Origin of the sequence: Kitasatospora sp. NPDC059747 (assembly GCF_042732955.1) — a bacterium.
In the GTDB taxonomy this organism is placed as follows: Bacteria; Actinomycetota; Actinomycetes; order Streptomycetales; family Streptomycetaceae; genus Kitasatospora.
Genome location: NZ_JBHWGV010000041.1, coordinates 1 through 57,049, shown reverse-complemented (window position 1 = coordinate 57,049; position 57,049 = coordinate 1). Strand labels below are relative to the sequence as shown.

Annotated in this window: 50 protein-coding genes and 1 tRNA gene (1 of these 51 cut by a window edge); 28 read left to right on the top strand and 23 right to left on the bottom strand. The window is 73.3% G+C overall.

What is annotated here, in order from left to right; all coding sequences use genetic code 11:
* A protein-coding gene (locus ACFV4G_RS19670; RefSeq protein ID WP_380441978.1) for a beta-N-acetylglucosaminidase domain-containing protein crosses the window boundary here: on the top strand, positions 1–2,867 show its 3' portion. The gene continues 1,141 nt to the left of window position 1, outside the view; the window shows 2,867 of its 4,008 coding nt (coding positions 1,142–4,008); its start codon lies off the left edge, out of view; the stop codon is at positions 2,865–2,867.
* Between the two features lie 149 nt (positions 2,868–3,016).
* On the opposite strand, the gene ACFV4G_RS19665 is transcribed toward ACFV4G_RS19670, so the two are convergent.
* Entirely contained in the window at positions 3,017–3,661 is a 645-nt protein-coding gene (locus tag ACFV4G_RS19665; protein ID WP_380441976.1) for an HNH endonuclease, read from the bottom strand.
* A gap of 457 nt (positions 3,662–4,118) precedes the next feature.
* Here ACFV4G_RS19665 and ACFV4G_RS19660 point away from each other — a divergent pair, with 457 nt between their 5' ends.
* The 14 genes from ACFV4G_RS19660 (at position 4,119) to ACFV4G_RS19595 (ending at position 20,642) form a co-directional block, all read left to right on the top strand.
* Positions 4,119–5,297, top strand: coding sequence for a mechanosensitive ion channel family protein (locus ACFV4G_RS19660; protein ID WP_380441974.1), 1,179 nt, complete (start codon positions 4,119–4,121; stop codon positions 5,295–5,297).
* A 407-nt stretch (positions 5,298–5,704) separates the two neighbouring features.
* Positions 5,705–6,895: an ROK family protein gene (locus ACFV4G_RS19655; protein WP_380441972.1), complete on the top strand. Its 1,191-nt coding sequence runs from the start codon at positions 5,705–5,707 to the stop codon at positions 6,893–6,895.
* 128 nt (positions 6,896–7,023) lie between these two features.
* On the top strand, positions 7,024–8,379 hold the full coding sequence (locus tag ACFV4G_RS19650) for an ABC transporter substrate-binding protein (protein ID WP_380441970.1): 1,356 nt from the start codon (positions 7,024–7,026) through the stop codon (positions 8,377–8,379).
* A 46-nt stretch (positions 8,380–8,425) separates the two neighbouring features.
* Positions 8,426–9,424, top strand: a complete 999-nt coding sequence (locus ACFV4G_RS19645; protein ID WP_380441968.1) for a carbohydrate ABC transporter permease — start codon at positions 8,426–8,428, stop codon at positions 9,422–9,424.
* 37 nt (positions 9,425–9,461) lie between these two features.
* A complete protein-coding gene (locus ACFV4G_RS19640; RefSeq protein ID WP_380441966.1) occupies positions 9,462–10,361 on the top strand; it encodes a carbohydrate ABC transporter permease in 900 nt (299 codons plus the stop codon).
* Positions 10,361–11,662, top strand: a complete 1,302-nt coding sequence (locus tag ACFV4G_RS19635) for a 6-phospho-beta-glucosidase (protein WP_380441964.1) — start codon at positions 10,361–10,363, stop codon at positions 11,660–11,662. The genes ACFV4G_RS19640 and ACFV4G_RS19635 overlap by 1 nt, the downstream gene beginning before the upstream one ends.
* A 295-nt stretch (positions 11,663–11,957) precedes the next feature.
* A complete protein-coding gene (locus ACFV4G_RS19630; protein WP_380441962.1) occupies positions 11,958–12,977 on the top strand; it encodes an N-acetylglucosamine kinase in 1,020 nt (339 codons plus the stop codon).
* A 194-nt stretch (positions 12,978–13,171) separates the two neighbouring features.
* Positions 13,172–13,807, top strand: coding sequence for a hypothetical protein (locus ACFV4G_RS19625; RefSeq protein WP_380441961.1), 636 nt, complete (start codon positions 13,172–13,174; stop codon positions 13,805–13,807).
* Between the two features lie 64 nt (positions 13,808–13,871).
* Positions 13,872–14,444, top strand: coding sequence for a hypothetical protein (locus ACFV4G_RS19620; RefSeq protein WP_380441959.1), 573 nt, complete (start codon positions 13,872–13,874; stop codon positions 14,442–14,444).
* Between the two features lie 103 nt (positions 14,445–14,547).
* Entirely contained in the window at positions 14,548–15,087 is a 540-nt protein-coding gene (locus ACFV4G_RS19615) for a hypothetical protein (RefSeq protein ID WP_380441957.1), read from the top strand.
* A gap of 2 nt (positions 15,088–15,089) precedes the next feature.
* The gene (locus ACFV4G_RS19610) at positions 15,090–16,262 is read left to right on the top strand and encodes an MAB_1171c family putative transporter (protein ID WP_380441955.1); all 1,173 of its coding nucleotides are present in this window, start codon (positions 15,090–15,092) and stop codon (positions 16,260–16,262) included.
* Between the two features lie 1,291 nt (positions 16,263–17,553).
* Complete coding sequence (locus ACFV4G_RS19605; protein WP_380441953.1) at positions 17,554–18,735, top strand: MFS transporter; 1,182 nt, start codon at positions 17,554–17,556, stop codon at positions 18,733–18,735.
* 61 nt (positions 18,736–18,796) lie between these two features.
* A complete protein-coding gene (locus tag ACFV4G_RS19600) occupies positions 18,797–19,246 on the top strand; it encodes an SgcJ/EcaC family oxidoreductase (protein ID WP_380441951.1) in 450 nt (149 codons plus the stop codon).
* 304 nt (positions 19,247–19,550) lie between these two features.
* Complete coding sequence (locus ACFV4G_RS19595) at positions 19,551–20,642, top strand: hypothetical protein (protein WP_380441949.1); 1,092 nt, start codon at positions 19,551–19,553, stop codon at positions 20,640–20,642.
* Between the two features lie 176 nt (positions 20,643–20,818).
* Here ACFV4G_RS19595 and ACFV4G_RS19590 read toward each other — a convergent pair whose 3' ends face one another.
* Together ACFV4G_RS19590 and ACFV4G_RS19585 are read right to left on the bottom strand one after the other, a co-directional pair.
* Positions 20,819–21,475, bottom strand: a complete 657-nt coding sequence (locus tag ACFV4G_RS19590) for a response regulator (protein ID WP_380441947.1) — start codon at positions 21,473–21,475, stop codon at positions 20,819–20,821.
* Positions 21,472–22,707, bottom strand: a complete 1,236-nt coding sequence (locus tag ACFV4G_RS19585) for a sensor histidine kinase (protein ID WP_380441945.1) — start codon at positions 22,705–22,707, stop codon at positions 21,472–21,474. Before ACFV4G_RS19585 ends, ACFV4G_RS19590 begins: the two co-directional genes overlap by 4 nt.
* Positions 22,708–22,860: 153 nt before the next feature.
* Here ACFV4G_RS19585 and ACFV4G_RS19580 point away from each other — a divergent pair, with 153 nt between their 5' ends.
* A complete protein-coding gene (locus ACFV4G_RS19580) occupies positions 22,861–23,772 on the top strand; it encodes an ABC transporter ATP-binding protein (protein ID WP_380441943.1) in 912 nt (303 codons plus the stop codon).
* Entirely contained in the window at positions 23,769–24,647 is an 879-nt protein-coding gene (locus tag ACFV4G_RS19575) for an ABC transporter permease (protein WP_380441941.1), read from the top strand. Before ACFV4G_RS19580 ends, ACFV4G_RS19575 begins: the two co-directional genes overlap by 4 nt.
* A gap of 31 nt (positions 24,648–24,678) precedes the next feature.
* On the opposite strand, the gene ACFV4G_RS19570 is transcribed toward ACFV4G_RS19575, so the two are convergent.
* Positions 24,679–25,242, bottom strand: coding sequence for a DUF4291 domain-containing protein (locus ACFV4G_RS19570; RefSeq protein WP_380441939.1), 564 nt, complete (start codon positions 25,240–25,242; stop codon positions 24,679–24,681).
* A 59-nt stretch (positions 25,243–25,301) separates the two neighbouring features.
* Positions 25,302–26,123: a tyrosine-protein phosphatase gene (locus ACFV4G_RS19565; RefSeq protein WP_380441937.1), complete on the bottom strand. Its 822-nt coding sequence runs from the start codon at positions 26,121–26,123 to the stop codon at positions 25,302–25,304.
* 213 nt (positions 26,124–26,336) lie between these two features.
* Between ACFV4G_RS19565 and ACFV4G_RS19560 the strand changes: the two genes are divergently transcribed.
* Together ACFV4G_RS19560 and ACFV4G_RS19555 are read left to right on the top strand one after the other, a co-directional pair.
* On the top strand, positions 26,337–27,242 hold the full coding sequence (locus tag ACFV4G_RS19560) for a GntR family transcriptional regulator (RefSeq protein WP_380441935.1): 906 nt from the start codon (positions 26,337–26,339) through the stop codon (positions 27,240–27,242).
* Between the two features lie 58 nt (positions 27,243–27,300).
* The gene (locus ACFV4G_RS19555; protein WP_380441933.1) at positions 27,301–28,437 is read left to right on the top strand and encodes a PucR family transcriptional regulator; all 1,137 of its coding nucleotides are present in this window, start codon (positions 27,301–27,303) and stop codon (positions 28,435–28,437) included.
* 462 nt (positions 28,438–28,899) lie between these two features.
* Here the strand turns inward: ACFV4G_RS19555 and ACFV4G_RS19550 are convergent, their stop codons facing one another.
* Both ACFV4G_RS19550 and ACFV4G_RS19545 read right to left on the bottom strand, forming a co-directional pair.
* Positions 28,900–29,394 (bottom strand): hypothetical protein, encoded by a 495-nt coding sequence (locus ACFV4G_RS19550; RefSeq protein ID WP_380441931.1) that lies wholly within the window; start codon positions 29,392–29,394, stop codon positions 28,900–28,902.
* An 84-nt stretch (positions 29,395–29,478) separates the two neighbouring features.
* Positions 29,479–29,937: a hypothetical protein gene (locus ACFV4G_RS19545; protein WP_380441929.1), complete on the bottom strand. Its 459-nt coding sequence runs from the start codon at positions 29,935–29,937 to the stop codon at positions 29,479–29,481.
* A 224-nt stretch (positions 29,938–30,161) separates the two neighbouring features.
* Here ACFV4G_RS19545 and ACFV4G_RS19540 point away from each other — a divergent pair, with 224 nt between their 5' ends.
* The 3 genes from ACFV4G_RS19540 to ACFV4G_RS19530 all read left to right on the top strand — a co-directional run bounded on the left by ACFV4G_RS19540 (position 30,162) and on the right by ACFV4G_RS19530 (position 32,503).
* Positions 30,162–30,440: a hypothetical protein gene (locus ACFV4G_RS19540; protein WP_380441927.1), complete on the top strand. Its 279-nt coding sequence runs from the start codon at positions 30,162–30,164 to the stop codon at positions 30,438–30,440.
* A gap of 105 nt (positions 30,441–30,545) precedes the next feature.
* Positions 30,546–31,442 (top strand): methyltransferase domain-containing protein, encoded by an 897-nt coding sequence (locus ACFV4G_RS19535; RefSeq protein WP_380441925.1) that lies wholly within the window; start codon positions 30,546–30,548, stop codon positions 31,440–31,442.
* A gap of 5 nt (positions 31,443–31,447) precedes the next feature.
* Positions 31,448–32,503 carry a Rieske 2Fe-2S domain-containing protein gene (locus tag ACFV4G_RS19530; protein WP_380441923.1) on the top strand — a complete coding sequence of 352 codons (1,056 nt, stop codon included), beginning with the start codon at positions 31,448–31,450 and terminating at the stop codon, positions 32,501–32,503.
* 28 nt (positions 32,504–32,531) lie between these two features.
* Here ACFV4G_RS19530 and ACFV4G_RS19525 read toward each other — a convergent pair whose 3' ends face one another.
* The 6 genes from ACFV4G_RS19525 to ACFV4G_RS19500 all read right to left on the bottom strand — a co-directional run bounded on the left by ACFV4G_RS19525 (position 32,532) and on the right by ACFV4G_RS19500 (position 43,160).
* The gene (locus tag ACFV4G_RS19525) at positions 32,532–34,892 is read right to left on the bottom strand and encodes a PQQ-binding-like beta-propeller repeat protein (RefSeq protein ID WP_380441921.1); all 2,361 of its coding nucleotides are present in this window, start codon (positions 34,890–34,892) and stop codon (positions 32,532–32,534) included.
* Between the two features lie 94 nt (positions 34,893–34,986).
* Positions 34,987–37,266 carry a PQQ-binding-like beta-propeller repeat protein gene (locus ACFV4G_RS19520; protein WP_380441919.1) on the bottom strand — a complete coding sequence of 760 codons (2,280 nt, stop codon included), beginning with the start codon at positions 37,264–37,266 and terminating at the stop codon, positions 34,987–34,989.
* A 1,693-nt stretch (positions 37,267–38,959) separates the two neighbouring features.
* On the bottom strand, positions 38,960–40,549 hold the full coding sequence (locus tag ACFV4G_RS19515) for an FAD-dependent oxidoreductase (RefSeq protein ID WP_380441917.1): 1,590 nt from the start codon (positions 40,547–40,549) through the stop codon (positions 38,960–38,962).
* A gap of 43 nt (positions 40,550–40,592) precedes the next feature.
* A complete protein-coding gene (locus ACFV4G_RS19510) occupies positions 40,593–41,516 on the bottom strand; it encodes a diiron oxygenase (protein WP_380441915.1) in 924 nt (307 codons plus the stop codon).
* A 215-nt stretch (positions 41,517–41,731) separates the two neighbouring features.
* On the bottom strand, positions 41,732–42,778 hold the full coding sequence (locus ACFV4G_RS19505) for an alpha/beta hydrolase (protein WP_380441914.1): 1,047 nt from the start codon (positions 42,776–42,778) through the stop codon (positions 41,732–41,734).
* Positions 42,779–42,905: 127 nt separating this feature from the next.
* The gene (locus tag ACFV4G_RS19500) at positions 42,906–43,160 is read right to left on the bottom strand and encodes a hypothetical protein (RefSeq protein ID WP_380441912.1); all 255 of its coding nucleotides are present in this window, start codon (positions 43,158–43,160) and stop codon (positions 42,906–42,908) included.
* A 46-nt stretch (positions 43,161–43,206) separates the two neighbouring features.
* Here ACFV4G_RS19500 and ACFV4G_RS19495 point away from each other — a divergent pair, with 46 nt between their 5' ends.
* A complete protein-coding gene (locus ACFV4G_RS19495; RefSeq protein WP_380441910.1) occupies positions 43,207–43,377 on the top strand; it encodes a hypothetical protein in 171 nt (56 codons plus the stop codon).
* Here the strand turns inward: ACFV4G_RS19495 and ACFV4G_RS19490 are convergent.
* Entirely contained in the window at positions 43,372–43,668 is a 297-nt protein-coding gene (locus ACFV4G_RS19490) for a hypothetical protein (RefSeq protein ID WP_380441908.1), read from the bottom strand. The two genes, ACFV4G_RS19495 and ACFV4G_RS19490, sit on opposite strands and share 6 nt — an antisense overlap.
* Here ACFV4G_RS19490 and ACFV4G_RS19485 point away from each other — a divergent pair.
* Positions 43,667–44,128, top strand: a complete 462-nt coding sequence (locus ACFV4G_RS19485; RefSeq protein ID WP_380441906.1) for a hypothetical protein — start codon at positions 43,667–43,669, stop codon at positions 44,126–44,128. The two genes, ACFV4G_RS19490 and ACFV4G_RS19485, sit on opposite strands and share 2 nt — an antisense overlap.
* A 62-nt stretch (positions 44,129–44,190) precedes the next feature.
* Here the strand turns inward: ACFV4G_RS19485 and ACFV4G_RS19480 are convergent, their stop codons facing one another.
* The 5 genes from ACFV4G_RS19480 to ACFV4G_RS19460 all read right to left on the bottom strand — a co-directional run bounded on the left by ACFV4G_RS19480 (position 44,191) and on the right by ACFV4G_RS19460 (position 51,094).
* Entirely contained in the window at positions 44,191–48,204 is a 4,014-nt protein-coding gene (locus ACFV4G_RS19480) for a hypothetical protein (protein ID WP_380441904.1), read from the bottom strand.
* 236 nt (positions 48,205–48,440) lie between these two features.
* A tRNA-Leu gene (locus tag ACFV4G_RS19475) sits at positions 48,441–48,524 on the bottom strand.
* Positions 48,525–48,594: 70 nt separating this feature from the next.
* Positions 48,595–49,920 (bottom strand): lipase family alpha/beta hydrolase, encoded by a 1,326-nt coding sequence (locus tag ACFV4G_RS19470; RefSeq protein ID WP_380441902.1) that lies wholly within the window; start codon positions 49,918–49,920, stop codon positions 48,595–48,597.
* Positions 49,921–50,052: 132 nt separating this feature from the next.
* Complete coding sequence (locus tag ACFV4G_RS19465) at positions 50,053–50,187, bottom strand: DUF397 domain-containing protein (protein ID WP_380441900.1); 135 nt, start codon at positions 50,185–50,187, stop codon at positions 50,053–50,055.
* Entirely contained in the window at positions 50,147–51,094 is a 948-nt protein-coding gene (locus ACFV4G_RS19460) for a helix-turn-helix domain-containing protein (RefSeq protein ID WP_380441898.1), read from the bottom strand. Before ACFV4G_RS19460 ends, ACFV4G_RS19465 begins: the two co-directional genes overlap by 41 nt.
* A 161-nt stretch (positions 51,095–51,255) precedes the next feature.
* Here ACFV4G_RS19460 and ACFV4G_RS19455 point away from each other — a divergent pair, with 161 nt between their 5' ends.
* From ACFV4G_RS19455 to ACFV4G_RS19445, 3 genes are read left to right on the top strand one after another with little or no spacing between them, the layout of a single operon-like run.
* Positions 51,256–51,693: an ATP-binding protein gene (locus tag ACFV4G_RS19455; RefSeq protein ID WP_380441896.1), complete on the top strand. Its 438-nt coding sequence runs from the start codon at positions 51,256–51,258 to the stop codon at positions 51,691–51,693.
* Positions 51,694–51,703: 10 nt separating this feature from the next.
* Entirely contained in the window at positions 51,704–52,261 is a 558-nt protein-coding gene (locus tag ACFV4G_RS19450) for a hypothetical protein (RefSeq protein ID WP_380441894.1), read from the top strand.
* Between the two features lie 36 nt (positions 52,262–52,297).
* Entirely contained in the window at positions 52,298–52,789 is a 492-nt protein-coding gene (locus tag ACFV4G_RS19445; RefSeq protein ID WP_380441892.1) for a hypothetical protein, read from the top strand.
* Between the two features lie 100 nt (positions 52,790–52,889).
* Here ACFV4G_RS19445 and ACFV4G_RS19440 read toward each other — a convergent pair whose 3' ends face one another.
* Together ACFV4G_RS19440 and ACFV4G_RS19435 are read right to left on the bottom strand one after the other, a co-directional pair.
* Entirely contained in the window at positions 52,890–53,672 is a 783-nt protein-coding gene (locus ACFV4G_RS19440; protein ID WP_380441890.1) for an alpha/beta fold hydrolase, read from the bottom strand.
* A gap of 117 nt (positions 53,673–53,789) precedes the next feature.
* Positions 53,790–54,350 (bottom strand): hypothetical protein, encoded by a 561-nt coding sequence (locus ACFV4G_RS19435; RefSeq protein ID WP_380441888.1) that lies wholly within the window; start codon positions 54,348–54,350, stop codon positions 53,790–53,792.
* Positions 54,351–54,452: 102 nt separating this feature from the next.
* Here ACFV4G_RS19435 and ACFV4G_RS19430 point away from each other — a divergent pair, with 102 nt between their 5' ends.
* A complete protein-coding gene (locus ACFV4G_RS19430; protein WP_380441885.1) occupies positions 54,453–55,364 on the top strand; it encodes a sigma-70 family RNA polymerase sigma factor in 912 nt (303 codons plus the stop codon).
* Positions 55,365–55,406: 42 nt separating this feature from the next.
* Here ACFV4G_RS19430 and ACFV4G_RS19425 read toward each other — a convergent pair whose 3' ends face one another.
* Complete coding sequence (locus tag ACFV4G_RS19425; RefSeq protein ID WP_380441882.1) at positions 55,407–55,925, bottom strand: DinB family protein; 519 nt, start codon at positions 55,923–55,925, stop codon at positions 55,407–55,409.
* Positions 55,926–56,008: 83 nt separating this feature from the next.
* Positions 56,009–56,584, bottom strand: a complete 576-nt coding sequence (locus ACFV4G_RS19420; RefSeq protein WP_380441879.1) for a nucleosidase — start codon at positions 56,582–56,584, stop codon at positions 56,009–56,011.
* Positions 56,585–57,049: the final 465 nt, after the last annotated feature.

The following is a 57,049-nucleotide window of genomic DNA, read 5'->3' as shown; positions in this document are numbered from 1 at the left end:
CCGCCAACCACGTGACGCTCGGGTACGCCGTCGACCCGGGGCAGTCGTTCTGCTTCAGCTCGGGCAAGGACGTGGACGCGCTGGTGGCGAAGCTGGACGGGCTGCGCGCCCTCGGCTTCTCCGCGTTCCAGCTGCAGTTCCTGGACGTCAGCTACGACGAGTGGCACTGCTCCGACGACCGTTCGACGTACGGCACCGGGCCGGCCGCCGCGGCCAAGGCGCAGGCCGCGCTCGCCGCGAAGGTGCAGGACCGGCTGATCTCGAAGAACCCGGGCCTGGCACCGCTGTCGATCGTGCCGACCGAGTACCACCAGTCGGGTTCGACGCCCTACCGCAAGGCGCTCGCGGACGCGCTGCCGGCCGGGGTGCAGGTGGCGTGGAGCGGGGTCGGGGTGATCCCGGAGAAGATCACCGGCGCTCAGGCCTCGGACACCGCGGGCCTGTACGGGCACCCGCTGGTCACCATGGACAACTACCCGGTCAACGACGCCAACCCGGACCGGCTCTACCTCGGCGCCTACACCGGGCGCGACCCGGAGGTGGCGAGCCGTTCGGCGGTGATGCTGACCGGGGCGATGCAGCAGCCGGTGGCCTCCCGGATAGCCCTGTCGACGGCCGGCGACTTCGCCTGGAACCCGGCCGCGTACAAGCCGGACGAGTCCTGGCAGGCCGCGCTGCGCACGATGGCCGGGCCGACCGGCGCCTCCGCGACCCCGGCCGGGTCGGCACTGGCGGCCGTCACCGCGCTGGCCGGCAACAGCTCGTCCTCGCCGCTGTCCAAGCAGGAGTCGGGCTACCTGACCCCGCTGATCGACAGGTTCTGGGCGACCGCCGAGCCCACCTCGGGCGCGGCCCCCGACCTCGCCAAGCTGATAGAGGCCGCGGGCCCGCTGCGGGAGGCGTTCGGCGCGATGGCCTCGGCCCAGGAGACGCTGGCCGGCACCGCGGCGACGTCCGCGCTGGCCGCCGAGGCCGGGCCGTGGCTGGTGCCACTGCACGGGTACGGGCTGGCCGGGCAGGCCGCCCTCGACATGCTGCTGGCGCAGCACGGCGGTGACGGCGCCGCCGCCTGGAAGGCCCGGGTGGAGCTGAACCGGCTGCGCGAGCAGCTGGCGCAGAGCCCGGCGACGATCGGCGCGGGCGTGCTCGGCCCGTTCCTGGAGCACGCGCTGCGGGCCGCCGACAACTGGGCGGGCGTGGTCAGCGGCGGCATCAGCCCGACGACGACGATGGGCTCCGCGCACGACCACCTGCCGGCGCTGATGACCGACGGCCAGGCCGACACCTTCTACTGGAGCTCCGCTCCCCCGCAGCCGGGCGACTCGGTCGGCGTGGACCTCGGCTCCGGGCGCCCGGTCAGCGGCGTCACCGTCCTGATGGGCGGCTGGGGCGACGGGCCGGACGCCCAGAGCGCGGTGGACGACTACATCCGCGACGGCGTGCTGGAGTACTCGACCGGCGAGGGCGGCTGGAAGCAGCTGGCCGTGGTGAAGAACCAGAAGACGGTCAGCGCCCAGGTGCCCGCCGGCACGGTGGTGCGGGCGGTGCGGCTGCGCGCCACCGCCGCCCAGAAGACCGCGGTGGCGGTGCGCGAGTTCACCGTGACGGCGCCGGACGAGGCCCCGGCGAGCGTCTCCGGCGGACCGGCCGCGCTGCCCGGCTCCTCGGCGGCCGCGGTGCTGGACGGTAACCCGGACACCGCCTACCGGGCGGCCAGCGCGCCGACCGCGCAGGACGAGCCGCTGACCGTCGAGCTGGGCGCGGCCCGGCCGGTGGACCGGCTCACCGTGCTGACCGACCCGAGTGTGAAGGCCACCGCGACCGTGTCGCTGCGGCGCCCGGACGGCACCTGGTTCGACATAGGGACGATCAACCCGGGCTACAACGAGCTGCCGGCCGGCGGCCAGCCCGCCGACGCGTTCCGGCTGACCTGGAAGCCGGGCGGCGACCCGCCGGTCGTCAACCAGGTGATCCCCTGGTACGCGGACGCCCCCGCGGCCCGGCTCACCCTGGCCGACCCGTCCCTGGACGTCGTGACCGGCGCGGCCGCGCCCGCCCAGACCCAGGCGACGGTCACGGCCGGCCGCCCCGAGGGCACCACCGGCAGCCTGCAGGCCGACGTGCCGGCGGCGGCGAAGGGCCTGACGGTGGCGCCGGCGGCCGGGGTGACGGTGCCGCGCGGCGGGAAGGTCGGGGTGCCGCTGCTGGTCAGCGCCGCGGCCGGGACGCCGTCCGGGACGTACCAGGTACCGGTGCAGTACGTGGCCGGCTCGACCGTCGTCAAGCAGGTGCTCCAGGTGCACGTGGTGCCGCCGACCGGCGGGGCGGACCTCGCGCTCGGCGCGAAGGCCACCTCCTCGGGCGACGAGACGGCGAACTTCCCGGCCTCGAACATCGCCGACGGCGACCCGAAGACCCGCTGGTCCTCGCCCGCGCAGGACAACGCCTGGGTGCAGCTGGAGCTGCCGCAGGCCGTCCGGCTCGGTGCGGCGGTGCTGCACTGGCAGGCCGCGTACGCCGCGTCGTACAAGATCCAGACCTCGTCGGACGGGGTCACCTGGACGACCGCGGCGAGCGTGGACAACGGCAAGGGCGGCGACGAGACGGTGCGCTTCGACGCCGCGAACGCCAAGTTCCTGCGGATGCAGGGTGTGACCCGGGCCACCAAGTACGGCTACTCGCTGTGGGGGATCGAGCTGTACGCCGTGACGCCGCCCGCGCAGCCGCAGCCGCCGGTGGCTCCTCCGGCGCAGCCGGGGACCCCGGGCACCCCCGGCACCACGCCCGCGCAGCAGCCGCAGCCGCAACCGGGACAGCCGGCCGCGGGACAGCAGCCGCCAGCCGCCGGGACGCCGCCCAAGCAGTAGTCCGTGCAGTGGCCCGCACAGCGGTCCGTGCAGTGGTCGCCCGCGGGGCGGCCGTACACACGGCGGGCCGCCGTGCTCCCCGGTGGGGTGCGCGGCGGCCCATGAGGCGTACCGAGATGTGACGGGGCAGGCCCTTGTGGAGCTCTGGTTCAGGCGGAGAGCGGTTCGGGCTGCTCGCCGCGGCGGACTGGGGCGGCGTGGGCGCCGTGCGCCCGGCCGATCGGGACCGAGTGGTTGGGCTCGGTATGGTCGTGGTGCTCGTACTCGCCCCACTGCGGGGCGCGTAGTTGGTCGCCGCCGCCGTACGGCTCCAGGTAGGGCCGCCAGCGGGGGTCCTTGATGCCGGTGCCGATGATCCGCCAGGCCAGGCCGGAGGGCGGCGCGGGCGGGCGCTTCATGCGCCAGCCGAGTTCGGTCAGGTGGCGGTCGGCCTTGGTGTGGTTGCAGCGGCGGCAGGCCGCCACGACGTTGTCCCACCGGTGCTGGCCGCCCCGGCTGCGCGGGATGACGTGGTCGACGCTGGTTGCGGCGGCCCCGCAGTAGACGCAGCGGCCGTGGTCGCGGGCGAACAGCGCCCGGCGGGTGAGCGGGACGGGCCCGCAGAACGGGACCCGGACGAAGCGGGTCAGGCGGACGACGGACGGCGCCGGAAGGGCGCTGGTGGCGCTGTGCAGAGTGACTCCGGTGTCCTCCAGGCTGACCGCCTTGTGGTTGAGGACCAGGATGAGTGCGCGGCGCATCGATACGACGCCGAGTGGCTCGTAGGACGCGTTGAGGACCAGGACATGCGGCACGGATGCCTCCTTGGACGCCTGCGGCGCGTGGCTCGCGCCGGGACGAGCGGTTGGATCACCCAACGGGTGAGTGATCTCCCCCAGTGTCGCCTTACGCCTTCGTACGGCGCCACCACTCCTGTGTAACGGACCTGACGTGATCTCCGGGTGTGGTTTCCGTCATACCCGATATGCCCGGCGGAAGGTCGGGTTGCACCAGGGCCCCCGGTAGGAGCCCTTCCGCTTCCCCCCGGGGGGACTGCTCGGCCGGTCGGAGCAGTGGTGGGGCCGCCTCCCGGGGGTGCCGGAGCGGTGCCGAGGCGGTGCCCGGACGGGTGCGCGCGGGAGCGCACCGGGGCGTTGACGGGGCGTCCGGGGCGGCCCGCGCGCCGTTCGGCGGGTCCGGTCGGGTGTTCGGTGCCCGCTAGGCTGGGGCGACGGTCCGCGGGTCGGGCTCGCTGCGGCACGGGACCGGGCAATGCCCCCTGCAAGGAAGGTCCCGCACGTGTTCCGCTCCGGCGTCCTCGGCCTCGCCGACGCGTCCTCCCAGTCGACGACGCCGTCCCCCGGCCCGACCGCGCCGCAGGTGCCGCAGCTCGACCTGCGGATCCCGACGAGCGCGCAGGAGGTCTCGGACACCACCAAGCAGGCGGCCAGCTGGTTCGACACCCACTGGCAGTCCTGGCTCGCCGCCGGGGTGCGGATCGTCTTCATCATCGTGCTGGCACTGGTGCTGCGCGCGGTGGTGCGCAAGCTCATCACGCAGCTGATAACCAGGATGGCGCGCGCCCACGAGAGCGCCGAGGAGCACGGCCGCATCGGCGGACTGCTCGCCAACACCGGGGTCGTCAACCCGGAGCGGCGCCAGCAGCGCTCGGAGGCGATCGGCTCGGTGCTGCGCAGCGTCGCGTCCTTCGGCATCCTCGGCACGGCGGCGCTCATGGTGCTCTCCGCGCTGGGGGTGAACCTGGCGCCGCTGCTGGCGAGCGCCGGTGTGGCCGGTGTGGCGATCGGTTTCGGCGCCCGCAACCTGGTCACGGACTTCCTCTCCGGCGTCTTCATGATCATGGAAGACCAGTACGGCGTCGGCGACGAGATCGACACCGGGGTGGCCGCCGGCACGGTGCTGGAGGTCGGCCTGCGGGTGACCAAGCTGCGCGGCGCGAACGGCGAGATCTGGTACATCCGCAACGGCGAGGTGAAGCGGATCGCCAACATGAGCCAGGGCTGGTCCACGGCCACCGTGGACGTCCAGGTCGGGTACAAGGAGGACCTCCTCCGGGCCGAGGACCTGATCCAGGAGACCGCCGAGGCGATGTCCAAGGAGGCTCCGTACGACGAGCTGATCTGGGAGCCGGTGTCGGTGCTGGGCGTGGAGTCGGTCGCGGCGGACTCGGTGGTGGTGCGGATCGAGGCCAGGACGGCGCCGGGCAAGGCGGCGATGGTGGCGCGGGCGATGCGCCAGCGGCTGAAGGCGGCCTTCGACCACGCCGGCATCAAGGTCAAGGAGGAGGCGGCGGCCACGGGCGTCGCGATCGCCGCGGCCCCGGACCCGTCGCCGCCGTCCTCGCTGGCCGACCCGACCTCGGCGCGCTACAAGGCGACCGAGCCGATACCGGCACCGAAGCCGCCGATGGACGACCTCGCCAAGCCGTAAGCCGCCGACGGACGACCTCGCGGAGCCGTAAGCCGCCGATGGGCGATCTCGCCGGGCCGTAAGCCGCCGACGGACGACCTCGCCAAGCCGTAAGCCGCCGACGGACGACCTCGCCGAGTCGTAACACCCCTTCGCAGCGGCCGGGAAGGCCAGGACACGCGGACGAAAGCCCCGCTCCCACCGACGTGGGGGCGGGGCTTCGTGCTGCCCGGTAACGCTTCGGCATCCACCGCCCGGCGGGCCATTGACACTCCGCCGACGCTGACCGTACGGTCCTTCCCAAGCGACTGGAAAGTTTCCTAACAGTTCGCACCGTGGACCCGGGACACCCCCCGGGCGCTCCCCGGACACCCCCGGGAGTTCCCCCGGGTACGCCCCCGACCTGCCGGAAGAGGAGGATTCTGCGCGTGACCAAGACCACCGCCAAGGCCCCCCTCGCCGGCACCCCCAGCCTGCTGCGCGCCATCAACGACCGAGCCGCCCTCGAACTGCTGCTGGAGAACGGACCGCTCTCCCGCACCCAGATCGGCACGCTCACCGGGCTCTCCAAGCCCACCGCCTCCCAGCTGCTGGCGCGCCTGGAGGCGGCGGGCCTGGTCCTGCCAGTCGGCACCACGGCGGGCGGGCCCGGGCCCAACGCGCAGCTGTACCAGGTGAATCCGGCCGCCGGGTACGTCGCCGGGGTGGACGTCACGGCCACCGGGATCCGGGTCGCCGTCGCCGACATCACCGGCAGCACGCTCGCCGAGCACGTCGTGCCGGTGAAGGGCGCCCCGGCCGCCGGGACCGTCCCCCGGGTCGCCGCGGCGGTCGCCGACACGGTCCGGGCGGCCGGGATCGGCGAGGGCACGCTGCACACCGTCGTGATCGGCGTCAGCGGCGCACCCGACCCCGTCACCGGCAAGCTGCGCTACGCCTCCCACCTGGCCGGCTGGCACTCGCCGACGCTCGTCGAGGAGCTGACCGGGGAGATCGGCGCCCCCGTGTCGATCGAGAACGACGTCAACCTCGCCGCCGTCGCCGAGCAGGCCTCGGGCGCGGCGCGGGGTTCCGAGGACTTCGTCCTGCTGTGGGCCGGTGCGGGGATCGGCGCCGCGATCGTGATCGCCGGGCGGCTGCACCGCGGCTTCACCGGCGGCGCCGGTGAGGTCGGCTACATGCCGGTGCCCGGCTCGCCGGTCGTGCGGGACGTGCGCCGCCGCAACTTCGGCGGGTTCCAGGACCTGGTCGGCGCGGCCGCCGTCCGGGCGCTGGCCCGCGAGCACGGGCTCGGCGCGCCCACCGCCGAGGAGACCATCGCCAAGGCCCTGGCGACCCCGGGCGCCGGCGAGGAGTTCCTCCGCGAACTGGCCGGCCGGATCGCCGTCGGGCTGGCCGTGATCGTCGCCGTCGTCGACCCCGAGCTGGTGGTCCTCTCCGGCGGCGTGCCGAGCGCGGGCGGCGAACATCTGCGCGCGCTCGTCCAGGAGGAACTCGCCCGGCTCTCGATCGCCCGCCCGGAAGTGCGCAGCAGCACCCTCGCCGGTTCACCCGTCCTGCTCGGCGCGCTCCAGCGCGCCCTGGCGGCCGCCCGCGAGGCGGTCTTCTCCACCCACTGAGACCCCCTTCCCCCTGCCCACCCCCCGACTCCCCCTGCGATCCACCCCTGCACCCACCTCTCCCCAACCCCCGACCGCGGGCGACGAGGCAATGACGCCTGCCCGCGCACCCCCAGGAGGACCTCGAAGTGCACCCCACCACCTCCCGCAGAGGCCGCCGCACGATCGCCGCCGTCACCGGCAGCGCCGTCCTCGCCCTGCTCGCCACCGCCTGCACCGGCAGCAACGACGCCGGCGGCAGCGACGACTCGGCGAGCGGCAAGGACGTCACCATCACCTTCTGGCACGGCTGGAGCCAGGACAACGAGGTGAAGGCGATCAACGACAACATCGCCGCCTTCGAGAAGGCCCACCCGAACATCCACGTCAAGGCCGTGGCCAACATCGCGGACGACAAGGTCAACCAGGCCCTGCGGGCCGGCGGCGACGACGCGCCGGACGTGGTCTCCTCCTTCACCACCAACAACGTCGGCATGTTCTGTTCGACCAAGGCCTTCATCGACCTCAACCCGCTGCTGAAGAAGAGCGGCATCGACGCCGCCAAGACCTTCCCGTCGGCGATGCTCAACTACACGCAGTTCCAGGGCAACCAGTGCACCCTGCCGCTGCTCGGCGACGCCTACGGCCTCTACTACAACAAGAAGGCCTTCGCCGCCGCCGGCATCACCGCCCCGCCGAAGACCTTCAGCGAGTTCGCCGACGCCGCGGCCAAGCTCACCGTCCCCGACGGCGACGGCTTCAAGCAGCTCGGCTTCATGCCGGACTACCACGGCTACGAGTCCACCACCGAGCACTTCCTCGGCCAGTACGGGCCGGCGTACTTCGGTGCGGACGGCAAGTCGGCCGTCGCCTCCGACCCGAAGGTCGCCGCGATGCTCACCTGGCAGAAGGGCCTCGTCGACAAGCTCGGCGGCTTCGACAAGCTGGAGAAGTACCGCTCCACCTTCGGCGAGGAGTTCAGCGAGAAGAACCCCTTCCACACCGGCCAGGTCGCCATGGCCATCGACGGCGAGTGGCGCACCAACTCGCTCGCCGAGAGCAAGCCCGACTTCGACTGGGCCACCGCCCCGTTCCCGGTGCCGGACGACCAGGCCGCCACCTACGGCCGCGGCTACCAGACCGGCACCGTCATCGGCATCGCCCGCAGCAGCAAGAAGCAGGCCGCCGCCTGGGAGCTCGTCAAGTACCTGACCACCGACACGGACGCGGTCGTCGGCTTCGCCAACGCGATCCACAACGTGCCGAGCACCTTCGCCGCGCTCGACTCGCCCAAGCTCAGCGGCGACCCGAACTTCAAGACCTTCCTGGACATCGCGAAGAACCCGAACTCCGGCACCACCCCGGCCAGCGCCAACGGCGGCGCCTACATCGTGTCGTTGCAGAACCTCGGCTACGCGTACGAGTCCGGCAAGCAGCCCGACCTCGCGGCCGGCCTCGCCGCCACCGCCAAGGAGATCGACGCCGCCATCGCCCAGGCGAAGTAACCGGCCCGGCACGGCAGTCCGAAGAACACGGCACTCGGAGCACCCCATGGCACTCGCGTTCGGCACCCGCAAGGGCACCGGACCCGCCGACCCGGCGGCGCACTCCACGCAGCACCTGCTGCGCCGGAAGCGCCGCCGGGAGGCGGCCCGCACCCTCGCGTTCCTCTCCCCCTGGCTGATCGGCTTCGGCGTCTTCTTCCTGTACCCGCTGATCTCCACCGTCTACTTCTCCTTCATGAAGTACGACGGGTTCTCGGCCCCCGCCTTCAACGGGCTGAAGAACTGGGACTACGTCTTCAACCACTACCCCTTCTTCTGGCAGGGCCTGCGCAACACCCTCTGGCTCGTCGTCGTCATGGTGTCCCTCCGGGTGCTGTTCGGGCTCGGCATCGGGCTGCTCATCACGAAGATCAAGAGCGGCGTCGGCTTCTTCCGCACCGCCTTCTACCTGCCCTACCTGGCCCCGCCGGTGGCCGCGACCGTCTCCTTCGCGTTCCTGCTCAACCCCGGCACCGGCCCGGTCAACCACTTCCTCGGCGAGCTCGGGCTCCCGCAGCCCGGCTGGTTCGCCGACCCGAACTGGTCCAAGCCCGCGCTCACCATGCTCGCCATGTGGGGCATCGGCGACCTGATGGTGATCTTCATGGCCGCCCTGCTGGACGTGCCCAAGGAGCAGTACGAGGCGGCCGAACTCGACGGCGCGGGGCCGCTCCAGCGCTTCCGCTACGTCACGCTGCCGAACATCTCGCCGATCATCACGTTCGCCGTGGTCACCGGCGTGATCCAGACCATGCAGTACTACACCCAGGCGATCGTCGCCGGGCGCGTCGCCAGCGGCATCGCGGGCAACTCCGGGCAGCAGTTCGAGCCCGGCTTCCCGCAGGGCTCCACCTGGACCCTGCCGCAGATGGTGTACAACCTCGGCTTCCAGCGCTTCGACACCGGCTCCGCCTGCGTCGTCGCCCTGGTCCTGTTCGCCATCGCGATGGCCGTCACCTCCCTCCTGCTGCGCCGCCGCTCCGGCTTCATGGCGAGCGAGGACTAGCGGACCAGCGGATCAGCGGACCAGTGAGGACCCGTTCATGACTCTCAGCACCCCCGTACTCGCCAAGGCCTCGTCGCCCTCGGGACGTTCGGCCGCCTCCGCGGCCGCCCGGCGGCGCGCCGCGCTCAACTGGGTGGCCGTCCACGCCCTGGGCATCGCCGCCGCGCTGTTCTTCATCCTCCCGTTCGTCTTCGCCTTCCTGACCTCCGTCATGACGGACAGCCAGGCGCTCACGACGAACTACTGGCCCACCTCCTGGCAGTGGGGCAACTACACCAAGGTGTGGGAGGCGCCCGGGTTCCTCACCTGGTGGCGCAACACCCTGGTCTACGCCGGCGCCGGCACGCTGCTGACCGTCGTCTCCAGCCTCCCGGTCGCCTACGCGCTCGCCAAGTTCCGCTTCCGCGGCCGGAAACTGGCGCTCATGGCGGTCATCTCGATGATGATGCTGCCGCCGCAGGTCACCATCATCCCGATGTACCTGTTCTGGGCGAAGCAGATGCACCTCACCGGCACCCTGTGGCCGCTGATCATCCCGATGGCCTTCGGCGACGCCTTCTCCATCTTCCTGCTGCGCCAGTTCCTCACCACCATCCCCAAGGAGTACATCGAGGCGGCCCGGATCGACGGCTGCGGCGACCTGCGCACCCTGCTGCGCGTCGTGCTGCCGATGGCCAAGCCGGCCATCGCCGCCGTCGCCCTGTTCCAGTTCTTCTACTGCTGGAACGACTACTTCGGCCCGCAGATCTACGCCAGCGAGAACCACGCCGCCTGGACCCTCTCCTACGGCCTGGAGTCCTTCAAGGGCGCCCACCACACCAACTGGAACCTCACCATGGCCGCCACCCTCCTCGTGATGGCACCGGTGATCCTCCTCTTCTTCTTCGCGCAGAAGGCCTTCATCGAAGGCGTGACACTGACAGGGGTCAAGGGCTGATGTCCGCAACCAAGTCCGTACTCAAGCTGGCGATCGTCGGCGGTGGTTCGACGTACACCCCGGAGCTGATCGACGGCTTCGCCCGGCTGCGGGACACCCTGCCGATCGGCGAACTCGTCCTGATCGACCCGGCCGCCGAACGGCTGGAGCTGATCGGCGGGCTGGCGCGGCGCATCTTCGCCAAGCAGGGCCACCCGGCGGTCGTGTCCACCACGACAGACGTCGCGGCCGGCGTCGCCGACGCCGACGCCGTCCTGCTCCAGCTGCGCGTCGGCGGCCAGGCCGCCCGCAACCAGGACGAGACGTGGCCGCTGGAGTGCGGCTGCGTCGGCCAGGAGACCACCGGCGCCGGCGGGCTCGCCAAGGCGCTGCGCACCGTCCCCGTCGTGCTGGACATCGCCGACACCGTCCGCCGGGCCAACCCGGACGCCTGGATCGTCGACTTCACCAACCCGGTCGGCATCGTCACCCGGGCCCTCCAGGAGGCCGGGCACAAGGCCGTCGGCCTGTGCAACGTCGCGATCGGCTTCCAGCGGAAGTTCGCCGCGCACCTCGGGGTGGCGCCGGAGCTCGTCCGGCTCGACCACGTCGGCCTCAACCACCTCACCTGGGAGCGCGGCGTCACCCTGCTCGACGCCCCCGGCGCGGCGGGCGGGCGGGAGGTGCTGCCCGAGCTGCTCCGCGACTTCGGCAAGGAGATCGCCGACGACCTCCACCTGCCGCAGGCCGTCGTGCAGCGCCTCGGCGTCGTCCCGTCCTACTACCTGCGGTACTACTACCAGCACGACGAGGTCGTCGAGGAGCTCAAGGCGCAGGGCTCGCGGGCCGCGCAGGTCGCCGAGATCGAGCGGCAGCTGCTGGAGATGTACGCCGACCCCGCCCTCGACACCAAGCCCGAACTGCTGGGCAAGCGCGGCGGCGCGTTCTACTCCGAGGCCGCCGTCCAGCTCATCGCCGCCCTGCTCGGCACTGACGGCGGCACCTCCGTCCAGGTCGTCAACACCCGCAACGACGGCGTACTGCCCTTCCTGCCCGACGACGCCGTCATCGAGGTGCCGGCCGAGGTCGACGCGGCCGGCGTCCGCCCGCTGCCGCAGCGGCCCGTCGAGCCGCTCTACGCCGGGCTCGTCGCGGCCGTCACCTCGTACGAGCACCTCGCCCTCGACGCCGCCCTGCGCGGCGGGCGCGACCGCGTGTACGACGCGCTGCTCGCCCACCCGCTGGTCGGCCAGTTCGACCTCGCCGACCGGCTGACGGACCGGCTGCTCGCCCACAACCGCGAGCACCTCGCCTGGGCCTGACGTCCGGGGCGCCGGGCGGTCGCGCTCGTCCTGACGTTCGGGCGTTCTGGCGTCCTGACGTCCGGGTGTTCGGGCGTGCAGGCGTCCGGGCATCCGGGCGTGCAGGCGTCCCGGGCCCGCTGTGACGGCCCGACGTCCGCGCCCCGGCGTCGCCGTGGACGGCCCGGCCCGCGATATGAGGGTGTCGCGGGCCGGGCTCCGCGAGCGGACCGCCCACCCCCCGGCCGGGGCACCACCGGCCGGGCCACCCGGCCGGGCACCCTCGGCCGGGCCACGTACGAGTCGCGGGGACCTGATGACCCACCAGCCCGAACCACTCCTGCCCGGCGTGCTCGCCATCGACGCCGGCAACTCCAAGACCGACGTCGCCCTGATCGGCGCGGACGGCACCGTCCTCGGCACCGCCCGCGGCGGCGGCTTCGCACCGCAGAAGATCGGCGGCGCGGCCGCCGTCGCCGGCCTCGCCCCGCTGGTCGAGGAGGCCGCGCGCGCGGCCGGGCACCCCACCTGGACCGGCCGGCTGACCACCCACGTCAGCGCGTGCCTCGCCAACGCCGACCTCCCCGTGGAGGAGGAGGCGCTGCGCACCGCGCTGGAATCCCACCCCTGGGGCGTCAGCAACACCGTCGTCAACGACACCTTCGGCCTGCTGCGCGCCGGCACCGACGGCCCGCGCGGCGTCGCCGTCGTCTGCGGCGCCGGCATCAACTGCGTCGGCCTCCTCCCGGACGGCCGCACCGCGCGCTTCCCCGCCCTCGGCGAGCTCACCGGCGACTGGGGCGGCGGCGCCAGCCTCGCCGGCCACAGCATGTGGCACGCCGTGCGCGCCGAGGACGGGCGCGGCGGGCCCACCGCCCTCGCCCGGGCCATCGCCGAGCACTACGGGCTGCCCAGCGCCGGCGCCGTCGCCGAGGCCGTCCACCTCGGGCACCTGCCGGCGGCGCGGCTGCACGAGATCGTCCGGGTGCTGTTCGCCGTCGCGGACGCGGGGGACCCGACCGCGCGGGAGCTCGTCGACCGGCAGGCCGACGAGATCGTCCGGCTCGCCGTCGTCGCGCTCACCCGGCTGCAGCTGCTCGACGCGCCCGCCCCGGTCGTGCTCGGCGGCGGGGTGCTCGCCTCCCGGCAGCCGCTGCTCCTCGACAACGTCACGGCACGCCTCGCGAAGGCCGCGCCGCTGGCCGAGCCACGGGTCGTCGTCGCGCCGCCGGTGCTCGGGGCGGCCCTGCTCGGGCTCGACCACCTGGGCGGCGACGCACGGGCGCAGGCGCGGGTGCGGGAGGCGTACGAGGCCGGGCGGCCGGTCGCGGTGTGAACCGGCCCTGAGCCTCCGGTCGTCCTGGCCTTCCGGCCCTCTCGAACTTCCGGCCCTCCTGAACTTCCCGTCCCCGTCGGGTCCGCACATCCGACGGGGGCGGGAACCGCACCCCGGCCCGCACACGTGTAACCGGATGTCCGCGTCCACGACCGGATGTACACGTCCGCCACGTTGCCGGGGAGACTGGTGCCATGGCCACGCCCCGCATCCTGCTCACCGCCGTCCTCTCCTGCACCGCCGTGGCCCTCACCGTCGCCGGACTCGCCTCCTGCACCCCCGTCGACGAGCACCCGACGGCCGTGAGCGCGTCCAGCGAGTCCGGTGGCCCGGACGACGACCCCGGGGACGCCGGCGACCCCGGGGACGCCGGTGACGCCGGTGACGACGCCGTCGAGGCGGTCCCTTCACTGCCGTCCGCCCCCGCCACGTGCTCGCCGGCCGGCGAGCACCCCGGGCACACCGTGCTGCTCGTCGTCGCCGCGGACCCGGCGGACCCCGCAGGGGCGGCGGACGCCGCGGGCGCCCTGGACGGCCCCGGGCTCACCGCCCGGGCCACCCGGTACCTCTGCTCGCCGAACCGCTTCGAGCCGGTCGGCCGCCCGATGCGCTACTCCTTCGCCGCCGCCGGCGTCGACGCCGCCCTCGTCGACCGCCGGCACGGCGACCCCGCCAAACCGGTGCCGCTGCCCGAACTCCTCACCCACCTCGACGACTGCCTCGCCGCCCGCCCTCCTACCTCCCCCTACGACTGCTACGGCAACACGTACGACGTCGTCCTCGACTCGCACGGGCGCATCATGCGGATCACGGAACTCGGCCGTCCGTAGGGATTCAGCGGGCCGGGCCCCCGCGATAGGTTGGTGCCCCGGATCGATCGGAGGGGCGGGTGACGTGCGCGAACACGAGCCGGACGGCGCTGACCACCCCGTCGTCGACCGCCCTGGCGCTGACCACCCCGCTGCGCCGGAACACCCGCCGCGCCGCGCCCGCGCCATCGCCGACAAGATCGACCACCTGATCTCCCGCGACGCCGCCCGGGCCGACGGACGCGCCCCCACCTACCGCGAACTCGCCGACCGCATCAACACCCTGGCCGGACGCGACGTCATCTCCAAGGACACCATCCGCAACCTCCACCACGGCGTCACGCAGAAGGGCCAGAGCCCCAACCCGACCGTCGACACCCTCGACTGGCTCGGCCGCGGCTTCGGCATCCGGCAGGGCGCGGCCTACTTCCTGGACGACCGCAGGACCGCCGACGTCGACGAACAGCTCGACCGCCTCGACAAGTTCGGGGACCTCCGGCAGGCCCTCGGCAACTCCGGGGTGGTCAGCCTGGTCAAGCGCGCCTCGGGACTGTCCGACAACAGCCTGAACATGCTGCTCGTCCTCGCCGAACGGCTCAAGACCCTGGAGGAAGGGGCGTCGGGAGCGGACGGCCTCAGGGGCTCGGACGGGACCTGAGGCCGTCCGCCTGCTCGTGTGCCCGCTCGCCCGCATGTGCGCCCGCTCGCCTGCACGTGCGCCCGCTCGCCGATCGCCGCCGACTGAAGGAACGTTTTCCCGCATGCCACTTCCCCGCGGCCTCCGCAGGCGCTGCGAGAACATCCTCGGCGCCCTCGACCTGCCGGTCCCGTTCACCGTCGAGGGCTTCCGCGCCTCGCTCGAACGCCACCGGGGCCGGCCGATCGCCATGGAACCCCTGCCCAACCTCGGCCAGGACGCCCCCTGCGGACTGTGGATCGCCCTCCCCAGCATCGACGTCGTCTTCTACGAACCGCACACCACCCCCGCCCACCAGGACCTCATCAAGCTCCACGAACTCGGGCACGTCGCCTGCGAGCACACCGGCGTCCTCGAACTGCGCCACCTCACCGGTCTGTTGCCGGACCTCACCCCCGAATTCGTCGCCCGGGCCCTCGGCCTGGCCCGCACGAGCTACACCACCGTCGAAGAACAGGAGGCGGAGATGATAGCCCTGCTGCTCGCCGACCTCGCGGGCACCGACCGCGCGCGCACGGAATCCTCCCAACGGCTCGTCGACAGCATGCTCAGCCCGGTTGAACCCCTCCGGCGCGGGCGACGGTCCGCGGGAGGGCGAGGCTGAGGATGCTGCGCTCCGTCTTCGAGATCCTCGTCCCCGCCCTCCTGTGGACCGCCGTCGCCTGGCGCGCGCCCCGGGCCTTCCGCTCCCCCGCCACCCGCGCCCTCTGGGGCACCGTGGCCGCGATGGCGCTCGCGCTCACCACCCGGCCCGCCCCCGTCGCCCGCCTCCTGGAGGACGGCACCGGGCTGCCCGAGGTGTCCGTCCTGATCAAGCACCTCCTCGGCATCGCGGCGGCGACCTGCCTGCTCGACTACGTCTTCGCGATCCACGGGAAGCCCGGGACGGGCATCCGCTCGGCGAAGGTCCGGCACGCGGCGGCGGCCGTGGCGTGCGGGGTGATGGCGGTGCTGTCGGTCTTCTTCTTCAAGCACGAGCAGATCGGGCCCGACGGCATCGACGCGCACTACGCCGACCGGCCGGTGCAGCTCTACCTCACCGTCTACTACCTGTTCTTCTTCGCCTCGACACTGCTCGCCTCCCGGCTCTTCTGGACGAACCGGCTCAACGTGCCCCGCGGCCTCCTGCGGACGGGCGTCCGGCTGATGGCGGCGAGCACCGGGACCGGGGCGGTGTACGTCCTGTACCGGGTGTACTACATCGCGGCGCACACCGCCGTCGCGCACGACCCCGTCACCGGGAAACCCGTCCCGCCGTACGACCCCGTCGGCGAGCTCCTGCCGGCCACGGCGGCCGTCCTGCTCGTGCTCGGCCTCGCCATGCCGCCCCTGCGGACGGTGAGCCGCTACGTCCGCGACCAGCACGCCATGTGGCGGCTCCACCCCCTCTGGGCCGACCTCGTCGCGGCGGCGCCGCAGGTCGTCTTCGGCACCCCGGCGGGACGGGTCCGCAACCTCTTCGCCCTCGGCGACCGCTCGCTGGACGTCGCCCACCGGGCGTTCGAGATCCGCGACGCGGCACTGGCCCTGCGGGACGGGCTGCCGTCCTCGGCCCCCGGCGCGGGCGCGGCGGTCGCCGCGGTCGCCGCGGTCGCGCCGGGCGACCGAGCGCGCGCCGAGGCCGCCTGGTTCCACGCCGCCCTCCACCACCACACCACCGGCCACCCCCCGGCCACCGGCATGCCCCCCGAACCCGCCCACCCCGGCGGCGCCACCCCGCAGGAAGAGATCACCTGGCTCCTGAAGGTGGCCACCGCCTACCGCCGCCTACCCACCTGAGACCGCGCGCAGGAAGTCGGGCCGACCGACTTCTGGCGCCCGCCCCCTGGGAATCGAACGAATCAACACCACACCACCCGGGGCCATGCGGCGCACAGAAAGTCGCCCAAGTCGACCTCCCGAATGCGAATCCACACAGAACCGCCCGGGGCAGCGAAGGCTGGTGCGCGAGAAGTCGGCCCCGTCGACTTCTCACGCCCGCCCGCTGGGGGCCAGGCGAAGCAACGCGGGACCACCCGGGGCAGCGGCGCGCAAGAAGTCGAGGCGGCCGACTTCCCGCGCCCGGCCATTGCGGGCAAGGCGAAGCCACGCAGTACCACCCGGCACAGCAGCGCGCAGGAAGTCGAGGCGGCCGACTTCCTGCGCTCGGCGAATAAAGCAGCTCCCCCCGGGGCGCCGGCGAGCGGAGTGGAGGCGCCCGCACAGGAAGTCGGCCAAATCGACCTCCCACGCACCCCGCGCACCCGCCCCAACCGGCGGCCGCGCGCCCGCAAGCCAGTGGGCACAGCCACGCAGGCCAACAGTTGGAAGCAACACGGTCGGAAAGCGGATCCTGCCGGACACAGGAAGTCGAGCCAATCGACTTCCTGTGTCCGGTGGTTGGGGGCTGGGCGAATCGACGCGGCACCGCCGGCGGCAGGGTGACGCGCGGAAGATCGGGCCCGTCGACTCCTCGTGCCCGGCCGTTGAGGGGGCAGGCGAAGCAACGCGGGGCCACCCGGCACAGCAGTGCGCAGGAAGTCGAGCACGTCGACTTCTCGCGCCCGGCGATTAGGGGCCCATTAGCGGAGCGCTGACGAAAGGTCGGCCTCATCGACTTTTCGTGCAGAGCGTGCAGAGTAGGTGGAACCGACACCGCCGGCCCCGGAGCCGTTGGCGAGGTGGGGCGCAGGAAGTCAGGCCCACCGACTTCCTGCGCCCGGCGATAAGGGCACGGGCGAAACGACGCGGGGCCACCTGGGGTCGCGGCACGTAGGAAGTCGGGCACGTCGACTTCTCACGCCCGGCCATAAGGGCACGGGCGAAGCAACGCGGGGCCGCCTGGAGCAGCGGCGCGCAGGAAGTCGGGCACGTCGACTTCTCGTCCCCGGCGACAAGGGGGACATGGGCCGCCTGGGGCCGCGGCGCGTAGGACGTCGAGGCGGCCGACTTCTCGTGCCCGGCCATAAGGGCACGGGTGAAGCGACGTGGGGCCGGCTGGGGCTGCGGCGTGGGCGATGTTTTGCGGGTGGGGTGTCCATTGGGTGGGCGGGGGTGGCCGGGGTGGGGGTGGTCGGGTTGGGTGGGCGGTATGGGTGATGGGCGGCGGTGGGTGGTGTTGGTCGTCGGGATGGTGGCGATGGCCTCGGGGTGTGCGTTCCAGTTCGGGTTGCCGTACCTCATTCCGGCCTTGCGGGCGGGCGGGTTGTCCCTGGGGCAGGCGGGGTTGGTGGCGGCCTGTCCCACCATCGGGTTGGTGTTGACGCTCGCGGCCTGGGGTGCGGCGGCGGACCGCTGGGGGGAGCGGTGGGTGCTGGCGTCGGGGCTCGGGGTGGGGGGCCTGGTGCTGCTGGGGGCGTCGGCGGTGCACGGGACGGTCGGGTTGGCGGTGTGCTTCCTGGTCGCGGGGGCGGCCGGGGCGTCGGCACACGCGTCGAGCGGGCGGTTGATCCTCGGGTGGTTCCCGGCGCGGGAGCGCGGGTTGGCGATGGGGCTGCGACAGACGTCGCTGCCGTTGGGGGTCGCGCTGGCGGCCCTCCTGCTGCCACCGTTGGCCGCACACGGACGGTCCTTGGCGCTGGCGGTGCTCGGGGCGTTGAGTGTGGCCGCGGCACTGCTGGTCGTCGTGCTGGTGCGGGACCCGGCGCGGGTCGGGGGCGGCTCCGGGGAGAAGCGCGGGAACCCGTACCGGACGCCGGTGTTGTGGCGGCTGCACGGTGCTGCGACCCTGCTGGTCGTGCCGCAGTTCACGGTGTCCGTGTTCGCGTTCGTGTTCCTGGTGGAGGAGCGCGGCTGGTCGCCGTCGACGGCCGGTCCGGTGCTGGCGGGTGTGCAGGTGGCGGGGGCCGGGGCCCGGTTGGCGGCCGGGTGGTGGTCGGACCGGGCGGGGAGCCGGACGGTGCCGATGCGGCGTCTGGCGCTGACGGCGGCCGGCGTACTGGCGGTGCTTGCGGCGGGGGCGTTCGCGCACTCGGCGGCGGCGACGGTGGCGTTGATGGCCGCAGGCGTGGTGACGGTGTCGACGAACGGGCTGTCGTTCACGGCGGTGGCCGAGTACGCGGGCGGTTCGTGGGCGGGCCGCGCGCTGGGGGTGCACACGACGGTGCAGAACGCGGTGGCGGCGGGCGTCGCCCCGACGGCCGGTGCGTTGATCGGCGTGACGGGCTACGCGTGGGCGTACGCGGCGGTGGTGGCGTTCCCGCTGGTCGCGGCGCTGGTGGTGCCGGGGCCGGACTCCTTGCGCGGGACGGCACTTGACCTCAAGGGCGCTTGAGCTCATCGAATGGTCGCATCCGATCCGTCGATGCGACGTGCGAGAGGCGAGAGGTCAGGTCATGACGAACGACGTGCTGGTGGTGGGGTCCGTCCCGGAGGACGTGCGGCGGGCGGTGACCGCGGTGGTGAAGGCGCTGGAGCGGGCGTTCAACGAGAAGGACGGGGACGCGCTGGCCGCGCAGTTCGCGCGGCGGACGTCGTGGTCGAACGCCCGCGGCCTGCGGCTGGACGACCGCGCGTCGATCGCCGAGTTCAGCGGGCCCGCACTGAAGGGGTTCCTCGCGGACTCCTACGCGCGCTACGACGTGGTCAAGTTGCTGGAGATCGCGCCCGACGTCATCGCGGTGAACGTCGCGCAGCAGCCGACCGACCGGGCGGGCAACCCGGTCGACGGCGTGCGCGGGGCGACGCTCTACGTCGTCGCCCGACAGGACGACGGCTGGCGGATCGTCGCCGGCCAGAACACGGCCGTCGAGCCGCCCGCCGCCGAGCCGCCCGCCGGCAACTGACGTGAGGCGCGAGGACCCCGGCCGGGAGGACCAACCCGGCCGGGGCCCCGACGTGTTGTGTGGACGGTCTCCATACTGTTGCGGAACTCCCCTCCGAATGTTGATAGAAGGCGTCGCTACGCGCATGGACATGCCCTGACCTGCCCGCTTTTGAAGTTCGCTACGGTACGGCTGGGTTTCCTTTGCTTCCGATCTCGTTGACCCGCTTTCAGCGGCTCTGCTTTGCTTCGGGCCACCCTTTCGGCCCCATGAACCGCCGGCGCACCCCACACCTCCGCGCCGGCGGCAGAGAGGAACCCTCACGATGGGCATGTCCCCCACCTCCAGAGTCCTGACCGGCCTCTCCTCGCTGGTGCTGGCCGCCGCGGGCTTCGCCGCCGCCGCACCCGCGCAGGCGGACCAGCCCGGCAGCGAGTTCGCCGGGCACACCCACCCGTACCGGCACGGCGTCGTCCCCACCAAGGAGGCCGGCGCCGCCGCGGCCGGGAAGCGCACGTCGAACCTCAACTACGGCGGCGGTGTCGACGGCATCGGCGTCACCACCGGCGCGCCCAAGGTCTACCTGGTCTTCTGGGGCTCCCAGTGGGGCACCCAGGGCACCGACGCCAACGGCTACACCACGCTCTCGGGTGACCCGAGCGGCATCGCCGTCCGCGCGCAGCAGTTGTTCAAGGGCCTGGGCACGAACAACGAGACCTGGTCCGGCGTCATGACGCAGTACTGCGAGGGCATCACCAAGGGCGCGACCTCCTGCCCGTCCACCGCCGCCCACGTCGGCTACCCGACCGGCGGCGCGCTGGCCGGCGTCTGGGTCGACCCGTCGGCCGCCGCCCCGGGCCAGGCCACCGGCAACCAGATCGCCAACGAGGCGATCAAGGCAGCCGGGCACTTCGGCAACACCACCGGTGCGGCCAACCGCAACGTCCAGTACGTGGTGCTCTCCCCCACCGGCACCCACCCGGACGGCTTCAACACCACCTCCGGCAGCTTCTGCGCCTGGCACGACTGGAACGGCGACTCCACCCTGAGCGGCGGCGCGGCCTCCTCCCCGTACGGCGACATCGCGTTCACCAACGACCCGTACGTCACCGACATGGGCACCTCGTGCGGCCAGAACTACGTCAACACCGGCACCGCGGGCCTGCTGGACGGCGTGACGATGGTGTACGGCCACGAGTACTCCGAGACCATCACCGACCAGAACCCGGCCGGCGGCTGGACCGACTCGTCCGGCTCCGAGAACGCCGACAAGTGCGCCTGGAAGGGCACCGGCGGCGTGGGCGGCGCGCAGAACGTGACGCTCGCGACGGGCTCGTTCGCGATGCAGGGCACCTGGGCGAACGACTACAACGGCGGCGCGGGCGGCTGCGAGATCTCGCACCCGGTCGTTCCCTGAACTGTCCGGGCACCCGTCCGGGCACCCGTCCGGGCAACCATCCGGGCAACCGTCTGAGCACCACGTGAGAACCATCTGAAGGCCGCCGGAAAACAGGCGCCGGGGCGGGCAGTGCGGGCCCGCCCCGGCGCTTTGCCGTGCCCGGGGGGACAGGGGCGCGGAGGCGCCGTCGGGACCTACGGTGCGACGAGGCCGAACTCGTAGGCCTGGATGACCAGGTGGACCCGGTCGCGGGCGTCGAGTTTGGCGAAGAGCCGGGCGACGTGCGCCTTCGCCGTGGCCACGCTGATGACGAGTTCCGCGGCGATCTCGGCGTTCGACAGCCCCCGCCCGACCAGCGTGAGCACCTCGCGTTCGCGTTCGGTGACGATCGAGGCGACGGGCCGGCGCGGGGTCGGCGCGGACTGCGGGCGGGCGGCGAACTCGCCGATCAGGCGGCGGGTGACGCTCGGCGCGATGAGGGCGTCCCCGGCGGCGACGACGCGGATGCCGTCGAGGATGGTCTCCAGGGCGAGGTCCTTGACGAGGAACCCGCTCGCGCCGGCGCGCAGCGCGCCGTACACGTAGTCGTCGTCGTCGAAGGTGGTGAGGACGAGCACGTGGGTGTCCACGCCGGGGTCGGCGGCGATGCGGCGGGTGGCCTCGATGCCGTCGACGCCGGGCATGCGGATGTCCATGACGGCGACGTCCGGGCGCAGCCGGGTGACGAGGTCGACGGCCTCGGCGCCGTCGCCGGCCTCGCCGACGACCTCCAGGTCGGGGGTGTCGGCGATGAGCACGCGCAGGCCGGTGCGGATGAGCGGCTGGTCGTCGACCAGGACGACTCGGATCACGGTCCCACCTCCAGGGGGAAGTCCGCGGGGAGCGGTAGTCGGGCGGCGACGCGGAAGCCGCCTTCGGGGCGCGGGCCGGCGCTGAACTCGCCGTTCAGCAGGCTGACCCGTTCGCGCATGCCGGCGATGCCGTAGCCGGTGCCGGATCCGCGCCCCGGGCCCGAGCCGTGGCCCGGGCCGGCTCCGGAGCCGCCGCCCGCGCCGGCACCGACGCCCAGGTCGACGACGGTGACCTCGACCTCGTCCGGGCGGTGGTCGACGGTGACGTGGCAGTCCCTCGTCCCGGAGTGCTTGACCACGTTGGTCACCGCCTCCTGGACGATCCGGAAGGCGGCGAGGTCGACGTCGGCGGGCAGGTGGCGCGGCTCGCCGGTGCGGGTGAGTGCGACGCGGACGCCGGCGACCGCGGTGTTCGCCACGAGCCGGTCCAACTCGGCCAGTCCGGGCGCGACTTCGAGCGGCGCGGACTCGCCCTCGCCCTGCCGCAGCGCGCCGAGCATGCGGCGCAGTCCGGCGAGGGTCTCGCGACTGGTGGCCTCGATGGCGTCGAGCGCGTTGCGGGTCTCGGCGGGCTGGGTGTCCATGACGCGGCGGCCCATGCCGGCCTGGATCGCGATGATGCCGATGTTGTGGGCGACCATGTCGTGCAACTCGCGGGCGATGCGCAACCGTTCGGCGGTGACGGCCTGTTCGGTGGCGCGCCCGCGCAGGGCTTCGGTGTGGCGGCGGCTCTGGTGGATCGTGTTGCCGACGAGCCAGGCGATGGCAACGGTCGCGCCGATGCCGCCGTAGGCCATCGGGTTGACGGGGTAGCCGTTGAGGGCGCCCCAGAGGAACAGTCCGAGGAGCATGGCGAGCGGCATCCCGGCGGCACAGAGGGAGACGAGCCGGGTGCGGGTGGCGGCGCAGTAGCCGACGACGGCGTCGGCGATCAGGAACTGGAGGACGGTCGTCTCGGGGACCTTCCACATGCCGAGCGAGAAGAGGCCGCCCGCGAGCGCCACCGCGATGGCGGCGAGCGGCAGGCGCACCAGCAGCGCGGCGACGGACGTGGTGACGACCGCCGTGACGACGAGCGGCATGTCCTCGGGGTTGCCGTCATAGGTGAGGAGGTGGCGCAGTTCGTCGGCGCGCGTGAAGAACCGGAAGACGACGACGGCCGCCCAGAACGCCGCCACCCACACGCCCGGGGGCAGGCGCCGGAGCAGCGGCGGGCGGGCTTCGATGATCATCGCCCGATCGTATCGATCATCCGTGCGCCGCACAGTGGCCCACGGGCCTAATCCCCGGGGCCACTGCACCGGTCGCGCGGTGTGTCCCGTGGGCCGCGCGGTGTGTCCCGTCGCCCGATGCCGGTGCACGGCTCCGACCGGCACCGTTGTCCCGTGATCGAGATCGAGCGACTCAACAAGCGGTACGGCGACAAGCTCGCCGTCGACGACCTGTCCTTCACCGTCCGGCCGGGCACCGTCACCGGCTTCCTCGGCCCCAACGGCGCCGGCAAGTCCACCACCCTCAGGATGGTCCTGGGGCTCAACACGCCCACCGGCGGCACCGTCACCGTCGACGGCGTCCCGTTCGCCGGGCGCCCGCGCGGCCTGCGGCACGTCGGCGCCCTGCTGGACGCGCAGGACGTGCACGGCGGGCGCAGCGCCCGGGCGCACCTCGCGGCGCTGGCCCGCAGCAACCGGATCCCGCTCGGGCGGGTGGACGAGGTGCTGGCGGAGGTTGGGCTCGGCAAGGCCGCCGGGCGCCGGATCGGCGGGTACTCGCTGGGCATGAAGCAGCGGCTGGGCATCGCCGGCGCGCTGTTGGGCGATCCGCCGGTGCTGCTCTTCGACGAGCCGCTCAACGGGCTGGACCCGGAGGGCGTGCTGTGGGTGCGCGGGCTGTTCCGGCGGCTCGCGGAGGAGGGGCGGACGGTCTTCGTATCCAGCCACATGATGGCCGAGATGGAGCACACCGCCGACCGGCTGATCGTGATCGGCCGGGGCCGGCTGATCGCCGACGAGAGCCTCGCGGACTTCTCGGCCCGGCACGCGGTGGCGGGCGTGGCCGTGCGGACGCCCGGACTCGCCTCACTGGTACCGGTCTTGACGGACGCGGGCGCCGAGGTGCGGCGCGAAGGCCCGGAGACCGGCCTGGTGACCGGCCTGCCCGCCGCCCGGATCGGCGAACTGGCCCTGCGGCACGGCGTGGTGCTGCACGAGCTCGCCCCCCGTACGTCCTCCCTGGAGTCGGCGTTCATGTCCCTGACCGCCGACAGCGTCGAGTACCTGGCCGGAGATGCCCGATGAGTACCGTGACCGTTCAGCCCGCAGCCCCGCTCCAGCCCGCGGCGCCGCTTCACCCCGAGGCGCCGCTGCACCGCTTCACCGACCTGCTCGCCGCCGAGTGGATCAAGCTCCGCTCGCTGCGGTCCACCTACTGGGTGCTCGCGCTGGCCTCGCTGGTGGCGATCGCGGTCAACATCAACGCCGTCCACACCGACCTGACGTACATCGACCACCCGCCCGCGCGGATGCCCGGCATGCCGCCGTACCGGTACGACCCGCTGTACCACGGGCTCGGCAGCATTTCGAGCGCGCTGATGGCCGTCGCGGCGGGCAGCCTCGGGGCGATCACCGTCTTCGGCGAGTACACCACCGGGCTGATCCGCACCACGTTCGCCGCCGTGCCCGACCGGCGCGGGGTGATCGGCGCCAAGGTGCTGCTGATCGGCGGGATCACCGCGCTCGCCGGGGCGGTGGTGTCGGTGGTCTCCTTCTTCGCCACCAACGCGATGCTGGCCTCCCGGCACGTCGGGCTGTCCATCACCGACGACGGCTGCCTGCGGGCGGTCCTCGGGTACGCGGCGATCGTGCCGGTCTGCGCGCTGATCGGGATGGCGCTGGGGGCGCTGCTGCGGCACGCGACCGCGTCGATCGTCTCGCTGGTGATGCTGCTGTTCATCCTGCCGATGATGTTCGGCGGGGACCGCTACCGGTGGCTCAAGGAGATCGGCACCCACCTGCCGCTGGCCACCGTGCAGCGGCTCGCCATCAACCCGAACTCGACGACCACGATGGGGAAGTACGCGCCGAGCGTGCTGGACTCCTGGATCACCATGGGGGTGTGGGGCATGGTCGCGGTGGCGGTGACGGTCGTCCTGGTACGGCGGCGGGACGTGTGAGGACGGGCCGGGGCGGCGGGACCCGCGGAGGTCAGTCCGCTCCCAGGCGGCGGGCGATCGCGGCCGGCAGCGGGTACGGGCGCTCGGGCGGCAGCAGGCGCTCGGCCTGTGCCGCCCGGCCGGCCCGGACCAGGTCGGCGATCCGGTGCACCCGCGGCGTGAGGTCGGTGAGGCCGACCACCCACTCGTCGGCGAACGTCCGGATCAGCGAACGGCCCACCCCCACCTGGATGCTGTAGTGGTTGAGCGCTCCCCCGCGCAGCGTCCGCTCCGGGTCCCACTGGACGTGCACGGCCGCACCCGCGACTCCGTCCGGGTGCGCCGTCGTCAGGACCGCCCGGGCCAGGGCCTCCTCCCAGCCCTCGCGGGTGATCCGGACCGCCAGCACCCGCGTCTGGCCGGGCTTGCGGGCCCAGTTGCTGCGGTGCATGAGCCAGCGGAACGACGGCTTGATCCAGGTCATCCGCCGGAACGAGAACGGCGCCACGAACCGGCCCGCCGCGAGCGCCGGGTCGGCGACGGCGGGGGCGTACGCCTGGTAGAGGACGATCGTCCGCTCGTCGTGGTCGGCCCGGATCCCGTACAGCGCGGTCATGCCGACGCACGTTGCCAGGAGGGGCGGGCGGCGGCAACGGGATTTGCGGCTCCCCGGCCTCAGCCCGCGGCGGGCTCCACGACGCCGGCACTGACGGCGGCATCGGCGGCGGGATGGGCGGCGGCATCGGCGGCGGCCTTGGCGGGATCGGCGGAGGCATCGGCGGCGGCCTTGGCGCGGAACGCGGCCAGCGTCTCCGCGCTCACGCCGCAGGCCGGCAGGAAGGCGGCGGCGCCGCCGTGGCGGGTGCGGACCAGGTCGAGGAACACGGCCATCGCCTCGGCCGGGGCCTGCAGCAGCGGGGCCGGGATGTGCAGGTCGGGCCGCTCGTTGAGGGCGGTGCGGTGGCGGTCGGCGAGACCGGCGAAGATCTGCGGCAGCGCGTCGGCGGTGCGGACGTAGTCGGCGACGATGAGCTCGGCCGGGACGCCCAGCAGGTCGAGCAGCAGCGCGGTGAGCAGCCCGGTGCGGTCCTTGCCGGCCGCGCAGTGCAGCAGGACGGCGCCCGGACGGGCCGCGGCCTCGACGGCGGCGGCGACGGCGGCCGGGGCGGACTCGGCCATCAGCACGTAGAAGTCGCCGAGGTCGGCGGCGGTGGTCATGGTGCGCAAGCGCTCGGCGAGGCCGTCGGTGGCCGGGTTCACCGGGGCCGCGACGACGGCTATGCCGGCGGACTCGGCGGCGGCCCAGTCGGCCGGGTCGGTCTCGGAGCCGTCGCGCAGGTCGACGATGGTGCGGATGTCGCAGGCCCGCAGCTGCTCGACGGTGGCGGCGTCGGCGGCCGGGAACGGCTGGGCGGAGCGGTAGAGGACACCGGGGCGCACCCGCAGGCCCTCGGGGTCGCCGAGGACGGCGGAGTCGCGGAAGTTGACCAGGGACATGCGCGGCCTATGCCTTTCGAGAGGACATCTAGACATCTAGATGTGTCGTCCAGATGTCTAACCGCTCCGGGGGGTCGCGGGCAAGCCGCCCTCCCCCGGGGCTACCTTCCATGGCACCGCTCCGAGGCCGGATCGTCGAGCCGGGGCCCGCGCCGAGCCAGGGCCCGCGCCGGACGGGAATCGTCGGGCCGGGAGCTTCGTAGGATCGTGCCCGTGGCGACCAACCCTCCCAGCACCCCCCTCTACCGCCGCCTGGCGCGACAGCTCCAGGAGCGGATCGACGCCGGCGCGTACCCGGCGGGCGCCCGGCTGCCCAGCGAACCGGAGCTGAGCGCCGAGTTCGGTGTGAACCGGCTCACCGTCCGGCAGGCGGTGGCGGAGCTGGAGCGCGCGGCCGTCGTCGAGATCCGGCGCGGGGTCGGCACGTTCGTCCGGCCGCCGGCGGTGCGCGTCTCGATCACGGTGGACCCGCGCAGCCAGCGGTTCGACCTCGGGAGCGTGCACAGCGCGCTGCCGGGCGCCCCGGAGGGCGGGGACGGGGAGTTCGTGCTGGGCACGCGGCCGGTGGCCGGCTCGGCGGAGGACGAGGAGGCCGCCCGGCAGCTGGGCCGCGGGCCGGGCGAGCTGTCCCGCGTCGACACGGTGATCCGCCTCGGCGGGCGGGCCCGGGCGGCGTGCAGCTACTGGGTGCCGTTCGGGCCGCTGCCCGCGGAGCTCGTCCGGCCCGGCCGGCCCGGCAACCTGGTGCTCGACCTCGCCCGCGCCGCCGGGGTCGAGCTGGAGTACGACTGGCGGGCGTTCGGCGCGATCGGCGCCGACCTCGCCGACGCCGAACTCCTCGGCGTCCCGGCGGGCACGCCGCTGCTCGTGCGCGAGGGCGTCAGCTGCACCCCGGACGGCGCCCCGGCGCTGTACGTGCGGCGGCGGATCGACGGCAGCAGCGCGCGCTTCGTCCTGCACTTCCGCGAGCCGCTGGGAGCGGAGCCGGGCGACTCGGCGGCGGGCGGGCCTGGGACGGGTGGGCCTGGGCCTGGCGACTCGGCGGCGGGCGGGCCCGAGCCGGACGGGCCTGGGCCCGGCGACTCTGCGGCGGGCGGACCTGGGCCGGACGGCCCGTAGCGGTCCTGCTAGGGTTCCGCGCCGGTAGCGGCACGAACGAAGAGCGGGGCGGAACACGATGACGGCGGGGAACGAACCCGGACCCGACCCCGGCATACCCTCCGAACTGGCCACCGCCTGCACGGACTTGCTCGCCCAGGTCGCCCGCACCGGCCGGCTCCCGCGCCGCGCCGAACTGGAGCACCTGCGCACCCTCGGCGAGCACTGCGCCGAAGCCGGCTACGGCCTGCGCGAGGTGGTCGCCCACGGCCTGGCCGCCACCCGCCGGGCCTGGCACACCCTGCCGGACGTCACCGCCGCGAGCGGCGTCGGCGACCTGCGCCGCACCGGCGACGCCGTCCTCGCCGCGACCGAGGCCGCCCTCGCCGCCCTCGGCGAGGGCCACGAACGCGCCCAGCGCATGGCGGTGCGCCAGGAGGAGTCCGCACGGCGGGAGTTCATCGACGACCTGCTGCACGGCCGCACCGACCTCGGCGCCCTCGCCGAACGCGCCGACCGCTTCGGCCTGCGGCTCGCCAGCGCCTACGCCGTCGCGGTGGCCGCCGTCGACGGGCCCGCGGCGGACGCGCACCACGTGCACCACCTGGTGAGCCGGGTCGAACGGGAACTGGTCGGGCGCTTCGGCGAACGGGGCGTCCTGCTGACCGGCAAGGACGGTCGGCTGGTGTGCATCGCCCCGGACAGCGAACGCGTGGTGCTGGAGGCGTTCACCGAACTGGCCCTGCGCCCCGGCACCGGCTACCGCCCGGTCCGGCGGGTGGCGACGGGCCGCCGCCACTCGGGCGCGAGCGGGGTGCTGCGCAGCTACGAGGAGGCGCTGGGGGCACTCGACTACGCGGAGCGGCTCGCCCTCCCCGCACGGCAGTTGAAGGCGGAGGAGCTGCTCGTCTTCCCGGTGCTGATGCGCGACCGCGCGGCCATGGCGGACCTCGTACGGACGGTCCTGGGCCCGCTGACGGAGGCGAGGGGCGGGGCCCGCCCGCTGCTGGACACGATCGTGGTCCAGTCGGAGACGGCCTACGTCAACGCGGAGGCCGCCCGCCGCCTGGGCCTGAGCGTCCGGACCCTGGGCTACCGCCTGGAGCGGATCAAGGCCCTGACCGGCTACGACCCGTCCGACGCCCTCCAGCGCTTCACGCTGGAGACGGCGGCCATGGGGGCCCGGCTCCTGAACTGGCCGGAGCAGCCGCTGTAGCGACGCCGGCCGGCGGGCGCGCATGCACGCGGACGCACGCGCGTTTCCGGGTGTCAAAGGGGCGTCAAGATTGCCGGGTCCTGGCAATGTGCGGAGGGCCTCCGCACTGTCACGATCTCCGTGGCGCCGAGGTGTGCGGTGCCACCGGAACGCGCTCGGGGGCGCGGCCCACGACGGGGGGACGTCGCGGCCGCGGCGGGCTGTCCGGTGGTGCAGGCGGGCCCGGCGCCGACGGTCGTCGCCGGGTTCGGACCGACGGCCGTGGGTCGGCGCCCGACAGGGGGTGGCGCCGACCGCAGTGGGGGTGCCGGGCACCGTGCCGGGGGGGCACGAGCCGGTGGGCACCCCGGGGGGTATGCCGGTCACGTCGGTCACGGTGTCGGGGGACACGGTGCCGACGCGACCGACCGCCGCGCGCCGCAGCGGCCCCGAAGCCCGTCCCGCCCCCGGAGAGCCGGTCCCCTAACCGCAGCCGAACACGTCGTCCACCAGTTCCAGCCACAGGTCGAGCCTCGGCGCCACGTTCTTGAACATGTGCTTCGCACCCCGCCGCCGCTCGTAGGACACCACCAGCAGGTGGGCCACACGCTCCGTTTCGGCCGGGAGCTGACCGTGGATGATCTCCGTCCAGCGCGGCGAGTTCCGCCCCCCGTCGTGCAGCGTTGCGCGCGGCAGCATCCGGCAGGCGCCCCAGATCACCAGTTCGGGCGCGTACTCGAGCAGCTTGTAGTGGCCCGTGCTGTGGCGCTTCCGGAGCCGGGCGAGCGCTTTCTGCGCCTCCCTCCGCGCCTCGACGGCCCGTTGGACGCTGATCGCGTGCACGTCCTCGTGCACGATGCTCCGGTAGGCGTCGCTGCCGAGGTCCGACCAGAGCGCGTCCAGGCCCTCGTCGGTCTGCAGCCGATTGCTCAGCCGGGGGCTCGACCCGCGGGAGAGCGCCGCCAGGGACCTGAACACGTCCGCGATCGTGAAGCCCACCGGGTGCGGCCCGGACACGACACCCCGGCGGGTGTCGAAATAGCTTCCCTCTGCCGCAAATTCCTACCGCACGGCCCGGAGGTGCGGGCAACTGCCCAGATTGTCCTGCGGAACGGCCGGACTGACGCACCGGTCCGCCGTGTCGCACAGGTCCCGGGTCCGCCGGCGGTCCTCACCGGTGACCACGACCACCCACAGCACGGCCTTGACCAGTTCCGGCGGCGGCAACTCGCGGGCGACGTGGGCCATAATCACCAGCCGCTGGAACCCGTCGTAGCACTCCAGCCCCGAAACCCAGAGCCTGCCGCCCCCGCGCACCCGGTCGGCCTCCCACTGGAGGCTCTCCGCTCCGAGGACGATCGGTCCGCCGACGAGGCCGAAGTCCTGCGGACGCCGGCGGAGCATCTCGGCGAGCGCCTGGTTCCCGGGGCTCTCCGGCAGGTAGCCGCGCCTGCTGCGCAACGCGATCGCCGCGTCCGGCATGGCCGCCAAGGCGGCCAGGGCGATCGCGTCGACCTGCACGAGCCAACGGTCACCGAGCGGTACGGCGTGGAGCACCGGAAGGACATGCCGATTGGCCGACGGGCGGGTGTCGGCTTTCCATGAGATTCCTTGCCAAGCATCAAGCGGTGCAGCGTAGTTGTTCATGGCCGGTTCAACGCAGGGCGGGCCCGCGGGTTGCGGAGCCCGGGGCGGGACCGGCTCCGCGCGTCCCGCCTTCCGGGCGTCTTCCCCACCCCCGCCGGATGGAGCCCTGCCGAGGCGGCCTGCCGGTCGCGGCGCCGGCCGGCACGACCGAGGCCCGCCCGCCGGTCTCGGCGCCGGGCGGCACGGCCGACGTCAGTCCACCTCATGGCCGCCCCGGGCCTTCCCTGCACGTCCCGCAGCACGACACCCTGGTCTTCACCGGCCGCCGCGCCACCGAGGTGCACCTGCTTCCGGACACCGGGCACTGCGCGATCTCGAAGATGGGCGAGGCGATGGAGCTCATCACGGCGTGGCTGCGGAAGACGATGGTCGGCTGATCATCTCGTCGCAACGACTTCGCACGAATTCGCACGACTTCGAACGAACGAGCCCCGCGCGTGGCGCGCGAGTCCGCGCCTCACGTGCGGGGCTAGCTTGTCTGCATGATCGCTCAGGAACCCGATCTCGCCGGGTTGCGCCGGGTCTACGGGCGTACGGGCAGCCGGCTGTTCTACAGCCGGGTGGCGCGCAACGCCCGGCACTGGGGGTGGACCGAGCCCGGGCAGTCGAAGTGGCGCCTGTGGCGGGCGCAGCGGCAGCTGGAGGACGTGCTCGGCCGCAGGCTCGCGCTCCCGCCGGGCGCCGAGGTGCTGGACGCGGGCGCCGGGGCGGGCGTGGTGGCGCGGGCGATGGCGGTGCGGTTCGGGCTCGCGGTCACCGGCGTCGACCTGCTGGACTTCCACGTCGACGAGGCGAACCGGCTGAGCGCCCGCGCGGGACTGTCCGACCGCACCACCTTCTCGTGCGGCGACTTCCACCGACTCCCGTTCCGCGACGGCACGTTCGACGGCGCGTACTCGATGGAGACTCTCGTCCACTCCTACGACCCGCCGCGCGCCCTCGCCGAGCTCCACCGGGTGCTGCGCCCGGGCGGGCGGCTGGTGCTGCTCGGTCCGATGAGCACCGTCCCGCTGGACGAAATGGCGCCGGACGCACGAGCGTTGCTCGAACCCTACCTGGACGCGATGGTGATGACGGGCGCCAAGGTCTACCACGCCCGCAACCTCCCGCACCTGCTCGCCGAGGCAGGGTTCGAGGTCGAGGAGGCGCTGGACGCGACGCCGTACTACACGCCGACGACGGAGGCCGTGTACGCGTACTTCCGGCTGCCGTGGGCGGTGCTGCGCCGGTTCGGCGATCCGGCGCGCTGGCTCAACCTCCGTTCCACGGTGGAGATGTACGCCGTGCGGGCATACGTCGCCTGGTACGTCCACACCGCCGTCAAGTCGAATCCCGTCAAGCCGCTCTCCCCCGCTTCCACCGCCGAGCCCCCGAGGTGAACCGCATGACGAACGCCGCCCCCCTGCCGTACCCGAGCGGCTGGTTCTGCGTCGGCCTCGCCCGGGACGTCCCGCCCGGCCGGGTGCGGACGGCCCGCCTGATGGGCGAGGACGTGGTGCTGTACCGCACCCGGCGCGGCACGCTGCGCGCGGTGGGCCCGCACTGCCCGCACCTGGGCGCGCACTTCGGGGCGGGCGGGACCGTCCGGGGCGAGGACCTGGTCTGCCCGTTCCACGGCTTCGCGTTCGGGCCGGACGGCTCGTGCACGGGCGCGCCGGACGGCACCCGGCTGCGGGCGGGCCTGACGCACAACCACCTCGCCGAGCGGGACGGCATCCTGTACGTCTGGCGGGGGATCGCCGGCGAACCGCCCACGTGGGAACTCCCACCGCCGGTCGGGGCGGTGCCGCTCGCGTGGTGGCGCGGGGAGGTGCTGTCGCACCCGCAGGAGGTGGCGGAGAACAGCGTCGACTTCCGGCACACCGCCGTCCTGCACGGCCTGGACACCCGGGAGACCGCCCCGCCGGAGATCGCCGGCCCGCTGTTCACCGTCCACCAGCGCACGACCACCCGCTTCCCCGGCCTCGGCGCGGTCAGCCTGGAGCAGCCGGTCACGCTGGCCGGACTCGGCTCGATCCAGGTGGTGGCGGAACTGCCGGGACTGGGCCGCCGGCTGCGGGTGTGGGTGCTGTCCACACCGGTCGCGCCGTGGCGGACGGCGGTGCTGATCGCCGTGGCGGTCGGCCGGCCGGCACCGGGGGTGCCGAGGGTGCCCGGGGTGCCGGGGGCGCCGGGGGTGCTCGCCTCGGCGGCGGACCGGGCGGCGGACCGGGCGGCGGCGTGGGTGGCGCTGCGGGGCACCGTACGCGTCGTCAAGCAGGACCGCCCGGTGCTCGCCCACAAGCGCTACCTGGCGCAGCCGCGCCTGGTCCCCGGGGAACGCTCGATCGGGCTGCTCCGGCGCTGGGCGCGCCAGTTCTACGGCGAGGAGATCGGCGGAGCGGTCCGGCCCGAGCCGTTCGCCGACGGGGCGCCGACGGAGGGGGCGCTGGCGGACTGACGGGTCGACGGACCAGCGCCTCCGCCGCTCAGCTCCGCGCCGCCTTCCCGTCCGCCGCGAGCGCGACCAGGCCCTTGTCCGTCGGCCCGTAGACCCTTCCGCCGCCCGCCCAGAACGGCACCAGGGCGGTCGTCTCGGTGCTCGGCGTGAAGTCGAAACTCCACCGGGCGTCGCCGGTGTCCGGGTCGAGCGCCCACACCTGTCCGTGCGCCCACACGTACACGTTGCCGTCCGCGCAGAACACCTCGATCCGGTTGACCGAGCCGATCGGCAGCGACCCCGACCAACGGACCGCGCCGCTCTTCGCGTCGAAGGCCTGCACGACCACCGCCGGTCCCTCGAACTGCGACGCGGCCGCGTAGACGGCGGTGCCGTCCGGACTCGCCGCCGCGGCCTGGAAGACCGGCCGGCCGGGCGACTGCCACGCCACCGCGCCGCCCTCCGGGTCGAGGGCGTAGAGGTGGTCGGTGAGGAACAGGAACCGGCCGCCGGCCGAAGCGTGCGGGCCGTCGGAGAAGGCGGGGAGGGTGGTGAGGGAGGTGAGCGTGGCCCCGGCTCCGGGGGCGGGCTGCTCCCACACCGTCTTCCCGGCGGCGGCGGTGTCGAGCGCGGTCAGCTTGGAGATCGTGCGGTCGACGGTGGCGGTGTTGTACAGCACGCGGGTGCCGGAGGACGGCACCAGGAGCCGCCCGTACACCGGTTGGGTGTGGGGGTAGGTGGTCTCCCAGCGGACCGCCTGCGTCGCCGGGTCGATCGCCTGGACGAAGGTGGCCTGCTGGTACTGCGGCGGCGCCGGCGGGGCGACGTGCGTGGTGGTCCCGTCCCCGTGGATGTACAGGACCCCGTCGAGCAGGCCCGCGAGCGAGACGTTCGTGAGGCCGACGGCCTTCCGGGTGATCGACCAGGCGACGGTGCCGGTGGCGAGGTCGACGGCCTTGATCGCGTAGTTGAGGTTGAGGGGGTCGGTCAGGCTCACGAACCCGCCGGCGTAGGCCTTGCCGCCACCGACCACCAACGCGCCGGAACCGAGCCCGGTCCACGAACGGGCCATCTGGTTCGACAGCGGGCCCCAGAGGGGACGGCCGGACTGGTCGAAGGCGCGGACGCCGGTCATCCCGGCGACCAGGACGGTGCCGCCCTCGCCGGCCAACTGGATCGCGGGCTCGTCGAGTTGGGCGGTCCAGAGGGGAGTGGCGGCGGTCTTGGTGTCGATCGGGCGAGTGAGGTCGGTGGGGGCGGGGCGTCCGGGGGCGGCGGTCGAGGGCTTCGCTCCGTCGCCGGAGACTCGGTCCGAGGAGGACGGGAGCGCGTAGTACAGCGCGGCGCCGCCCCCGGCCAACGCCACGGCTCCCCCGGCCAGGCCCAGGAGCAGCTTGCGGCGGGAGGGCCTGGGCTGATCGGTCGGCCCGCCCGGCTCGTGGGCTGGTTGGGGCTGCGGCGGTGCGGCGGGCGGCGCCGCGGGCGGTGCGAAAGGGGGCGCCGCGGGCGGTGGCGGGACGGACGGCGCGAGGACGGCCGCCGCCCGCTCGATCTGCGTCACCAACGACGGGTGCAGCCAAGGACCTTGGGCCACCGCCCCCGCACCGCCCTGCGCGAGCGCGGCCACGACCTGCTCCGGCGTCGGACGGTCCGCCGGCTCCTTCGCCAGGCAGGCCGCGATCAGCAGCCGCAGCCCGCCGGGCACCGCCGACAGGTCGGGCTCCTCGCCCGCCACCTTCTGCAGCACCGCCAGCGGGTGCCCGCCGTCGAACGGCCCGCGCCCGCCGGAGGCCGCGTACACCAGCGTCGCGCCGAGCGAGAACACGTCGCTCGCCGGGCCCGCCGTCCGGCCGAGCGCCTGCTCCGGGGACATGTACGCGGGCGTGCCGAAGATCGCGCCCTCGGCGGTGAGCGCGGTGCCGTCGGCCGCCCGCGCGATGCCGAAGTCGATGACGTGCGGGCCGTCCAGCGCCAGCAGGACGTTGCTCGGCTTGAGGTCGCGGTGGGTGAGCCGGGCCGCGTGGATGGCGCGCAGCTCCTCGGCGATCCCGGCCGCGACGATGCGCAGCACGTGCTCGGGGAACGGCCCGACCAGCATCACCGCCTCGTCCAGGCCGATGCCCGGCACGAAGGCGGTCGCCAACCACGGGACGGGCCCGTCCGGGTCGGCGTCCACGACCGGCGCGGTGAACGCCGACGACGCGGCGCGCGCGGCGGCGACCTCGCGCCGGAACCGGGCGCGGAAGCCCTGGTCCCCGGCGAGTTCGGGTCGCACCACCTTGACGGCGACCGTCCGTCCGCCCGCCGACCGGCCCAGGTACACGACGCCCATGCCGCCCGCCCCGAGCCGGCCGAGCAGCGCGTACGGGCCGATCCTGGGCGGGTCGGCGGGGTCCAGCTGCCGCATCATCGGGTTCCGTTCGGTTCGGGGGCGGGTTCGGGGGCGGAGGCGGGTTCGGGGGCGGGGGCGGGTTCGGGGGCGGGGTGGTCGTGCACGGTCGTGCTCACGCTCCGTTCGCGTGCAGGGCGGTCACCGTGGACGTGCTCGGGTCGGACACGCACAGCCGCCCGTCGCCGGCCGTCCAGGCCAGGGTGGTCGGGTCCTTGCCCTTCAACCCCGAGTACTTCCAGCGGGGTTTGCCGTCCGCCGGGTCGAGCGCCCACAGGACGGTGTCCGGGCCCATCCGGTAGAGGTTGCCGTCGGCGAGCAGGAGGCGGGCGCCCAGGTACGCGGCGTCCGGCGGGTCGGGCGGCAGCGGGGTGCGGTGGCGGGGGCGGCCGTTGCCGGTGTCGAGGGCGGCGACCGAGACGCCTCCGTCCGCGTCCTTCATCAGGCAGTGCACCGTGCCGCCGTCCGCCGAGGCCGCGAAGCCGTCGCCGCGCAGGGAGGCGCCGATGACACCGTCCGTCGTCCACGTCGGGTTGCCGGTGGCCGGGTCGAGGGCGGTCAGGGTGCCCCGGACGGCGTCGGGCACAAGGTAGTGGCCGCCGGCGGCGGTCAGGCCGAGGGAGGGCATCCTCCGCTCCCACGCGACCTCGCCCTTGGCGTCCAGCATCTTCAGGGTGTCCTGGGTGCTCAGCGCCGCGTGGTCGTCGCCGGGCAGGAGCGCGAGTTCGAGCAGCTGCGCCTGGTCGCCGTGGAGCCAGGCGGTACGGCGGCCGGCCAGGTCCACCGCCCACACGTGGAAGCCGGTGTCCGCGATCCCCCGGTCCGCGCCGTCGCCGAGGCCGATCAGGTAGGCCCGGCCGGCGCGGACCCCGGCGAACAGCAGCTCGCCCACGGCGTGCGGGTGGTCCTGCTGGAGCCGCCAGTCGATCGAACCGTCGGCCGGGTTCACGCTCACCAGCTCGCTCCTCGGCGCGGCTCCGACCATCGCCATTCCGACGGTGTAGAGGCGGTCACCGCCCAGGGCCGAGAAGTTCCGGGGCATGCCGCCCATCGCGTAGCCGGCGTCCGCCGTCCACTTGGTGTGCCCGGCGTCGTCCACGCCCCAGATGTGGCCGAGCCCGATGCAGGCCGTCACGCCGGGGGCGGAGAGGAGCTGGGGGCAGGCGGACGGCAGGTTCACCTTCCAGGCGAGGGACGCCTCGGGGACGGAGGCGACGGCGGGGCGGGTGGTCGTGGCGCCCGTGGTGGCGGCGGCTCCGGGCGGCGCGTGGACGTCGCGGACGTCCTGCTCGCGGAGGAGAGCGACGGTGGTGGCCGCGCCCGCTGCGGTGAGCACGCCGCCGCCGATGGCCAGCAGGACGCGACGGCGCGGGAGCCGGCGACGCGGGGGTTGGCGGGGTGGGGGTTGGCGGGGTGGGGCGTCGGACGGGGGCGGCGTGTATGCCGGGGGCGGGTATGCCGGCGGCGGGTATGCCGGTGGCTCCGGGGACTCCGGTCTCTCCGATGGCTCGGGTGCCGCGGTGAGGACGCCCCGCACCGCGAGCACGTCCGCCGTGACGGCCTGCGGGAGCCAGCCGCCCGCCGTGTCGGGACGGCCGATCCGCTCGACCAGCTCGACGAGCTGCCGCGGGGCCGGCCGGTGCACCGGGTTCTTCGCGAGGCAGGCGCCCACCAGGTACCGGAGGCCGTCCGGCAGACCGCTCAGGTCCGGCTCGGTGTTGACCACGCGGAACAGCACGGCCGCAGCGGCACCCTCGCCGAACAGGTGCCGTCCGAGCGCCGCGTACGCGACCGTCGACCCGAGCGCGAACACGTCGCTCGCCGGGGCGAGCGGCTCGCCCAGTGCCTGCTCCGGTGACATGTACGGCGCCGAACCGATCACCGAACCGGTCGTCGTCAGCCCGGTGCCGTCGGCGGCGCGCGAGATGCCGAAGTCGATGACGTGCGGACCGTCCAGCGCCAGCAGCACGTTGCCGGGCTTGAGGTCCCGGTGGATCAGCCCGGCCCGGTGCACCTCGTGCAAGGCCTCCGCGAGCCCGGCGGCCAGCGTGCGGACCGTCCCCTCGGGTAACGGGCCGTGCCGCACCACCGCGTCCTGCAGCGGGACGCCCACGACGAAGGCCGTGGCCATCCAGGGGGTGACGGCCTCCGGGTCGGCGTCGACGACGGGCGCGGTGAACGCCCCCGACACCCGGCGCGCCGCCGCGACCTCCTGCCGGAACCGCGCGCGGAAGCCCGGGTCCCCGGCCAGCTCCGGCCGCACGACCTTGACGGCCACGGTCCGCCCACCGGCCGACCGGCCCAGGTACACGGCCCCCATGCCACCGGCCCCGAGCCGTCCGACCAATGCGTACGGCCCGACCTGTCGCGGATCCGCAGGCCCGAGTTGCTCCACCGTCTCCCCCTCCCCGCGAGCCCTCAAAGGCTAGGGCCAACCGCGGTGCGGTGACAGTGGATCATCCGGGTTTTATCGCCCCGGCACTGCCCGGCACCCACCCCGGTGGCGGAGCCGCCAAACTCTCCCACACCGGATCCACCACCCCCGGCACCGCCCGCCCGGCCGCCCACCAGAGCCGCACCAACTCGGCATAGATCGGCACCCCGGCGGCGTCCCGCAGAATCGTTTCCTCGCCCATCGATGCAACACAATCACTCACGCCCCGCCCAACGCCCCCACCCCACCGGAGACACGCCCCCACCACCCCTTCACCCCGAATCCCCACCCCACTTCGCACAGAAAGTCGACCCAGCCGACTTCCTGTGCGCCCACCCCCTATCGCCCTACGAGCCACCCCTGCAACAGGAAGTCGGCGAACCCGACTTCTCACGCACCACTCACTCACTCGGAGACCCCACCCCACACGCCACCCACCAGCCGACACACAGAAAGTCGACGTGGCCGACTTCTTGCACGCTCACCCTCGAAATCCACCTCAAGCCCGCACACGAGGTCGACCAGCCCGACTTCTCACGCACCCACTCACTCAATCGAAACTCCACCCTGCACACCACCCAGCAGCCAATACGCGAGAAGTCGGCAGGCCCGACTTCTCGCGTGGGCTGCACAAGAGTTGGGGCGTTGGGATTGGTGCGTCAAAAGTCGGGTCGGCCGACTTCCCATGCGGGTTGGGTGCGCCGCCCGTACAAGCCAGCGAGCGAGGAAGGCGCCAGCTGCGTACAGCAAGTCGAACTGGCCGACTTCCCACGCGGGACCGCGCGAGGGGCGGTGGGTGCCAAGGAATCACTAGCGCTGGTTCGTCGGCGGCGTGAGGGATGACGCCGCCAACGCCGGCCGGCGAGCCTCGCGCAAGAGGCGGTCGGCGGGCGAGCGCGCAGGAAGTCGAGCAGACCGACTTCTCGTGCGGGGTCAGCCGGTGCCTGGCGTCCGGCTCAGTGCACCCCCAAAGCACAGGGATCGCCGCTGCATAGGAAGTCGGGCGGGCCGACTTCTCACGCAGGTACTGGCATGCGAAGAGTAGCGCCGGCGGACGGTGCGTTAGCGAACGATGTGGACGCGGATGCGCAGGAAGTCGGGCTGGCCGACTTCTCGCGCGGGGCGGGTGCTGCGGCGCGACGAGCAGCGCCGGCGGGCGCCGCGTGCGGGTGCACGAAGGGGTCGCCAATGCGCAGGAAGTCGGGCGGGCCGACTTCTCGCGTGGGGCGGGCGCTGGGGTGCGACGAGCAGCGCCGGCAGGCGCCGCGTGCGGGTGCACGAAGGGGTCGCCAATGCGCAGGAAGTCGAGCTGGCCGACTTCTCGCGCGCAGCTCGATGGGAGAAATAGCGCAGGGGACGGCGGTGCACAGGAAGTCGGGCGGGCCGACTTCTCGCGCGGGGCGGGTGCTGCGGCGCGACGAGCAGCGCCAGCGGGCACCGCGCGCGGGTGCACGAAGGGGACGGCGGTGCACAGGAAGTCAGGCGGGCCGACTTCTCGCGCGGGCGCTGCGGCGCGACGAGCAGCGCCGGCGGGCGCCGCGCGCGGGTGCACGAAGGGGTCGCCGATGCACAGGAAGTCGAGCTGGCCGACTTCCTGTGCGTGGTCGGTGGGTGGGGCGGCGATGCGCAGGACGTCGGGTGGGGTGAGGTGGGGTTAGGGCTTGGAGCGGGCGGCGGCGAGGAGGGCTGGGACGGTGGCCAGCTTTACGCGGGGGCGGCCTTCGGCTTCGCCTCGGGTCCGTTCGGCGCGGTCCACGGCTCGTAGTTCCTTCAGGCCCACCGTGTCGGGGCGCCGGGAGCGGATGAGGTGGTCGAGGTCCTTGCGGGTGGCGGCCGGGGTGGGGAGGGTGCGGGCGGTGGCGTCGTCGAGGAGGGCGTCGACGGTTTCGCGGGCGCAGGCGCGGTTGGCGCCGATGCCGCCGGACGGGCCGCGTTTGGCCCAGCCGACGACGTAGGTGCCGGGGAGGCCGTCGACGCGGCCGCCGTGATGGGCGACGGTCTCCGTCGTCTCGTCGAACGGGAGGCCGGGGATCGGGACGCCCCGGTGGCCGATGGAGCGCACGACCAGGCCGGCCCGGATCACCTCCTCCTCCCCCGTGGCCCGCCGGACCGCGACCCCCGTCACTCCCCCGTCGTCCCCGGTCAGAGCCGTGGGGGTGGAGAAGAAGCGGAGCACCAAGCGGCGAGCCCCCTCGGGCTCCGCCGAGCCGTCGAAGCGCACCAGCGGCAGCCCGTCCAGCAGAGGCGCGGGGGCGGACCCGGACGAGTCCACCACCACCTCCACTCCGGGCAGTTGGCGCAGCGCGAGGAACTCCGACCGCGTCCACGCCGCCTCCGCCGGCCCGCGCCGCGCGAGCAGGACGACCTCCCGCACCCGGCTGCCGCGCAGGGCGGCGAGCGCGTGGTCGGCGATGTCGGTGGTGGCGAGCCGGTCGGGGTCGGTGAGCAGGATGCGCGCGATGTCGACGGCGACGTTCCCGTTGCCGATCACGACGACCCGACCGCACGAGGACGAAGACAGCGTCACCGCGTCGGCCGGCACGGTCGGTTCGGCGTTGTACCAGCGCACGAAGGTGGTGGCGGGGAGGCTGCCGGGCAGGTCCTCGCCGGGTATGCCGAGCCGCCGGTCGGCGGCCGCGCCGACGGCGTAGACCACCGCGTGGTGGTGGGCGGCGAGTTCGTCGTGGGTGAGGTCCGTGCCGGCCTCGACGTTGAGGTACATCCGCAGCCGCGGGTCGTGGAAGACGCCGGCGAAGCTCTCGGCGATGCGCTTGGTCGACTGGTGGTCGGGGGCGACGCCGTGCCGCAGGAGGCCGCCGGCGACGGGCAGCCGGTCGATCATGGTGATCTCGGCGCCGGTGGTGCGCAGCAGTTCCTGCGCGGTGTACCCGGCGGAGGGCCCGGTGCCGACGACGGCGACCCGCAGCGGCCCGAGCCCGTCGGGCAGGCTGCGGGGGAAGGTGGGCGCGCCCCACGCGTGGTCGTTGGGGTGGTCGCGGTACCAGTCCCGGTTGAGGTCGCCGTACACGGTGTCGGGCCCGCGGAGCCGGTCGACGGGGAAGACGGCGTCGACCGGGCAGGCGTCCGCGCACGCGCCGCAGTCGATGCAGGCCGCCGGGTCGATGTACAGCATGTCGGTCGTGCCGAACTCCGGTTCGTCCGGGGTCGGGTGGATGCAGTTGACCGGGCAGACGGACACGCAGGAGGCGTCGTTGCAGCAGGTGCGGGTGATCGCGTACGCCATGGCCGGGGGTGGGTCCTCACTGAGTGGGGGGAGGAGGGGGACGTCAGAGCATGTCGATGCGCCGGTAGATGGCCGCGGAGCGCTGCGTGAGGAGCCCGGTCTCGGCGAGGAAGGCCATCAGGTGCCGGGAGCTGGTGCGCATCATGGCCTTGCGGTGCTCGTTGCCCCGGACTTCGGCGAGGGCCCGCGCGACGTCGAGTCCGGTGGCCTTGTACACCCCGGGGTGCACCATGCTGGTGACGATGACGTACGCGCCCATGGCGATGCCCGTCGCGGAGGTGCGCCGCCGGGCGGGGCCGGCGTGCCGCATGCGTTCGCGGATCTCCTGGCGGGCGAACTTCATGTGCCGGGATTCCTCGACGACGTGGATGCGGGAGGTGCCGCGGACGATGTCGAGGACGTTCTCGCCGCGCATCCAGTCGCGCTGCATGACGTCGAGCACCTCCTCGGCCACGAGGATGCCGCCGTAGGCGAGTTCGCCCTTCGCGAGGGACTTGAAGGCGCGGCCGGCGTTGGCGACCACCTTGTTCGGCCGGTACGCGGGCACGCCCATCTTCTGGCAGGCGCGCGCGAACATGATCGAGTGCCGGCACTCGTCGGCGATCTCGGTGAGCGCGAACTGGAACTCGGAGCTCGCCGGGTTCTTGAGGTACTGATCGCGGAGCACCATCTGCTGGAGGATCATCTCGAACCAGATGCCGGTGTTCATGATCGAGCAGACCTCGTGCCGGGTGAGGGTCACGCGCTGCTGCTCGGTCATCTCGTCCCAGAGGCGGGTGCCGTAGAGCGTGCTCCACTCCGGGTTGAGGCCGTAGTGCTCGTCGGGGAGGGGGGCGTCCCAGTCGATCTCGGTCGACGGGTCGTACGAGAGCATGGCGGCCGAGTCCAGCAGCCGTTTCGAGACGTCGTCGTCGGCAACGGTGTGCTGGTCGTTCCTCCGCCGCGCCGCCGGGTCGGTGAGAGCCATGGCTGCCTCCAGGTGCCTGCTCCTGCGGGTTCCCGCTGACCCGCTTATTAGACGGACAGTACAATAAGAGCCCGCCGCCGAGAACCCCCCGCGCGACGGGCCGGGAGCGCACAGCGAAAGGCCCGCGCCCCGGGAGCGAATCCCGGGGCGCGGGCCGGATCAAAGAAACGCGGGCCGCCTCAAAGGAACGCGGGCCGGATCAAAGAACCGAAGCCCTACCGCAGCGCCTTCCGCAGCGCCTCCGCCGCCTCCGCCGTCGCCTCGCGGAACCGGTGCCCGATCCCGATGTAGTTGGCGTACCCGTGGATCAGGTCAGGCTGCCGGCTCAGCTCCACCTCGACCCCCGCCGCCCGCAGCGCCTCCGCGTACGCCTCGCCCTCGTCGCGCAGCGGGTCGTAGCCGGCCGTGCCGACGTACGCGGGCGGCAGGGCGGTGAGGTCGGCGGCGCGCAGCGGTGAGACGCCCGGGTCGGCGCGGTCGACCGGCTCGGGGGCGTAGCGGTCCGCGAACCAGTCCATGTCGGCGCTGGTGAGGAAGAAGCCGTCGGCGAAGAGGTCCCGGGACGGCCGCCGGACGGACGCGTCCGTCGCCGGGTACAGCAGCAGCTGGAAGACGGGCGCGGGCCCGCCCCGGCGCACGGCCCGCTGCGCGGCGACGGCGGCGAGGTTGCCGCCCGCGCTGTCGCCGCCGACGGCTATCCGTGCCGGGTCCGCGCCGAGGTCGCCCGCCTTGGCGAGGGCGAAGTCGACGGCGGCGAGGGCGTCGTCGGCCGCCGCCGGGTACGCGTGCTCGGGCGCCAGGCGGTACTCCACCGACAGCACCCGCACCCCGGCCCGCTGGGCCAGGAACCGCGAGACGTGGTCGTGGCTCGCCCGGGAGCCCACCACCCAGCCGCCGCCGTGGAAGTACACGAGCAGCCCGGACCGCTCCCCCAGCCCGGCCGGACTGTACAGTGTCGCCGCCAACTCGCCGCCGCCGGAGGGGATTCCGACCTCCCGGACGGCCACCGGCCCGATCGTCGGCCCGCCCACCAGATACCGCGCGTACTCCATCGCCGTCCGCGAGGGCCCGACCCCGCCCGGCAGGACGAGGGCCGCCTTCGACAGCCGCTGCAGCTTGAGGATCAGCTGCGCGTCCAGGGCGAGCGTCTGCCCGTCCCGCACGACCGGCGCCCCCGCGATCGCCCGCCGCACCCCCTCCGGCAGCGCGAACGCGCCCCGGACGACGGCGGCCTGGATCCGGACGGGGAATGGAATCGACATCGCTGCCTCCTGGGGGGCTCTCCTGGGGAGCCCCATGATGGGGCCGCCCCGCCGGTCGGGGGAACCCCGCCTCGACGCCCGCTCAAGGCGGTCGCGAGCCTGCACCGCGGGCACCCGGGCGGCACCGTCAGCCCACCTTCCGGCTCACCTCCGGCGCGGAACCCGTGTCGTTGCTCGGGTTCGAGGCGTCCCGCCGCCCTTGGAATCCCACGCAGAGCGGCTGGACGCTCTCCGGCACGAGGTAGATCTCACACGTGGTGACGGTCCCGCCGTCGGTGAGGTGCATCTCGTCGTCCGAAGGCTCCTGACACGGTGCGAACTTCACGCCCCAGGACAGGGCGAAGAAGTACGCCCGCTTCGGGTCGGTACCGTGCAGGAGCAACGTCCTCGACGGCCGTCTCACCCGGGAGGCGGCGGACGAGTGGGCCGTGCAGCAGATGCACCTGACCGAGGACGACACCGACGAGTCGGCCGCCCGGGCCCTCGCCCTGCTCGCCGGGATCGACCTGCGCCACGGCCCCGGAGCCCCCTACCTGCACAGCGACGAGCAGGTCAGCGGCCGGCTCGACGAGCTCCGGGCCCGCCAGGCGACGTCATGACGCCACCCGGCGGGCCCGCTCCGCGAGGTACCGCCGCTCGGGCGCGCTGACCGTACGGGCCGCGGCCTCGCGGTAGGCGGCGGCAGCCTCCGCCGACTGCCCCAACAGCTCCAGCAGATGCCCGCGCACCGCGAAGGGCCGGTGGTGGCGCGGCGGCCGCCGGTCCGCCTCCAGCTCCGAGAGCAGCGCGAGTCCGGCGGCCGGCCCGTGCACCATGGCCACCGCCACCACCGGCCGGCGAGAAATGTCGGACCGGCCGTGGTCGGTGGGTATTGGTAGGTTCCCGCGCATGGCTGACTTCACCAATCGCCGCCCGGTCACGTCGGCGGACTCGCTCACCCCGCTCCAGGCGGCGCAGGTCGCCCTGAGCGGCAGGCTCTACGACGGCGAGGACCTGCCCGCCGAGCGGCGACTGTCCGCGGACGGGGACGCGGACGGCGACGCGGACGGCGACGCGGACGGCGACAGCGACGACGGCGACGGCGACGACGAGGGCGTGCTGCACTTCTGCGAGCTCTGGGACGTGGTGGCCGACGGAGTACCGCGCTACGAGGCCTGGTTCTACCAGGTGGACAGCGGTTCGATCTTCCTGGCCGGGACGACGGAGGTGGTCGCGGAGGTCATCCAGTGCGGGCTGGAGTGCGACGACCCCGAGCGGCGGCTGGAGCTCGGCGCGGCGATGGTCCGGGCCGGCCTGCTACCCGCCTCGGACTCGGCCTACCGGGAGTTCCGCGAGGCGGCGGACATGTGAGGAAAAGGCCGGTGGGCCCGACGTCCGTGACGTCGGGCCCACCGGCCTTCCTGCCGAGCGGTTCAGGACGAGAAGTACCCGACCAGGTCGGCGACCACGTCGGTGCTCCCCCACTGGTTGACGAACGACACCCGGCCGTCCACCACGGGGGCCACCACCAGCGCGGAGACGACCTGCCCCGGCCGGTAGTTGATGCTCGAAGCGTCCGGGCGGGCCGTCCCGTGCGGGAAGACCGTCAGGAAGCTGGTGTTCGTCGGCCAGACCGCCGTCACGTTCATGACGACGGCGGTGACCCCGGTCGCGGGCATGCCCTCGACGCCGGCCACCCGCAGGCTCACCAGGTCGCCCGAGCCGCCCAGGGCGCCCACGCGGGCGCCCTCGCCGTCGCGGGTGTCCATCAGCCGCACCAGTGAGGACGGCGTGTAGGTGGAGCCCGAGTCGGTGTAGTAGCCGGTGATGTCGACGCCGAGGTCGACGTCGCCCCAGGCGTTGCGGATGTCCACGACGCCGTTGACGACCGGGACGGTCACCAGGTTGGTCACGTTCTGCCCGGCGGCGAAGTTGACCGCCGAGGCGTCGGGCACCGGCTGGCCGTCCGGGTAGACCGTGAGGTAGCTGGTCTGCGACGGGTTGACGGCCGTCACGCTCATGACGACCGCGGTGACGCCGGTCTCCGGGACGCCGCCCACGCCCGTGACCTTGAGCGGGACGACGCCACCGGCGCCGACCCGCCCGGCCGGGGCGCCGACGCCCCACACGGTGTTCAGGATGCGCGACGGGGCGACCGGGCGCAGCAGGGAGCCGGCGCCGCCGTCGGTGTAGTAGCCGAGGATGTCGACCCCGAGGTCGACGTCGCCCCAGGCGTTGCGGATGTCCACCTTGCCGTTGGAGAGCGGCACCGTCACCAGGTTGGTGACGATCTGCCCGGCGGCGAAGCTGACGGTCGGCAGGTCGGGCACCTTCTGTCCGCTCGGGTACACCGAGACGGCGCTGTTGCTGCTGGGGTTGACGGCCGTCACGTTCATGACGACGGACGTGACGCCGGTCGTCGGGACGCCGCCGACGCCCGCCACCTGGAGCGAGAGCACGCCGCCCTGGCCGAGGCGCCCGGCGGGCGCGCCGACACCGGAGACGGTGTTGAGGATGCGGTTGGGGGTGAGCGGGACGAGCTTGCCCTTGGTGGCCGGCGCGGCCGCAGTCACCGTGAAGGCCTTGGGGAAGTAGTTCGGGGAGGGCACGCCGGTGGTGTAGCCGATCCCGTCGAGGACGACGTCGTAGGTGCCCGGCGTCATCCCGTTGGTGTCGGCCATGACGTGGAGCGAGGTGCCGTCGGGGCTGACGGAGACCGGCCGCATCGGGTACATGGCGCCGCCGAACTTCACCTTGGTCCCCAGGGTGAGGTTCGTGCCCCGGATCTCGATCTGGGTCTGGGTCCCGGCCGCGCCGGTCGTCCCGTTGATCGCGGTGAGGGACGGTCCGTTCTGACCGGTGCAGGTGGGGTACTCGCACACGGCCTGCATGCTGTACTCCACCGGGGTCGCCGTGTTGCCCGCGCTGAGCAGCAGGACGGCCTTGCCGGGCACCGCGTTGTTGAGGCTCTGGCAACGGGCGCCGAACTGGCCCCAGTTCCCGCTGCACTGGTACGTGTAGTCGTACTGCTCCCAAGTGGCCGGGCCCAACAGGGTCACGAGCGGCTGCTCGATGTTGGTGGAGCTACTGGTACCGACGACGTTGAGGGACTGCGACGGCTTCATGTCGACGACGGCGCAGTAGCCGGTCGAGGACTCCGTGAGCAGTCCACTCCGAAGCGGGAAGCCCTGTACCGAGATCGGGTTGGCGGCACACTCCGGCGCCCAGCCGTCGGGCGTGCCGACCTTCCAGGTGTCCACGGCGGCGTGGATGTTCTGGCCCCGGTACCCGGAGGCGAGCACCGCCATGGTGTAGGAGGTCGAGCCGGTGACCTTGCAGTAGGTGCCGTTGGCGCCGCAGAGGCTCTTACCGTTCGCGTCGATCACCAGCGGCGTCGCCGTGCCCTGGGCCCCGTTTCCGACGGTGGTCGTCCGCACGCTGAGCCAGAACTTGTCCGTGGCCGCGGCGGTGACCCGCACGCAGCGGGCGTCGAGGACCGAGCCCAGGTCCAGCTGGACGGACTGACCGCCGACGGCGGTCGAGTTGGGCGTGAGGCAGTTCGCGGTGGGCGAGATGTCCCGCCGGACGAGCTTGTAACCGTCGCCCCCGGCCGAGTTGGTCAGCAGCGCGGTGTACGGGGCGCCGGCCGTGAGGGCGCAGGTGAAGGCGGTGTTGAGGAAGGTCGAGCACGCCACGTTGCCCTGCGGGTCGACGACCTGGAGGGAGGCGTTGAGCTGGTTCGCCGTGTTGGTGTAGTCGAACTGCTCCGCGACGGAGTGCCGGTCCGCCGGGAGGCCCAGGCAGGCCTGCTTCACGTCGGCGGTCAGCGTGACCTCCGCGCCCCAGGTGCCGTCGAACCCGCTCTGCGGCCAGGCGGCACAGCCTGCCGTCTCGCCGGTCCGGTGGATCACCAGCGCGTAGGACTTGTTCACTTCGCCGCTCAGAACCGCGTGGAACGGCGCGGTACCGGCCAGCTTGCAGACGGCGGACGGGGTGTTGGCGCCGCCGTTGTCGCACTGCTTGGCGCCGGCCGCGTCGTAGACGGCGGCGAAGGCCCCGGTACCGCCGGTGGGCGGCCGGTTGAGCAGGTAGACACCGCTCCCGGTGGCCGTCGGCAGCGTGAGGCAGAACTGCTGCCCGCGCGCGCCGAAGGTACCGGTGGCCGGGCCGGACGTCAGCCCGGTGTCGTTGGTGGCGGTGCAACCCCGGGTCTCCTTGCCCGAGTGGAAGGCCATGCCGAACGCTCCGGCGTTGACGTTCCGCGCCTCGACCACCCAGGTGTAGTCACCGGGCGCCAGGTCGCAGCCTTCGCCCTTCGCGCAGCCGCCGTAGAGCTGGGTGCCGTCGGGGCCGTACAGCCCGCCGTTAAGGGTGGAGCCGTCGGCGGTGACCGGAGCGAAGGAGTACTGGGCCTGCTCGGTGACCCGGAGGGTCCGGCAACGCTGCGCCAGGGTCAGGTCCGGGCTCGTACCGAACGCCTGCGGTTCGACGATCGCGCAGCCGTCCGGGTGGGTGAGCCGGGCCAGTGTGAGGTCGTACGTCTGGGCCGCGCCGGAGATCTGCTGCGCGGTCATCCGGAACGGCGCCTGGCCGGTGAGCTTGCAGTCGATCTCGGTGTTCTGGTTCGACCGGGTGTTGCAGACCTCCTTTCCGGTGGCGTCGTAGACGATCTGGATGATCTGGAACGCGGACACGTGGGTCCGCAGCACGTCGCCCGTGGTCAGGTCGCCGAGCGCGTAGCAGTCGCCCGTGGAACCGACCGGGAGCGAGCCGTGCAGCAGGGTCGGGCTGCCGAGCGCGAGGTCGGTGGCGCTCATCGTCCGACAGGCCGTGGTCGACAGCAGCGGCAGGTAGGAGACGGACAGGCCGTTGGTCCGGCCGCTGCCGTCCCGGACCTGGAGCGTGTAGGTGCCGGCCTGGGCGATGGCGCAACGCAGCATCCCGTCGCCCCAGCCGCCGCCCATCGGCTGGGTGCAGGCCACGGCGGCACCGCCCGGCCCGGCCACGGTCGGGTAGACCGGGTTGTTCGTCGCCACGGCCTGGACGAGGAGCACGTCCGCGGCCTGCGGGAGCGTGAGCGCGAAGGAAGCCGTCTTGCCCCCGTCGATCGAGCAGGTGGAGACGGCCCCCGGGACCAGGCCGGCCGGACACGGGTTGGTCGGGTCGGCCTGCTGGACCTCGCGGGCCGCCTTCTCGTGCTCGGCCTTCGGGTCCTGAACCGGCGCCGTCGACGGCCCGGCGGTGGGCGCGGCGGCCGGGGCCGGGGTGGTGGTCGGCGCGGCGGTCGGGCTCGCGGACGACGTGGCCGCGGGCGGCGCGGCGGCGGCAGCCGGGTTGGCCTGGCCCACGAACGTGGCCAGGACGGCGAGCAGCAGGGCGCCGGGAGCCGCGAGTGAGGCTCTCCTCCCCCTGTGTCGCGTTCGTCTGTCGGTGGACAGGAACGTCACACTTTCCCCCCATGTCGGAAACGCCTGACTCCCGTGACCGTCACAGGAGTTCACAGGCGGGCGGAGTCTAGCGAGCGCAAAGGACAAGCTGAGAAGCACCCTCGACCCCGCGCGAGGGTCCCACGGCGGGCCCGTCGAGCGCGATGAGTTTTTTGGGCAGCTCTTGACCATGCGGGCGCAACGCCCGGGAACGACAAAACGGCCGGTCGATCCGAAGATCGACCGGCCGTTCGCTGTGCGCGAGGGGGGAGTTGAACCCCCACGCCCTTTCGGGCACTGGAACCTGAATCCAGCGCGTCTGCCTATTCCGCCACCCGCGCATCTGGGTGATGAGGAATATCGTAGCCCATCCGCGCGGGTGCTCCGGACCAGGCCGGAAGGGGTGGAGGGTCAGTGGGCGAGCTGCCCGACGATCCAGTCGACCAGTGCGCGGGACAGGTGGCCGTGCTCGGAGTTGGCCTCGTCGAACGTGACCTCGTCCAGGTGGCCCCGGTCCAGGGCGTCGTCGGTGATCGGGGCGGCCGGGTCGACGTCCCACTTCGCCGGGTCGAAGTCCAGCGCCGCCGCGCTGACGGCCGGCACGAAGGCGCCGCTGCGGTAGTCGTCGGAGATCTTGGCCTTGAGCGCGTCCGCGACCTTGCCGAAGGAGTCCAGGGTGCCGCCGGGCACGGCGTCCAGCCCCGGGACCTCGGTGGTGGCGCTGCGGCGCACCGCGAGGCCGAGGTGCATGCCGCCGATCCGCTGCTTCTCACCCTTGTCCGGCTGGAACCGGGCCGTGGCACTGGCGACGAGCGCCTGCCAGTCGAACGCCACCTCGCCCACCGGCAGCGGGAGGCCGACCCCGTCACGCCGGCCGTTGGAGATGCCGAGCTTGCGCGGGATCTGCGGGAAGTTGCCGACCCGGGCGAGGTCGTCGAGGAACTCCTTGCGCAGCGGGCTGGCGGTGGCCACCGGGCCGGAGTACTTCGAGTTCTCGACCCACGCCCACAGCAGTTGCTGAGCGGCGGCGCTGCGGATCAGATCGGCCTGCTTGGCGCCGTCCGGACCGGCCGGGGTGAAGTCCTCGAAGAAGTAGGCCATCTGCTGGAGGATCAACGGGATCCAGGCGCCGTTGTGCGGCGAGTCGAACGAGAGGTACGTCGCCGTGTCGTGGTTGATCCGCTGGGTCTCCAGCTTGGCGAGCGCGTAGCGGGTGACGATGCCGCCCATGCTCACCCCGCCGACGGTCAGCCGCTCGTCGCCCACGCGCTCCGCGATGGCACGGAGGACGGCGTCGATCACGACCCCGGCGTTGGCCTGGATGTGGGTGTGCCGCTCGGTGAAGCCGATCAGGACGATGTCGTAGCCCCTGCTCAGCAGCTCGTCGAAGAGGCCCGGCCGGCCGTCGGCGACGGTGTTGAAGTACGCGAACAGGCCGGGCAGGTCGCTCGGGCCGTAGCTGAAGCCGTCCGCGAAGAGGAAGGGCTTCCGCAGGCCGATCTTCGGGTTGGCGTAGTAGACCGCCGCCTGTCCGGTCGCCGTCTGTCCCTTGTACGGCGCGCCGGTCAGCTCCCAGACCACGTCGGCGTCGCGGCTGCGCTCGCCCGACAGGTCGTTGGCGAACCAGACTCCGGGCTTGAGCGAGTCGGCGATCTCCGCCAACTCGGCCTTGGTGGGCTCCACCTGGCCCTCCTTGAGGGCCGTCAGCGCTACGTCGATACGGGGTTCCTGTGCCATGAGGTACCGCCTCGGTCGATGCGAGCAGGGTCACGTGCGCACAGTGATCGACCGTAACTGTTCGGTTACTCACGGCACCAGGGTCGCGTCGGAACTGATTGAAATCGTTCGGATGTGACCGAGGCTGACCGGCTAGACGGGGAAGTCGCCGGCGCGGACGGCGACGACGAAGGACTCCCAGGCGGGGGCGGGGAAGACGAGAGCCGGGCCGTTCGGGTCCTTCGAGTCACGCACTGGGACGGCCCTGGCGAGGGATCCGAGGGCCACCTCGATGCAGTTGCCGCCGGCACCGCCGCTGTAGCTGCTCTTGCGCCAGACGATCACGTCGAGCTCGTTCTTCGTCATCTTTGAACCCTTCCAGCGCACCGGCGATCAGTGCCAGCGAGTCGGCCTCTGACAGCGAGTCTCCACGGAGCCGATCATAGCTTCGGCGATGCCTCGCTACGAACTCTGGCGCATCGCTGGAATGCCCACGATCAAGGGCCTCGGAGTACACCCAGGTCTGTCCATCTGGCATGTCCAAAAGCACCATTGACGTGTCGATGATGGTCTGCCTGCGCGCGAACGGCACCACATAGATGGTCACGTTGGGGAGCTTCGCGACAGCCAGCAGGTGTTCCATCTGGCGCCGCATCACTCCGGGACCGCCGAACACGGTTCGGATGGCGCTCTCGTCCAGGAGCGCCACCAGAAGCGGGCCACCCGGTTCGAGGAACCGCTTCTGCCTCGCCAGTCGAGCCACAGTTCGCTCCTGGATGACATCGAGCTGACCCTCGGCATCACTGGCTGCAAATACCGCCTCCGCGTATTCGCGACACTGAAGCAGCCCGTTCATCACACCGAGTTCGAAGGCTCGGGCGGCCACGGCCTCGGATTCCATGTCGACATGGTTCTGGAACCAGTCCGGATGCTCAACGCCCGCGCTCCAGTCGACCCGGCCGTACAGCCTCATCAGCAGGTCGCCGGTGTTCAACAGCCGACCGTACTCCTCGACTTCCTCGACCGAAGGCTTCCGCCTGCCGCCCTCGGTCCGCGTGATGACCGTCCGGTCGCAGTGCAGGAGCTTGCCCAGCTCCTCCTGCGTGAAGCCCGCCGCCTTGCGCGCGTGCCGGAGCTCCTCGCCGAACAGCACCGCCGAGCTCGCGGTCGGCGCTCGCTTGACCTTTGGTGTCATCACAGCTCCCGGATGTGCGGCGCTCGGCGAACACGTGGTTTTGGTCGTCACCGTAACTCCGGCACCGGGACCATTGAGGCCAGAACGCAATCATTCGCACGCACAGCGTGATTGTGCGCTCCCGTCGCACCACCCCCATCCGCCCCCCGAGGTGCCTCGCCATGCTCAGAACCACCCGCCGGCCCCGGACCTTCGCCGCGCGCCTCGACTCCCACCCCTACTCGACCCCCATCGCGCGCCACTTGCTCCGCGCCTACCTCTCCGCCCTCCCCTCCGGCGACCGGTACTCGGACATCGCCGAACTGCTCCTCTCCGAGCTGTTCTCCAACGCCGTCCAGCACTCCGACGCGCCCGATGACCGCCTCATCGAGGTCCGCTTCGCCCTCATCGGCAACCGTCTCCGCCTCGAAGTCCACGACGCCGGCACCGGTCGCCCGTCCCTCCTCGCCACCACCCCCGCCGACGAGCACGGCCGTGGCCTGCACCTCGTCAACGAACTCGCAGAACGCTGGGGTTGCTGCCCCCGGGCGGGCGGCATCGGCAAGTTCGTCTGGGCCCTCGTCGCCCCCGCCCCCGCTCCCGTCCTCCTCACCGCCTGAAGGCCGCCCGATGCCGTTCTCCACCCTCGCCCGGCACCTGTTCGACACCGGCGCCACCCCCGCCGACGCCTACGCCGCCCTCGCCCGCCGCACCCGCGAGCCGGCCACCGCCGCCCGCGCCGTCTGCCACGCCCTCGGCATCGCCGCCGACGAGACGACGCGCCGCATCGACGAGTGCTACGACGCCCTCCTCGCCGACCCCCGCCCCAACTCGGAGGCCGACACCGGCGAACTCCTCGAAGCGCTCGGGGTGTTCGACGTCCCCAAGCCCCTCGACGCCCGCGGCCTCGCCGTCGTCGACCAGTTCCTCCTCGCCATCGACGCCCTCGGCGCCCTCCGCGCCGGCCACCAGCACGGCCTCACCCGCTGGTTCGTCACCGGCAACCTCACCGCCGCCTACCTCTCCCTCGCGGCCACCCAACCCCGCCCGGGCGTCGGCGACGCGGCCCACTACTGGACCGCCCTCGTCACCGCCGGCGAACTCCTCGCCGCCGCCCCCACCCCGGACCCCCGCGTCAAACCCGCCCTCGCCCGCTGCCGGGCCCGCGCGGAGGCCGTCGCCCGGTGATGTACTGAACCCCAACGACCAGTCACCACGGACCTGTTGGGGGAAGACGTGTTCCGCAATGTCGTCGCCGAGTGGGACGCCCCGATCGCCGACCTCCGAGATCGGCCGCCCGGCTGGATACCCATCTACAGCGGGCAGGAATCCGACGGGTGCCTCTGGTGCATCGACGTCAACTACCACCGCCACGGCCACGGCCTCGCCGCAACCGTCCAGACCGTGCGCCCTCTCTCGGAGCACCACCGCATGCATCCGAACACCACGCCGGAGACCGAGCTGTGGACGTTCCTCGCCAACTCCGGCCGGATCGAGCCCGTCCCCCCGGACTTCGACATCACCACCGGCTACACGAGCCGGGACGTCGAGTTCGAGGGCCTGACCTTCCCCGTCCACGTCCACCGCGCCCACGGGTGCAGCAGCGCCCGCTTCCCGCTCGCCCTCGTCGACGGCGGCTACGTGATCGTCACCGCCGTCGACGAGCACTGGGCCACCGCCACCGACCTCGTCCTCCGTCACCCGGAGGCCCGCTGAGTCCACCCCAAGGTGGGGTTTGGCTCAACGGACCCCGAGCCGGGTGCCGAAAGGCCAACGGGGCGGCGGAGCTGAGGGCCGCCGCCCCGCCCTCCACCCGTCACACCGTGGCGAGGAATTCCCGCACCACGCGGTGGAATTCGTCCGCCGCGCCGGTGACCAGCATGTGGTCCGCATCCAGCTCCGCCAGGGCCGTCCCCGGACGGCGCGCGATCATCTGCGCGACCTGCTCGGCGGGGATGGCACCCCTCGTACCGCTCACCACCAGGGCCGGGCAGGTGGTGGCCGTCCAGTCCGCCCAGTGGTCGCCGTGGACGTCCGCCTCGGAGGCGTACATGTCCTGCGGGTGGAAGGGCAGGCGCCAGCTGCCGTCGGCGTTCTCGCGCAGCCGGTCCTCGAAGTACGGCGCGGCGGCGCCGAGGGCGGTGACGAGGGCGTCCCGGCTGGAGGCGTCGTAGGGCAGGTGGAGCAGGAAGGCCAGCGGGTGGCTCCCGTCCAGCCCGAGCGCGGCCGGGCCCTCGGCGTTGACGATCGCCGTCACGCGCTCGGGGTGCCGGGCCGCGAACTGGTAGGCGTTGACGGCGCCGAGGGAGTGGCCGAGCAGCACGGCGCTCTCCAGCCCGAGGTGGTCGAGCAGGGCCTCGACGTCGGCGAGGTAGCCCTCCCGCGAGTAGTCGGCGGCCCGGTCCGACTCGCCCTGCCCGCGCTGGTCGGGGGCGATGACCCGCCACTCCGGGCCCAGTGCGGCGGCGAGCGGCGCGAAGACGGCGCCCTCCGCGAGGTGGCCGTGCAGGGCGAGCAGCGGGCGGCCGGTGCCGCCGAAGTCGAGGTAGGAGAGCCGGCGGCCGTCGATGACGAGCTCGGAGCGGATGGCGTCGTTCATGGTGGTCGTTCCCCCCGTGGAGCGGTTGATGGGATGACCGTACCCAGGAGTTAGACGTTTGTGCAACACATTCGTCTGACACGCCCGTGCGGATCTTGGAACCGTCCCGGCCGGGGCTCAGATCAGCGGCTTGTAGGCGCAGCCCTCCACCGCGTTCAGGAGGACGTAGGCGCGGCCGGGGCCGGTGGCCGTGTCGCGGAGGCGGGTGAGGGCTTCGAGTTCGGTGGGGAGGGTGAGGCCCAGGGCTCGCGCCGCGGCGGCGCGGTCGGCGGGGAGATCGGGGTCGTCCTCCAGGAAGTCCTCGGCGGCCTCGGCGCTCTCCTCCGCCGTGAACGTGCGGCAGTCCTGCCACCAGGGCACGGTGATCAGCAGCTCGACCAGTTCGCGGAGGTTCAGCGCCATGAGGGCCGCGCCACCCTCCGAGTCGGCGAACAGGACCGGGCGGTCCTCGCCCAGCTCGCTCGGCCCGCAGAAGAAGTACGTGCCACCGCCGCCCTCCTTGGCGAGGAGTTCGAGCGGTTCGCCGGAGGCCAGCACGACGTCCTCGACGTGCGGGTAGGCGTCGAGGCTGAAGTCGCCCGGCCACGCGAGGAAGTCCTCGGCGGCGGGGTCGGCGCGGATGGCGGCGATCAGGGAAGTCCCGGCGGAAGCGGAGGTCCCTGCGGTCACGGCGGTCATGGCGGTCACCCTAGACCCGGGGTCCGACGTTCCCGCGGGAGCGGCTAGGTTGCCAGTGCTGCAGCTTCAACCAGCGGGCCAACGGGGACGAGGAAAAATACGGTGAATCAGAAGACCGCACCTGCCGACCAGTTCGAGGAGCACCGGCCCCACCTGCGCGCCGTCGCCTACCGGATGCTCGGCTCGATCGCGGAGGCCGACGACGCCGTCCAGGAGACGTGGCTGCGCTACGACCGCACCGAGACCGGCGAGGTCTCGAACCTCGGCGCCTGGCTGACCACGGTGGTCTCCCGCGTGTGCCTGAACCTGCTGCGCTCGCGCGCGCAGCGGCGGGAGGAGCCGCTGGAGACGGGCGAGGACGGCACGGCGGGCGCGCCGCGCATCCCGGACCCGATCCTCGGGCGGGCGGGCGTGGTCGACCCGGAGCAGGAGGTGATGCTCGCGGACTCCGTCGGCCTGGCGCTGATGGTGGTGATGGAGTCGCTGGCGCCCGCCGAGCGGGTCGCGTTCGTGCTGCACGACATGTTCGCGGTGCCGTTCGAGGAGATCGCGCCGCTGATCGAGAAGACCGCCGCCGCGACCCGCCAGCTGGCCAGCCGGGCGCGCCGCAAGGTGCAGGGGCAGGCGCCCGCGCCGGACAAGGACCTGAGCCGGCAGCGGGTGGCGGTGGACGCGTTCTTCGCGGCCGCGCGCGAGGGCGACCTCGACGCGCTGGTGGCCGTGCTCGACCCGGACGTCGTGCTGCGCTCGGACGGCGGCGCGGTGCGGGCCCGGCACTCGGTGGTGTTCACGGGGGCGTCGACGGTGGCCGGGCAGGCGGTGCTGTGGGGCAAGCTGGCGCCGTTCGCGCGGCCGGCGCTGGTCAACGGCACGGCGGGCGCGGTGGTCATCGGGCCCAACGGCAAGCCGATGTCCGTCATGGCGTTCACGGTGGTCGCGGGCGCGATCGTCGCGATCGACGTGCTGAACGACCCGGAGCGGCTCGCCGCGCTGGACCTGTCGCTCTTCGACTGAACCGGGAGGGGTGGGCTCCGGTCCACAGGAGCCCACCCCGCCTCAGCGCCCGGTCGCGCCGTCCAGCTGCTCGCGGATGATGTCCGCGTGCCCGGCGTGCCGGCCGGTCTCCTCGATCATGTGGACGAGCACCCAGCGCAGCGACGGCGCCTCGCCGTCCGGCCGCAGGGAGCGCGCGCCCGGCCGGTCGAGGTCGGCGCCGACCTGTGCGGCGACGGCGTTCGACCGGGCGATCGCGGCCCGGTAGGCGGCGATCTCGCCGGCCACCGTCGCGTCGCCGAGCTGGACTTCGTCCGTTTCCAGCGGCTGCTCGCCGACGCCCCGGTAGGCCCACTCGAACCAGTTGTGCTCGACCACCGCGAGGTGGCGGACCAGCCAGAGCAGGCTCGTCCCCGAGGCGACCCCGGGGCGGCGGGCGTCGTCGTCCGGCAGCCCGGCGAGCTTGGCGATCACCGCCTCGCGCAGGTAGTCGAGGAAGGTGAGCAGCGTGGTCGGCTCGTCGGCGTTGACGCCGGGCGGGCGGACGTCGGGGCGCGGGGAGGGCGCGGCGTTCTCGGTCACCGCGCCACCCTAGTCAGACCCGAAGGACCGTCACCAGCCCTGCGCCGTCACCGTCCCCGCTGCCCTCACCAGCCCCGCTGCCGTCACCAGCCCTGCGCCGCGACCCACTCCGCGAGGTGCCGGGCGCAGTCGTCGACCGACTCCTGCCACGAGCGGACGGCGCCCTCGCCGGCCTCGTCGCTCACGTGCTTGACCAGGCGCACCGGCAGGCCGGCCCGGTGGGCGACGGTGGCGACCGCGTAGCCCTCCATGTCGACGAGGTCGGCGTGCTCGGCGAGGCGGTCGCGGGCGGCCGGGTCGGAGACGAAGAGGTCGCCGGTGGCGAGGACCGGGCCCTCGCCCTTGCCGACCACGAGCGGCGCACCGTAGCTGCGGCCGGTGAGGGCCAGCAGGGCGGGCGAGTCGAGGTCGTGCTGGATCACCTGGGTGACGTGGTGGGTGCCCTCCCAGCCGGGGCGCAGCGCGCCGGCCGTGCCGAGGTTGATCACCTCGGAGGGCTTCTCGCCCCGGGCGAGGACGGTGGCGAGCGCCGCGGCGGCGTTGACCTTCCCTATCCCGGTGAGCAGCACGGGCAGCCGGTCGTCCAGGTGGGCGGCCTCCTCGCGGACGGCGACGACGAGCAGCGGGCGGTCGGGGGCGATCGTTCCAAGCAGGCGCATGGCCCCATCGTACGGAGCAGGGGCGCGGGAGCCCCGGCGGCGACGGCCGGACGACGTACGGGCCGGGGCTCCCGGACCGGGCGTCCGGGAACCGCGCGGGCCCCGATCCGCGTCGCAGCGGTCGCCGCCCGCCTCCGCCCGAGGAGTCCGTACGGGAATACGTATGAAGAATTCGCGGAGGCGGCGGGCCCCAATCGTGCACGGCGAAGCTCAAGATCGGCGCAACTCGGGTGTGGCCGGGGGGAGTCACGGCCATACTGCTGGCATCGGCCGGGCACCGGAGGACGGGCCGGGCCCCAGGGGAGGATGAGGCGGGTGGCGACACCAAGAGGTAGCGGCGCGGCGGGCGCCGTGGTTCCGGCACGGCCGAACCGTCCGCCGGCGGCACCGGGCCGGGCGGGCGCCCCGGCGCCGCGGCCCGGCGGGGAGCCCGCCGGGCGGCGGCCGTCGGCGCTGTCGCCGGCG

Bases quoted from the DNA above. Each gene is read 5' to 3' on its own strand.
- ACFV4G_RS19660 (WP_380441974.1), top strand. From the start codon at position 4,119: ATGCCCCCTGCAAGGAAGGTCCCGCACGTGTTCCGCTCCGGCGTCCTC.
- ACFV4G_RS19645 (WP_380441968.1), top strand. From the start codon at position 8,426: ATGGCACTCGCGTTCGGCACCCGCAAGGGCACCGGACCCGCCGACCCG.
- ACFV4G_RS19640 (WP_380441966.1), top strand. From the start codon at position 9,462: ATGACTCTCAGCACCCCCGTACTCGCCAAGGCCTCGTCGCCCTCGGGA.
- ACFV4G_RS19635 (WP_380441964.1), top strand. From the start codon at position 10,361: ATGTCCGCAACCAAGTCCGTACTCAAGCTGGCGATCGTCGGCGGTGGT.
- ACFV4G_RS19630 (WP_380441962.1), top strand. From the start codon at position 11,958: ATGACCCACCAGCCCGAACCACTCCTGCCCGGCGTGCTCGCCATCGAC.
- ACFV4G_RS19625 (WP_380441961.1), top strand. From the start codon at position 13,172: ATGGCCACGCCCCGCATCCTGCTCACCGCCGTCCTCTCCTGCACCGCC.
- ACFV4G_RS19615 (WP_380441957.1), top strand. From the start codon at position 14,548: ATGCCACTTCCCCGCGGCCTCCGCAGGCGCTGCGAGAACATCCTCGGC.
- ACFV4G_RS19610 (WP_380441955.1), top strand. From the start codon at position 15,090: ATGCTGCGCTCCGTCTTCGAGATCCTCGTCCCCGCCCTCCTGTGGACC.
- ACFV4G_RS19605 (WP_380441953.1), top strand. From the start codon at position 17,554: ATGGGTGATGGGCGGCGGTGGGTGGTGTTGGTCGTCGGGATGGTGGCG.
- ACFV4G_RS19600 (WP_380441951.1), top strand. From the start codon at position 18,797: ATGACGAACGACGTGCTGGTGGTGGGGTCCGTCCCGGAGGACGTGCGG.
- ACFV4G_RS19595 (WP_380441949.1), top strand. From the start codon at position 19,551: ATGGGCATGTCCCCCACCTCCAGAGTCCTGACCGGCCTCTCCTCGCTG.
- ACFV4G_RS19585 (WP_380441945.1), bottom strand. From the start codon at position 22,707: ATGATCATCGAAGCCCGCCCGCCGCTGCTCCGGCGCCTGCCCCCGGGC.
- ACFV4G_RS19575 (WP_380441941.1), top strand. From the start codon at position 23,769: ATGAGTACCGTGACCGTTCAGCCCGCAGCCCCGCTCCAGCCCGCGGCG.
- ACFV4G_RS19570 (WP_380441939.1), bottom strand. From the start codon at position 25,242: ATGACCGCGCTGTACGGGATCCGGGCCGACCACGACGAGCGGACGATC.
- ACFV4G_RS19565 (WP_380441937.1), bottom strand. From the start codon at position 26,123: ATGTCCCTGGTCAACTTCCGCGACTCCGCCGTCCTCGGCGACCCCGAG.
- ACFV4G_RS19555 (WP_380441933.1), top strand. From the start codon at position 27,301: ATGACGGCGGGGAACGAACCCGGACCCGACCCCGGCATACCCTCCGAA.
- ACFV4G_RS19540 (WP_380441927.1), top strand. From the start codon at position 30,162: ATGGAGCCCTGCCGAGGCGGCCTGCCGGTCGCGGCGCCGGCCGGCACG.
- ACFV4G_RS19535 (WP_380441925.1), top strand. From the start codon at position 30,546: ATGATCGCTCAGGAACCCGATCTCGCCGGGTTGCGCCGGGTCTACGGG.
- ACFV4G_RS19530 (WP_380441923.1), top strand. From the start codon at position 31,448: ATGACGAACGCCGCCCCCCTGCCGTACCCGAGCGGCTGGTTCTGCGTC.
- ACFV4G_RS19525 (WP_380441921.1), bottom strand. From the start codon at position 34,892: ATGATGCGGCAGCTGGACCCCGCCGACCCGCCCAGGATCGGCCCGTAC.
- ACFV4G_RS19515 (WP_380441917.1), bottom strand. From the start codon at position 40,549: ATGGCGTACGCGATCACCCGCACCTGCTGCAACGACGCCTCCTGCGTG.
- ACFV4G_RS19510 (WP_380441915.1), bottom strand. From the start codon at position 41,516: ATGGCTCTCACCGACCCGGCGGCGCGGCGGAGGAACGACCAGCACACC.
- ACFV4G_RS19505 (WP_380441914.1), bottom strand. From the start codon at position 42,778: ATGTCGATTCCATTCCCCGTCCGGATCCAGGCCGCCGTCGTCCGGGGC.
- ACFV4G_RS19485 (WP_380441906.1), top strand. From the start codon at position 43,667: ATGGCTGACTTCACCAATCGCCGCCCGGTCACGTCGGCGGACTCGCTC.
- ACFV4G_RS19490 (WP_380441908.1), bottom strand. From the start codon at position 43,668: ATGCGCGGGAACCTACCAATACCCACCGACCACGGCCGGTCCGACATT.
- ACFV4G_RS19470 (WP_380441902.1), bottom strand. From the start codon at position 49,920: ATGGCACAGGAACCCCGTATCGACGTAGCGCTGACGGCCCTCAAGGAG.
- ACFV4G_RS19460 (WP_380441898.1), bottom strand. From the start codon at position 51,094: ATGACACCAAAGGTCAAGCGAGCGCCGACCGCGAGCTCGGCGGTGCTG.
- ACFV4G_RS19455 (WP_380441896.1), top strand. From the start codon at position 51,256: ATGCTCAGAACCACCCGCCGGCCCCGGACCTTCGCCGCGCGCCTCGAC.
- ACFV4G_RS19450 (WP_380441894.1), top strand. From the start codon at position 51,704: ATGCCGTTCTCCACCCTCGCCCGGCACCTGTTCGACACCGGCGCCACC.
- ACFV4G_RS19440 (WP_380441890.1), bottom strand. From the start codon at position 53,672: ATGAACGACGCCATCCGCTCCGAGCTCGTCATCGACGGCCGCCGGCTC.
- ACFV4G_RS19435 (WP_380441888.1), bottom strand. From the start codon at position 54,350: ATGACCGCCGTGACCGCAGGGACCTCCGCTTCCGCCGGGACTTCCCTG.
- ACFV4G_RS19420 (WP_380441879.1), bottom strand. From the start codon at position 56,584: ATGCGCCTGCTTGGAACGATCGCCCCCGACCGCCCGCTGCTCGTCGTC.